Annotated in this window: 55 protein-coding genes (2 of these 55 running past the window's edge); 35 read left to right on the top strand and 20 right to left on the bottom strand. The window is 71.2% G+C overall.

The genetic code is table 11. The features are described 5' to 3' along the window. Nucleotides 1–525, bottom strand: partial view of an extracellular solute-binding protein gene (locus KNO15_RS14760; RefSeq protein ID WP_241704528.1) — the 5' end (the start) only. 771 nt of this gene lie to the left of the window's left edge; the window shows 525 of its 1,296 coding nt (coding positions 1–525); its start codon is at nt 523–525; its stop codon lies beyond the left edge, outside the window. A 148-nt stretch (nt 526–673) separates the two neighbouring features. Between KNO15_RS14760 and KNO15_RS14755 the strand changes: the two genes are divergently transcribed. From KNO15_RS14755 to KNO15_RS14745, 3 genes are all read left to right on the top strand, one after another. Beyond that, complete coding sequence (locus tag KNO15_RS14755) at nt 674–1,708, top strand: LacI family DNA-binding transcriptional regulator (RefSeq protein WP_241704527.1); 1,035 nt, start codon at nt 674–676, stop codon at nt 1,706–1,708. Between the two features lie 97 nt (nt 1,709–1,805). Continuing rightward, nucleotides 1,806–2,702: an ABC transporter ATP-binding protein gene (locus KNO15_RS14750; RefSeq protein WP_241704526.1), complete on the top strand. Its 897-nt coding sequence runs from the start codon at nt 1,806–1,808 to the stop codon at nt 2,700–2,702. Then, on the top strand, nt 2,699–3,514 hold the full coding sequence (locus KNO15_RS14745) for an ABC transporter permease (RefSeq protein ID WP_241704525.1): 816 nt from the start codon (nt 2,699–2,701) through the stop codon (nt 3,512–3,514). Before KNO15_RS14750 ends, KNO15_RS14745 begins: the two co-directional genes overlap by 4 nt. Before the next feature lie 55 nt (nt 3,515–3,569). Here KNO15_RS14745 and KNO15_RS14740 read toward each other — a convergent pair whose 3' ends face one another. Next, entirely contained in the window at nt 3,570–4,616 is a 1,047-nt protein-coding gene (locus KNO15_RS14740) for an NAD-dependent epimerase/dehydratase family protein (RefSeq protein ID WP_241704524.1), read from the bottom strand. 134 nt (nt 4,617–4,750) lie between these two features. Here KNO15_RS14740 and KNO15_RS14735 point away from each other — a divergent pair, with 134 nt between their 5' ends. The 9 genes from KNO15_RS14735 to KNO15_RS14695 all read left to right on the top strand — a co-directional run bounded on the left by KNO15_RS14735 (nt 4,751) and on the right by KNO15_RS14695 (nt 15,268). Then, nucleotides 4,751–5,641: a helix-turn-helix domain-containing protein gene (locus KNO15_RS14735; protein ID WP_241704523.1), complete on the top strand. Its 891-nt coding sequence runs from the start codon at nt 4,751–4,753 to the stop codon at nt 5,639–5,641. A gap of 125 nt (nt 5,642–5,766) precedes the next feature. Further along, entirely contained in the window at nt 5,767–6,606 is an 840-nt protein-coding gene (locus KNO15_RS14730; RefSeq protein ID WP_241704522.1) for an NmrA/HSCARG family protein, read from the top strand. Between the two features lie 136 nt (nt 6,607–6,742). After that, on the top strand, nt 6,743–7,735 hold the full coding sequence (gene iolC / locus KNO15_RS14725; protein ID WP_241704521.1) for a 5-dehydro-2-deoxygluconokinase: 993 nt from the start codon (nt 6,743–6,745) through the stop codon (nt 7,733–7,735). Continuing rightward, nucleotides 7,722–8,642: a class I fructose-bisphosphate aldolase gene (locus tag KNO15_RS14720; protein ID WP_241704520.1), complete on the top strand. Its 921-nt coding sequence runs from the start codon at nt 7,722–7,724 to the stop codon at nt 8,640–8,642. The genes iolC and KNO15_RS14720 overlap by 14 nt, the downstream gene beginning before the upstream one ends. Nucleotides 8,643–8,671: 29 nt before the next feature. After that, nucleotides 8,672–10,222: a CoA-acylating methylmalonate-semialdehyde dehydrogenase gene (locus KNO15_RS14715; RefSeq protein ID WP_241704519.1), complete on the top strand. Its 1,551-nt coding sequence runs from the start codon at nt 8,672–8,674 to the stop codon at nt 10,220–10,222. An 11-nt stretch (nt 10,223–10,233) separates the two neighbouring features. Beyond that, complete coding sequence (gene iolB, locus KNO15_RS14710; RefSeq protein ID WP_241704518.1) at nt 10,234–11,136, top strand: 5-deoxy-glucuronate isomerase; 903 nt, start codon at nt 10,234–10,236, stop codon at nt 11,134–11,136. Next, entirely contained in the window at nt 11,133–13,067 is a 1,935-nt protein-coding gene (iolD, locus tag KNO15_RS14705) for a 3D-(3,5/4)-trihydroxycyclohexane-1,2-dione acylhydrolase (decyclizing) (protein ID WP_241704517.1), read from the top strand. Before iolB ends, iolD begins: the two co-directional genes overlap by 4 nt. A 48-nt stretch (nt 13,068–13,115) precedes the next feature. After that, nucleotides 13,116–14,117, top strand: a complete 1,002-nt coding sequence (locus KNO15_RS14700; protein ID WP_241704516.1) for a sugar phosphate isomerase/epimerase family protein — start codon at nt 13,116–13,118, stop codon at nt 14,115–14,117. Nucleotides 14,118–14,218: 101 nt separating this feature from the next. Continuing rightward, a complete protein-coding gene (locus tag KNO15_RS14695) occupies nt 14,219–15,268 on the top strand; it encodes a Gfo/Idh/MocA family protein (RefSeq protein WP_241704515.1) in 1,050 nt (349 codons plus the stop codon). A 61-nt stretch (nt 15,269–15,329) separates the two neighbouring features. Here the strand turns inward: KNO15_RS14695 and KNO15_RS14690 are convergent, their stop codons facing one another. After that, nucleotides 15,330–16,088, bottom strand: coding sequence for a GntR family transcriptional regulator (locus tag KNO15_RS14690; RefSeq protein ID WP_241704514.1), 759 nt, complete (start codon nt 16,086–16,088; stop codon nt 15,330–15,332). A 102-nt stretch (nt 16,089–16,190) separates the two neighbouring features. Then, nucleotides 16,191–16,820: a LysE family translocator gene (locus tag KNO15_RS14685; protein WP_241704513.1), complete on the bottom strand. Its 630-nt coding sequence runs from the start codon at nt 16,818–16,820 to the stop codon at nt 16,191–16,193. Nucleotides 16,821–16,851: 31 nt separating this feature from the next. On the opposite strand from KNO15_RS14685, the gene KNO15_RS14680 reads away from it, so the two are divergent. Continuing rightward, nucleotides 16,852–17,511, top strand: a complete 660-nt coding sequence (locus tag KNO15_RS14680; protein WP_278046540.1) for a class I SAM-dependent methyltransferase — start codon at nt 16,852–16,854, stop codon at nt 17,509–17,511. A 187-nt stretch (nt 17,512–17,698) separates the two neighbouring features. Here the strand turns inward: KNO15_RS14680 and KNO15_RS14675 are convergent, their stop codons facing one another. Beyond that, nucleotides 17,699–18,379, bottom strand: coding sequence for a TetR/AcrR family transcriptional regulator (locus tag KNO15_RS14675; RefSeq protein ID WP_241704512.1), 681 nt, complete (start codon nt 18,377–18,379; stop codon nt 17,699–17,701). Nucleotides 18,380–18,515: 136 nt separating this feature from the next. On the opposite strand from KNO15_RS14675, the gene KNO15_RS14670 reads away from it, so the two are divergent. Together KNO15_RS14670 and KNO15_RS14665 are read left to right on the top strand one after the other, a co-directional pair. Then, nucleotides 18,516–20,198, top strand: coding sequence for an MDR family MFS transporter (locus KNO15_RS14670; protein WP_241704689.1), 1,683 nt, complete (start codon nt 18,516–18,518; stop codon nt 20,196–20,198). A gap of 23 nt (nt 20,199–20,221) precedes the next feature. After that, nucleotides 20,222–20,689, top strand: a complete 468-nt coding sequence (locus KNO15_RS14665) for a MarR family winged helix-turn-helix transcriptional regulator (protein WP_241704511.1) — start codon at nt 20,222–20,224, stop codon at nt 20,687–20,689. A gap of 82 nt (nt 20,690–20,771) precedes the next feature. Here the strand turns inward: KNO15_RS14665 and KNO15_RS14660 are convergent, their stop codons facing one another. The 3 genes from KNO15_RS14660 to KNO15_RS14650 are packed head-to-tail and all read right to left on the bottom strand — an operon-like array spanning nt 20,772 to nt 23,208. Continuing rightward, entirely contained in the window at nt 20,772–21,758 is a 987-nt protein-coding gene (locus KNO15_RS14660) for a sensor histidine kinase (protein WP_241704510.1), read from the bottom strand. A gap of 30 nt (nt 21,759–21,788) precedes the next feature. After that, nucleotides 21,789–22,454 (bottom strand): response regulator transcription factor, encoded by a 666-nt coding sequence (locus KNO15_RS14655; protein ID WP_241704509.1) that lies wholly within the window; start codon nt 22,452–22,454, stop codon nt 21,789–21,791. A 10-nt stretch (nt 22,455–22,464) separates the two neighbouring features. Next, entirely contained in the window at nt 22,465–23,208 is a 744-nt protein-coding gene (locus KNO15_RS14650) for a phosphatase PAP2 family protein (RefSeq protein ID WP_241704508.1), read from the bottom strand. 144 nt (nt 23,209–23,352) lie between these two features. On the opposite strand from KNO15_RS14650, the gene KNO15_RS14645 reads away from it, so the two are divergent. Beyond that, nucleotides 23,353–24,129 (top strand): COG4705 family protein, encoded by a 777-nt coding sequence (locus KNO15_RS14645; RefSeq protein ID WP_241704507.1) that lies wholly within the window; start codon nt 23,353–23,355, stop codon nt 24,127–24,129. A gap of 68 nt (nt 24,130–24,197) precedes the next feature. Continuing rightward, nucleotides 24,198–24,926 (top strand): hypothetical protein, encoded by a 729-nt coding sequence (locus tag KNO15_RS14640; RefSeq protein ID WP_241704506.1) that lies wholly within the window; start codon nt 24,198–24,200, stop codon nt 24,924–24,926. Between the two features lie 36 nt (nt 24,927–24,962). Here the strand turns inward: KNO15_RS14640 and KNO15_RS14635 are convergent, their stop codons facing one another. Further along, nucleotides 24,963–26,366 carry an APC family permease gene (locus KNO15_RS14635; protein ID WP_241704505.1) on the bottom strand — a complete coding sequence of 468 codons (1,404 nt, stop codon included), beginning with the start codon at nt 26,364–26,366 and terminating at the stop codon, nt 24,963–24,965. A 159-nt stretch (nt 26,367–26,525) separates the two neighbouring features. Beyond that, nucleotides 26,526–27,536, bottom strand: a complete 1,011-nt coding sequence (locus KNO15_RS14630; protein WP_241704504.1) for a PHP domain-containing protein — start codon at nt 27,534–27,536, stop codon at nt 26,526–26,528. Nucleotides 27,537–27,695: 159 nt separating this feature from the next. Between KNO15_RS14630 and acs the strand changes: the two genes are divergently transcribed. Continuing rightward, nucleotides 27,696–29,678 (top strand): acetate--CoA ligase, encoded by a 1,983-nt coding sequence (gene acs / locus KNO15_RS14625; protein WP_241704503.1) that lies wholly within the window; start codon nt 27,696–27,698, stop codon nt 29,676–29,678. A 79-nt stretch (nt 29,679–29,757) separates the two neighbouring features. On the opposite strand, the gene KNO15_RS14620 is transcribed toward acs, so the two are convergent. After that, entirely contained in the window at nt 29,758–30,516 is a 759-nt protein-coding gene (locus tag KNO15_RS14620) for a FadR/GntR family transcriptional regulator (RefSeq protein ID WP_241704502.1), read from the bottom strand. Between the two features lie 108 nt (nt 30,517–30,624). Here KNO15_RS14620 and KNO15_RS14615 point away from each other — a divergent pair, with 108 nt between their 5' ends. From KNO15_RS14615 to KNO15_RS14605, 3 genes are read left to right on the top strand one after another with little or no spacing between them, the layout of a single operon-like run. Then, complete coding sequence (locus KNO15_RS14615) at nt 30,625–31,566, top strand: carbon-nitrogen hydrolase family protein (RefSeq protein WP_241704501.1); 942 nt, start codon at nt 30,625–30,627, stop codon at nt 31,564–31,566. 11 nt (nt 31,567–31,577) lie between these two features. Next, nucleotides 31,578–33,047 (top strand): APC family permease, encoded by a 1,470-nt coding sequence (locus KNO15_RS14610; RefSeq protein WP_241704500.1) that lies wholly within the window; start codon nt 31,578–31,580, stop codon nt 33,045–33,047. Nucleotides 33,048–33,049: 2 nt separating this feature from the next. Continuing rightward, the gene (locus KNO15_RS14605) at nt 33,050–33,835 is read left to right on the top strand and encodes a carbon-nitrogen hydrolase family protein (protein WP_241704499.1); all 786 of its coding nucleotides are present in this window, start codon (nt 33,050–33,052) and stop codon (nt 33,833–33,835) included. Between the two features lie 11 nt (nt 33,836–33,846). Here the strand turns inward: KNO15_RS14605 and KNO15_RS14600 are convergent, their stop codons facing one another. After that, complete coding sequence (locus KNO15_RS14600) at nt 33,847–34,710, bottom strand: serine/threonine-protein kinase (protein WP_374113174.1); 864 nt, start codon at nt 34,708–34,710, stop codon at nt 33,847–33,849. Continuing rightward, nucleotides 34,707–36,749: a glycogen debranching protein GlgX gene (glgX, locus tag KNO15_RS14595; RefSeq protein ID WP_374113173.1), complete on the bottom strand. Its 2,043-nt coding sequence runs from the start codon at nt 36,747–36,749 to the stop codon at nt 34,707–34,709. Before glgX ends, KNO15_RS14600 begins: the two co-directional genes overlap by 4 nt. Nucleotides 36,750–36,958: 209 nt before the next feature. Between glgX and KNO15_RS14590 the strand changes: the two genes are divergently transcribed. Then, a complete protein-coding gene (locus KNO15_RS14590) occupies nt 36,959–38,059 on the top strand; it encodes a YdcF family protein (protein ID WP_241704498.1) in 1,101 nt (366 codons plus the stop codon). Between the two features lie 9 nt (nt 38,060–38,068). Here KNO15_RS14590 and treZ read toward each other — a convergent pair whose 3' ends face one another. After that, complete coding sequence (treZ, locus tag KNO15_RS14585; protein WP_241704497.1) at nt 38,069–39,934, bottom strand: malto-oligosyltrehalose trehalohydrolase; 1,866 nt, start codon at nt 39,932–39,934, stop codon at nt 38,069–38,071. Continuing rightward, nucleotides 39,931–42,276, bottom strand: coding sequence for a malto-oligosyltrehalose synthase (gene treY / locus KNO15_RS14580; RefSeq protein ID WP_241704496.1), 2,346 nt, complete (start codon nt 42,274–42,276; stop codon nt 39,931–39,933). Before treY ends, treZ begins: the two co-directional genes overlap by 4 nt. 171 nt (nt 42,277–42,447) lie before the next feature. Here treY and KNO15_RS14575 point away from each other — a divergent pair, with 171 nt between their 5' ends. Next, the gene (locus tag KNO15_RS14575; RefSeq protein WP_241704495.1) at nt 42,448–42,621 is read left to right on the top strand and encodes a CsbD family protein; all 174 of its coding nucleotides are present in this window, start codon (nt 42,448–42,450) and stop codon (nt 42,619–42,621) included. 91 nt (nt 42,622–42,712) lie between these two features. Here the strand turns inward: KNO15_RS14575 and KNO15_RS14570 are convergent, their stop codons facing one another. Next, nucleotides 42,713–43,111 carry a RidA family protein gene (locus KNO15_RS14570; protein WP_241704494.1) on the bottom strand — a complete coding sequence of 133 codons (399 nt, stop codon included), beginning with the start codon at nt 43,109–43,111 and terminating at the stop codon, nt 42,713–42,715. A gap of 112 nt (nt 43,112–43,223) precedes the next feature. Beyond that, nucleotides 43,224–43,796, bottom strand: a complete 573-nt coding sequence (locus tag KNO15_RS14565; protein ID WP_241704493.1) for an RNA polymerase sigma factor — start codon at nt 43,794–43,796, stop codon at nt 43,224–43,226. A 247-nt stretch (nt 43,797–44,043) separates the two neighbouring features. On the opposite strand from KNO15_RS14565, the gene KNO15_RS23370 reads away from it, so the two are divergent. The 4 genes from KNO15_RS23370 (at nt 44,044) to KNO15_RS14545 (ending at nt 47,326) form a co-directional block, all read left to right on the top strand. Beyond that, nucleotides 44,044–46,335, top strand: coding sequence for an ATP-binding protein (locus KNO15_RS23370; protein ID WP_241704492.1), 2,292 nt, complete (start codon nt 44,044–44,046; stop codon nt 46,333–46,335). 175 nt (nt 46,336–46,510) lie between these two features. Beyond that, entirely contained in the window at nt 46,511–46,669 is a 159-nt protein-coding gene (locus KNO15_RS14555; protein WP_241704491.1) for a hypothetical protein, read from the top strand. A gap of 48 nt (nt 46,670–46,717) precedes the next feature. Continuing rightward, the gene (locus KNO15_RS14550; protein ID WP_241704490.1) at nt 46,718–46,897 is read left to right on the top strand and encodes a hypothetical protein; all 180 of its coding nucleotides are present in this window, start codon (nt 46,718–46,720) and stop codon (nt 46,895–46,897) included. Between the two features lie 120 nt (nt 46,898–47,017). Beyond that, on the top strand, nt 47,018–47,326 hold the full coding sequence (locus KNO15_RS14545; protein ID WP_241704489.1) for a hypothetical protein: 309 nt from the start codon (nt 47,018–47,020) through the stop codon (nt 47,324–47,326). Between the two features lie 24 nt (nt 47,327–47,350). On the opposite strand, the gene KNO15_RS14540 is transcribed toward KNO15_RS14545, so the two are convergent. Next, nucleotides 47,351–48,295: an NADP-dependent oxidoreductase gene (locus KNO15_RS14540; RefSeq protein WP_241704488.1), complete on the bottom strand. Its 945-nt coding sequence runs from the start codon at nt 48,293–48,295 to the stop codon at nt 47,351–47,353. Between the two features lie 103 nt (nt 48,296–48,398). Next, complete coding sequence (locus KNO15_RS14535) at nt 48,399–49,349, bottom strand: helix-turn-helix domain-containing protein (protein WP_241704487.1); 951 nt, start codon at nt 49,347–49,349, stop codon at nt 48,399–48,401. A gap of 86 nt (nt 49,350–49,435) precedes the next feature. Between KNO15_RS14535 and KNO15_RS14530 the strand changes: the two genes are divergently transcribed. The 8 genes from KNO15_RS14530 to KNO15_RS14495 all read left to right on the top strand — a co-directional run bounded on the left by KNO15_RS14530 (nt 49,436) and on the right by KNO15_RS14495 (nt 55,420). Next, on the top strand, nt 49,436–49,657 hold the full coding sequence (locus KNO15_RS14530) for a hypothetical protein (protein WP_241704486.1): 222 nt from the start codon (nt 49,436–49,438) through the stop codon (nt 49,655–49,657). Nucleotides 49,658–49,687: 30 nt separating this feature from the next. After that, entirely contained in the window at nt 49,688–50,332 is a 645-nt protein-coding gene (locus KNO15_RS14525) for an HAD-IA family hydrolase (RefSeq protein WP_241704485.1), read from the top strand. Between the two features lie 101 nt (nt 50,333–50,433). Continuing rightward, a complete protein-coding gene (locus KNO15_RS14520; RefSeq protein WP_241704484.1) occupies nt 50,434–50,784 on the top strand; it encodes an ArsR/SmtB family transcription factor in 351 nt (116 codons plus the stop codon). Beyond that, the gene (locus KNO15_RS14515) at nt 50,781–51,257 is read left to right on the top strand and encodes an SRPBCC family protein (RefSeq protein ID WP_241704483.1); all 477 of its coding nucleotides are present in this window, start codon (nt 50,781–50,783) and stop codon (nt 51,255–51,257) included. Before KNO15_RS14520 ends, KNO15_RS14515 begins: the two co-directional genes overlap by 4 nt. A gap of 5 nt (nt 51,258–51,262) precedes the next feature. Next, a complete protein-coding gene (locus KNO15_RS14510; RefSeq protein WP_241704482.1) occupies nt 51,263–51,877 on the top strand; it encodes a dihydrofolate reductase family protein in 615 nt (204 codons plus the stop codon). Between the two features lie 89 nt (nt 51,878–51,966). Then, entirely contained in the window at nt 51,967–53,577 is a 1,611-nt protein-coding gene (locus tag KNO15_RS14505; protein ID WP_241704481.1) for an MFS transporter, read from the top strand. Nucleotides 53,578–53,579: 2 nt separating this feature from the next. Further along, nucleotides 53,580–54,797: a sensor histidine kinase gene (locus KNO15_RS23365; protein WP_241704480.1), complete on the top strand. Its 1,218-nt coding sequence runs from the start codon at nt 53,580–53,582 to the stop codon at nt 54,795–54,797. Then, nucleotides 54,794–55,420 carry a response regulator transcription factor gene (locus KNO15_RS14495; protein ID WP_241704479.1) on the top strand — a complete coding sequence of 209 codons (627 nt, stop codon included), beginning with the start codon at nt 54,794–54,796 and terminating at the stop codon, nt 55,418–55,420. The genes KNO15_RS23365 and KNO15_RS14495 overlap by 4 nt, the downstream gene beginning before the upstream one ends. A gap of 269 nt (nt 55,421–55,689) precedes the next feature. Here KNO15_RS14495 and KNO15_RS14490 read toward each other — a convergent pair whose 3' ends face one another. Then, nucleotides 55,690–55,912 carry the 3' portion of an alcohol dehydrogenase catalytic domain-containing protein gene (locus KNO15_RS14490; protein ID WP_241704478.1) on the bottom strand. It continues 722 nt past the right edge of the window, so only the last 223 of its 945 coding nucleotides appear in the window; its start codon lies beyond the right edge, outside the window; it ends in the stop codon at nt 55,690–55,692.

Here is a 55,912-nt window from a genome sequence, read left to right as displayed (position 1 = left end):
CTCGGCGTCGGCCTTGTACTCCGCCCAGGTGGTCGGCGCGCTCAGCCCGAGCGAGTCGAACAGCTGCTTGTTGTAGAACAGCCCCATGGGGCCGGTGTCGACGGGTGCTCCGTAGACGGCGTCGCCGATGGTGACCGATTTCCAGGCGGCGGGCTGGAAGTCCTTCTCGTCGGCCTTCGCGGTGGACGCGACGTCTTCGAGTGCTCCCTGGGCGGCGAAGCTCGGGAGGGTCTCGTAGCCGACCTGCGCGAGGCACGGCGCGTTGCCGGCGGTGACCGCGTTGAGCATCTTCTGGTAGCCGCCCTTGGAGCCCGGCTGCACTTCCTGGTAGGTGACCTTCACGTCCTTGTGCGAGGTGTTGAACGCCTTCACCGCGTCGGCGTATCCGGGGGCCCAGCCCCAGAACGTCACGGCGGCGGGCTCGGACGAGGTGCCGGACCCTCCGGAACAGCCGGTCAAGCCCATGATGCCGAGGGCGACCGCCCCCGCCGCGCCCGCCAGGCGGATTGCTGCTGACTTCTTCACTGCCTCTCCTTTGATCGCAGACACCCTCATTGGGTTCAGGAGGAGAGTCTCGCACAGAATGATACCGATAACAATTGCGATTCTCGTTCGAGAGAGCGAACACCGCGAATCCGCGTGTGTTCGGCGATGCGCGCGCTAGCATGGCTTCATGTCGAGCACCCAGGAACGAGACGCGTCGGCGAAGCCGCCCGGCATGGCCGACGTCGCACGGGTCGCCGGCGTCTCAGCGCAGACGGTCTCCCGTGCGCTCAGCGGCCATCCCAATGTGCAGGAGAAGACGCGCGCGAAGGTGCTCGCCGCCGTCGAGCAGCTCGGCTATCGCATGAACAACGCCGCACGGATGCTGTCGTCCGGTCACAGCAGGACGATCGGCATCGTGCTGCTGCAGACCGGCTTCTATTCGCGCACGGCCGTGACCCTCGGGGTCGAGGAGGCCGCCCGCGACGCCGGCTACGCGGTGAGCTCCGCCACCAGTCCGTCGCTGGAGCCCGCCGCGGTGGAGGAGGCGATGTCGCGGCTGGCCGACCAGGGCGTCGACGGCATCGTGCTCGCGCTGCCGCTCATCCAGGTGACCAAGCGCATCGAAGAGCTGACCACGGCGATCCCGACGATCACCATCGACGGCTCTCGCACCTCGACGACCGAGATCGTCGCCGTCGACCAGTCCCAGGCCGCGCGCCTGGCCACCCAGCACCTGCTCGACCTCGGCCACGAGACCGTGTGGCACGTCTCCGGACCGGCCGAGTGGCTGGATGCCGTGAGCCGCAGCGAGGGCTGGCGCAGCACTCTCGAGGCGGCGGGGGTCACTCCTCCTCCGGAGCTGAAGGGCGACTGGTCGCCGGCCTCGGGCTATCACAACGGGCTGATCCTGGCGCGCATCCCCGAGGTCACCGCGGTCTTCGTCTCGAGCGACGAGATGGCGTTCGGCGTCATCCGCGCGTTCCACGAGCTCGGGAGGCGCGTGCCGGAGGACATCTCGGTGGTCGGCGTCGACGACATCACCCTCGCGGAGTACTGCTCGCCGTCGCTGACGACCGTCGCGCAGCCCTTCGGCGACATGGGCCGCCTCGCCGTGGAGCACCTGCTGCGCTACATCGCCGACCCGCAGACGACGCTGGCGCCGGCCTCCGTCGAGCCGGTGCTCGTCGTGCGCGCGTCCACCGGGCCCGCGCCGGTGCGCTGACGGATGTTATCGATGACATGGCGGAACGCTCCCCGACGGTCCCGCCTCGCGCCCGGCGCTGCTGCGGCCGAGCGGCGACGCGCGGGATGATGAGCGCATGAGTGTTCGCCCTCCCGCTGTGGTTGTCCGCGGGCTCCGCAAGTCGTACGGCTCGTTCGAAGCCGTGCGCGGCGTCGATTTCGAGATCGCCGATGGCGAGACGTTCGCGCTGCTCGGGCCGAACGGCGCAGGCAAGAGCACGACGATCGAGATCCTCGAGGGGTACCGCGACCGCGACGGCGGCGACGTGAGCGTGCTCGGTGAAGATCCCGGCAAGGCCGGCACCGCGTGGAAGGCGCGGCTCGGCATCGTGCTCCAGTCCGGTTCGGAGGCCGCGAACGTGACGGTGCGCGAACAGCTCACCCAGTTCGCCCGCTACTACCCGAACAGCCGGGACGTCGAGGAGGTCATCGTCTCCGTCGGGCTGGAGGAGAAGGCGAAGACGCGCATCCGCAACCTCTCCGGCGGCCAGCGCCGCAGGCTGGACGTCGCGCTCGGCGTGATCGGCCGGCCGGAGCTGCTCTTCCTCGACGAGCCGACCACCGGCTTCGACCCGGAGGCGCGGCGCCAGTTCTGGGAGCTGGTGCGCTCCCTGAAGCGGGAGGGGACGACCATCCTCCTCACCACCCACTATCTCGACGAGGCGGCCCAGCTGAGCGACCGGGCGGCGGTCATCGCCCACGGCTCGCTGCTCGACATCGGCGCCGTCGACGAGATCGGCGGGTCGGCGGCGCGCGTCCCGATCGTCCGCTGGCGCGACGCGACCGGTGCGCCGCACGACGAGCGCACCGAGGCGCCGGGTGCGCTGGTCGCCCGGCTGACGGCCGAGCTCGGCGGCGAGCCACGTGACCTGGAGGTCATCCGGCCGAGCCTCGAGGACATCTATCTCGCGCTGGTCCGGGAGGCCGACGAACGGGCGGGCACCGGTGCCGGTGCAGAGGAGGTCGCGGCATGACCTCCGTCGCCCTGGGCTGGTCGCGCATCCGCTACGAGGTGCTCGTGTACTTCCGGCAGTCGGACACGATCTTCTTCACGTTCCTGTTCCCCGTCGTCATGCTCGGGATCTTCTCCGTCGCCTTCCAGGGGCTCGGCAAGGTCGGCGCCGCACCCGACGGCAGCGGAGGGATCTCCCAGGCCGCGTACTACCTGCCCGGGATGATCGCCGCGGGCATCCTGCTCAGCGGTGTGCAGAACCTCGCCGTCGACATCGCCGTGGAGAAGAGCGACGGGACGCTCAAGCGGCTGGGCGGGACGCCACTGCCGGTCGTGTCGTACTTCCTCGGCAAGATGGGGCAGGTCATCGCCACGAGCATCCTCCAGATCGGCCTGCTCCTGCTGATGGCCCGCGTGGCCTTCGGCGTCGCGCTGCCGACCGACCCGGCGCTCTGGCTGCGATTCGCCTGGATCTACGCGCTCGGGATCGTGACCTCCGCCGTGCTCGGCATCGCGCTGTCGGCGGTGCCGCGAACGGGCAAGAGCGCCACGGCGGTGATCATCCCGATCGTGCTGGTGCTGCAGTTCATCTCGGGCGTGTACCTGGCGTTCAACCTGCTGCCGACCTGGCTGCAGAACATCGCGAGCCTATTCCCGCTCAAGTGGATCGCGCAGGGCATGCGCAGCGTGTTCCTGCCTGCGGGCTTCGAGTCGGCGGAGCCGAGCGGCAGCTGGCAGCTCGGCTGGATCGCGGTGGTGCTGCTGATCTGGCTGGTGGCCGGTCTGATCGCCTGCCGCCTCACCTTCCGCTGGATCCGCAAAGACGGCCGCTGAGCGCTGACCTCCGGCGAGTGCGGCCGTGGCGGGGTAGGCGGAAAGCGCGGGTGGGCTACGCGCCCGCGGCGAGCATGCTCTCGGCGGCAGCGGTGACCGCCTCCTGCCACGGTCGCGGGGAGAAGCCGAGCAGTCGGCGCGCCTTCTCTGTCGAGACCTTCTTGCGGTAGCCGAGCTCGGCCGCCATCGGCCGCATGCCCGGGTCGGCCTCCGCCGCCGCGCGCACGGCGGCGTCCGGAAGCAGCGCGGTGGGCGGCGGAACCCGGTCGGCACGGTCGCCGAGCCTCTCGCGCAGCGCCGCGCCCACCTCGGCGAGCGGGACGGCGTCCTCCTGGGCGGAGAGCAGGAACCGCTCGCCGCCCGCACGGTCCGCGGTCAGCGCCGCGATGTGCGCGGCGGCGACATCGCGCACGTCGACGAACGGCACGGCGAAGTCGGGATAGGCCGGCAGCCCGCCGGTGAGGACGCGCCGCACGAGGTGGTTGGCCCCGGAGATCCCGCCTCCGATCAGCGGGCCGACGACCGCGACAGGCAGCATGGCGACGAGCTCGGTGCGGCCCTGCCCGGCCACGGCCTCCCAGGCCGCGCGCTCGGCCAGAACCTTGCTCCGGCCGTATGCGTCCATGCCAGGGCCGTCGAGCGGTGACCAGTCGTCCTCGGTGAACGCGCGGTCGAGGGGCGGATGCCCGAAGCCGACCGCGTGGAACGCCGACGTCAGCACCACCCGCGGAACACCGGCCTCGCGTGCCGCCCGCACCACCCGTACCGTGCCCTTCCGCGCCGGGACGATCACGTCGTCCTCGTCGTCGACCGCACCCGGTCGCACGGGGGAGGCGACGTGCAGCACGCCCTCCACTCCGCTGACGGCCTCCGTCCAGCCGGCGTCGCCCAGGAGGTCGGCGGCCACGAACGAGAGCGACTCCTCGTGGGTCATGCCGGCCGCTCGCAGACGCGAACGGGTGGCCTCCTCCCGATCGAGGGACCGGAGCGTGGCGCGCACCTCGTGCCCGCTGTCGAGGAGCTGCCGGATGATGTGCCCGGCGATGAAGCCGGAGCCGCCGGTGACGAGGACGATTCGACGGGAGCTGGGCTGACGGGGCATGGTCCGTCCTTTCGGGATGTGTCGGATGCCGTCCTTCGATCGTTACTCCACAGGCGCGCCTCAGCCAGCCCCTGTCCACACTGGTAGTGGGAGGGACAGCCAGGGCGGTCGCGCTCATGGGTACCGTTGGCGTCATGACCGACGATCAGAACCTGCTGGGGGAGTTCCTGCGCGCCCGGCGCGAGCTGGTCGCGCCGGAGACCCTCGGCATCCCGGTGCTCGGCACCCGGCGCGTCGCGGGGCTGCGGCGCGAGGAGGTCGCGATGCTGTCGGGCATCAGCGCCGAGTACTACCTGCGTCTGGAGCAGGGCCGCGACCGCAACCCGTCCGGCCAGGTGCTCCGGTCGATCGCGCGAGTGCTGCAGCTCGACGAGGAGGCGACGGACCACCTGCTCGGACTCGTGACAGCCGAGCGGTCGCCGCGGCGTCCGAGGCGCGCGCGAACGGAGACGGTGCCCGCGAGCATGGCGGCGCTGCTGCCGCAGCTGCCCTTCCCGGCGTTCGTCGAAGGTCGCTCGCTCGACGTGCTGGCGGCGAACACGCTCGCCACCGCCCTGTCGCCCCGGCTGGTGGCCGGTCGCAACCGCCTGCGCGACGTCTTCCTCGACGCGGAGGAGCAGGCGCTCTTCCCCGACTGGGAGGCCGCATCCGCGGTGCTGATCGCCGGTTTCCGCCGCTCCGTCGGCGCGGACGCCGACGATCCCCGGGTGGTCGAGCTGGTCGGCGAACTGTCGATCGCCAGCCCCCTCTTCCGCCGGCTGTGGAGCCGCCACGACGTGCGCGAGCGGCAGGGGGCCACTCTCACGTTCCAACATCCGCAGGTCGGCGCGCTGACCGTTCACCGCGAGAAGCTCCAGATCACCGGCACCGACGCCATCGTGCTGGTGCTCTACCACGCGGCGACGGCGGAGGATGCGGAGCGGATCGGGCTGCTGGCGACGCTGTCGGCCACCGAACCGGCCGGGTGGGCGGCGACCGGCACGACGCCGGAGACCGGCCTGCCGCACAGCGCGAGCGCTCGCTGACCGCTGCGCCTCGCGTGCCGCGCCGCATCGGCCGTCAGACACGGCGTCGGCGTATGCTGAGGGAGTCCGAGGGGGACTCGCCTATCGGGGCGACCTGTCTGGTTCGATTTCCAGAGTCCTCCACGATGTCAGACCTGATCGCCGTGGTCGGCGCGACCGGCAAGCAGGGCGGCGCTGTCGTCGACGCGCTGCTCGAGCGGGGTGCGGCCGTGCGGGCGCTCACCCGCGATGCCGGCTCCGACCGGGCGAGGGCGCTCGCCGCGCGGGGCGTGGAGGTCGTGGTCGCCGACGCGGAGGACCCCGTGGCCACGCGTGCCGCCCTCGAGGGGATCTCCGCGCTGTCGCTGATGACCACGTTCTCGGGGGAGGACGGCCCTCGCGGCGAGACGCGCCGCGGGCTCGTCCTCGTCGAGGCGGCCCGTGACGCCGACGTGCCGTTCGTCGTGCACTCCTCGGTCGGCGGGGCGGAGCGCGACACCGGCATCCCGCACTTCGAGAGCAAGCGCCGGGTCGAGGAGGCGCTGGAGGCGACAAGGCTGCCGCACGCGTTCGTACGGCCGGTGTTCTTCATGGAGAACCTCGCATACCAGCTCCCTCCGGAGGGCGCCGAGGAGGCGGTCGTGCGCATGCCGATGCCGGGGACCGTGCCTCTGCAGCTCATCGCCGTCGTCGATGTCGGTCGCGTCGTCGCCGCGCTCGCGACCGACCCCGCCGGCTCCGCGGGTACGGCCGTCGAGATCGCGGGCGACGAGCTCACGCTCGAGCAGATCGTCGCGCAGATCAGCGCGGCGACCGGAGTGCCGACGCGTTTCGAGCAACTGCCCGTGGATGCGCTCGACGACGACCGCGGGTCGATGTTCCGCTGGTTCTCCACGCTGCCGGCGTACCAGGCCGACTTCGCGGCGACCGCGGCGCTCGACCCGCAGGTGCTCACCTTCGCCGAGTGGCTGGTCGCCCGGCGCTGACTCCGACGGGGTGAAGGTGCGCCGCCATGCCACCACCTCCCCGTGCTGACGCTTGCCGATGATGTCAGTTTGATAGAACATAAGGTGTAGAGTTGACCAGCGAGCCAGAACGGCCGCGACGAAGGAGTTCCACGAGATGACGAACGACAGTCCGGGCCTGCCTTTCGAGCAGGGGGCGCCGTTCGACCTGATCACCATCGGGCGGATCGGCGTCGACCTCTACCCCCTGCAAGACGGGGTGGGCCTCGAAGACGTCGAGACCTTCGGCAAGTATCTCGGCGGCAGCGCGACCAACGTGTCGATCGCGGCAGCCCGGCACGGCCTCCGATCGGCCGTGATCACGGCCACCGGTGATGATCCCTTCGGCCGGTACGCCCACCGCGAGCTGCGTCGCCTCGGCGTCGACGACCGCTTCGTCGGCACTGTCGAGACGCTCAAGACCCCGGTGACGTTCTGCGAGATCTTCCCTCCCGACGACTTTCCGCTGTACTTCTACCGCGACCCGATCGCGCCCGACCTCGCGATCACGCCCGGCGATCTCGACCTCGACGCGATCAGTCGCGCGCGAATCTACTGGTCGACGGTCACCGGGCTCTCACGCGACCCCAGCCGCACTGCGCACCACGTGGCGTGGGAGGCCAGGGGCCGGCAGCAGCTGACCATCCTCGACCTCGATTACCGGCCGATGTTCTGGCCGAGCGGCGCCGCGGCGACGGCCGAGGTCGAGAAGGCGCTCGATCGGGTCACCGTGGCCGTCGGAAACCGTGAGGAGTGCGAGATCGCCGTGGGCGAGACCGAGCCGGTGCGCGCCGCCGACGCCCTGCTCGAGCGCGGCGTCGAGCTCGCGATCGTCAAGCAGGGTCCGCGCGGTGTCCTCGCGAAGACGAGGGACGAGACGGTGGAGGTGCCGCCCTACTTCGTGGAGGTCGTCAACGGCCTCGGCGCCGGCGACGGTTTCGGCGGCGCGCTCTGCTATGGCCTGCTGCAGGACTGGTCGCTCGAGCGGGTCATCCGTTTCGCCAACATCGCGGGAGCGATCGTCGCGACGCGCCGCGAGTGCTCCACCGCCATGCCGACGACCGCCGAGGTCGAATCCGTGCTGAAGGAGCTCCAGAATGTCCGCAGCTGACCTCATCGCCGGCTCCGCACCGCTCATCGACGCCGACGCCTTCGCCCGGCTCCGCGCCCGGCGGCACTCCAGCCCGGGCGACGTTCAGGCGGCGCTCGCCGCACGTGTCCGCCGCCCGCTCGTGCGGGGCGACGGCCGGCTGTTCATCGTGGCCGCCGACCACCCGGCGCGCGGTGCGCTGGGCGTCGGAAGCGACCCGATGGCGATGGCCGACCGCTACGACCTCCTGCAGCGACTCGCCCTCGCGCTCTCGCGCCCCGGCGTCGACGGCGTGCTGGGCACGCCCGACATCATCGACGACCTGGCCCTGCTGGGCGTGCTCGACGACAAGATCGCGGTCGGCTCGATGAATCGCGGCGGCCTCCGCGGCGCGGTCTTCGAGATGGACGACCGCTACACCGGCTACGACGTCGACGCCATGGTGCGCGACGGCGTCGACGCCGCCAAGCTGCTCCTGCGCGTTAACCTCGACGACGTCGGGACCGCCCGCACGCTGGAGGCGACCGCCTCCGCCGTCACCGCCGCTGCGCGGGAACGCCTCCCGATCCTTCTCGAGCCGTTCCTGAGCCGCTGGAACGACGGCACGATCGTCAACGACCTGACGCCAGACGCCGTCATCCAGTCGGTCGCGATCGCGTCGGGTCTCGGCGCGTCGTCGGCCTACACCTGGCTCAAGCTGCCGGTCGTCCCCGAGATGGAGCGCGTCATGGCGGCGACCACGCTGCCGACGCTGCTGCTCGGGGGAGACTCCGAAGCGGCGCCCGAGGAGACGTTCGCGTCGTGGGAGTCCGCGCTCGCGCTGCCCGGCGTCCACGGCCTCGTCGTCGGGCGTACGCTCCTCTATCCGAAAGACGGGGACGTCGGCCAGGCCGTCGACATCGCCGCCTCGCTCGTCCACGGCCGCTGACCCGGCCCGCCGCACCGCTAAGGAACCTCATGACCAGCACCGAGACCATCCGCTCCGCCGAGGCCGCGCACGACCTCCCGACCATCCCGCACTGGATCGACGGTGCCGAACACCCGTCGCGCAGCGGCCGCACCGCGCCGGTCTTCAACCCGGCGCTCGGCGTCGCGACGGCGAACGTGGCCCTGGCCGACCAGGCTGAGATCGACGCGGCCATCGCATCGGCGCAGCGCGGGTTCGAGGTGTGGGGCCAGTACTCGATCGCCAAGCGCCAGTCGGTGCTGTTCGCGTTCCGCGAGCTGCTGAACGCCCGCAAGGGTGAGCTCGCGGCGATCATCACGGCCGAGCACGGCAAGGTGCTCTCCGACGCGATGGGCGAGATCCTGCGCGGGCAGGAGGTCGTGGAGCTGGCGACCGGTTTCCCGCACCTGATCAAGGGCGCCTACTCCGAGAACGCGTCGACCGGCATCGACGTCTACTCGCTGAAGCAGCCGCTCGGCGTGGTGGGCATCATCTCCCCGTTCAACTTCCCGGCGATGGTGCCCATGTGGTTCTTCCCGATCGCGATCGCCGCCGGCAACGCGGTGGTGCTGAAGCCGTCGGAGAAGGACCCGTCGGCCGCGCTGTGGCTCGCCCGGCTGTGGAAGGAGGCCGGCCTCCCCGACGGCGTCTTCACCGTGCTGCAGGGCGACAAGCTCGCCGTCGACGGCCTGCTGAACAGCCCCGTCGTCCAGTCGATCTCGTTCGTCGGCTCGACGCCGATCGCCCAGTACATCTACGAGACCGCCTCGAAGAACGGCAAGCGCGTCCAGGCCCTCGGCGGCGCCAAGAACCACATGCTGGTGCTGCCCGACGCCGACCTCGACCTGGTCGCCGACCAGGCGGTCAACGCGGGCTACGGTGCGGCGGGTGAGCGCTGTATGGCCGTCTCGGTGGTGCTCGCGGTCGAGCCAGTGGCCGACGACCTGATCGCGAAGATCACCGAGCGCATCGGCAGGCTCCGGATCGGCAACGGCGCCGGCGACGCGCAGGGCGAGCCCGACATGGGCCCCCTGATCACCGCGGTGCATCGCGACAAGGTGTCCGGCTACGTCGACATCGCCGAGCGGGACGGCGCGGACATCGTGGTCGACGGGCGCGGCTTCACCGTCGACGGGCACGAGGACGGCTTCTTCTTCGGCCCGACGCTGATCGACAACATCCCGACCACGTCCGCCGCCTACCGCGAGGAGATCTTCGGGCCGGTGCTCTCGGTGGTGCGCGTGCAGACGTTCCAGGAGGGGCTCGACCTGATCAACTCCGGTCAGTTCGGCAACGGCACGGCGATCTTCACCAACGACGGCGGCGCCGCCCGCCGGTTCCAGAGCGAGGTGCAGGTCGGGATGATCGGCATCAACGTGCCGATCCCCGTCCCGGTCGCCTACCACTCGTTCGGCGGCTGGAAGGCCTCCCTGTTCGGCGACGCCAAGGCGTACGGAGTGCACGGCTTCGACTTCTTCACGCGCGAGAAGGCGATCACCAGCCGTTGGCTCGACCCGGCGACGCACGGCGGCATCAACCTCGGCTTCCCGCAGAACACCTGAGGACCACCACGATGGCCGAGCACAACGAATGGTTCTTCCCGCGCGGCGCGCTCAGCGACCGCTGGTGGGAGTCCGTCGTCGACGACCGCATCGACGGCTGGCAGCACACCGGACTGCGCGTCGCCGAGCTCGCCGGCAACGCTGTCGAGCTGCCGGCGGGCGACGTCGAGCGGATCGTCGTACCGCTCGCCGGCGCTTTCGCGGTCGAGCACGAAGGCGCCACGACCCACCTGGCCGGCCGGTCGAGCGTGTTCGACGGGCCGACCGACGTCGTCTACGTCGGCGCGGGCAACGCGCTGACGATCACGGGCTTCGGTCGCATCGCCGTGACCGAGGCCCCCACGCGGGTGCACAAGCCATCGGTGTACCTGCCGGCAGAGCGGGTACCTGTAGAACTGCGCGGCGCGGGTCGCGACAGCCGTCAGGTGCACAACTTCGGCACTCCCGGTTCCCTCGATGCGGCCTCCCTCATCGTCTGCGAGGTCATCACGCCGGGCGGCAACTGGTCGTCGCATCCCGCCCACAAGCACGACGAAGACGTGCCGGGCCACGAATCGCAGCTCGAGGAGATCTACTACTTCGAATCGGCTCCCGTGCGCGGCGCGAACGCTCCGCCGTCGGCGGACGCCTTCGGCAGCTTCGCCACCTACCGCTCGGCCGCCGGCGACATCGAGACCAATGCGCTGGTGCGCACCGGCGACATCGCGCTGGTCCCGTTCGGCTACCACGGGCCGGCGGTCGCCGCGCCCGAATACGACCTCTACTACCTCAACGTCATGGCCGGCCCAGGCCAGGAGCGGGCGTGGCTGATCAGCGACGACCCGCACCAGGCGTGGCTGCGCGACACCTGGACCTCCCAGGAGGCCGACCCTCGCCTTCCCTACGTTCCGACCACCAGAGGAGCAGCTCGATGACGACCCGCAGGATGACCGTTGCCCAGGCGCTCGTCGAGTTCCTCGCCAACCAGTGGACCGTCGACGGGGAGGTGCGCGAACGCACGATCCCGGGGATGTTCGGCATCTTCGGCCACGGCAACGTCGCAGGCCTCGGCCAGGCGCTGAAGCAGGCCAACGTGCAGGACCCTGCGCTGATGCCGTATCACCAGGCCCGCAACGAGCAGGCGATGGTGCACCAGGCCGTCGGATTCGCACGCATCCACCGCCGCCGGGCCACGTTCGCGTCCACCGCCTCCGTCGGCCCCGGAGCCGCCAATCTGATCACGGGCGCCGCGCTGGCGACGGCGAACCGCCTCCCTGCCCTGCTGCTGCCGGCGGACACCTTCGCGACGCGCGTCGCCGACCCGGTGCTGCAGCAGCTGGAGCACCCGCACGACCTCGGCATCCAGGTCACCGACGCCTTCCGGCCGGTCTCACGGTTCTTCGACCGGGTGCAGCGCCCCGAGCAGCTGTTCTCGATCGCTCTGGCCGCGATGCGCGTCCTGACCGACCCTGCGGAGACCGGCGCCGTCACGATGGCACTCCCGGAAGACGTGCAGGCCGAGGCGCTCGACGTGCCGGAGGAGTTCCTCGCACCGCGCGAGTGGCACCTGCGCCGGCCCTCTCCGGAGGGCTGGGCGCTCGCCGCGGCGGTCGACGCTGTCCGTGCCGCGCGGCGCCCGGTGATCGTGGCAGGCGGGGGCGTGATCTACTCGGGCGCGGAGGACGCTCTCCGTGCATTCGTGGAGGCCACCGGCATCCCGGTCGGCACCACGCAGGCCGGCGGCGGCTCCCTCGACTGGGACCACCCGCAGTACCTCGGCGGTGTCGGGGCCACCGGGACCACCGCGGCCAACCGGGTCACCGGGGAGGCCGACCTCGTCATCGGCGTGGGCACCCGCTACAGCGACTTCACGACCGCCAGCCGGACGGTGTTCCAGAACCCCGGCGTCCGGTTCCTGAACGTCAATGTCGCATCGTTCGACGCCTACAAGCACGGCTCGCAGCTCCCCGTGATCGCCGACGCCCGCGAGACGCTCACCGCGCTGACGCACGCGCTGGCCGGGCATCGGGTGGAGGCCGGCTACGCGGCGCGCATCGCCGACGAGAAGGCGGCGTGGGACGCTGTAGCAGAGGCGGCGCTGGCCCCGACCGAGCCCGAGCGCGAGCCGTCGGGCCGGCCGGTCCTCATCGGCCAGCCGGAACTGATCGGAGCCGTTCAGCGTGCGTCCGATCCGCGCGACGTCGTCGTGCAGGCGGCAGGGTCGCTCCCGGGCGACCTCCACAAGCTGTGGCGCGTGCGCGACCCGCTGGGCTATCACGTCGAATATGCCTTCTCGTGCATGGGCTACGAGATCGCCGGCGGCATGGGCGTCAAGCGCGGGCTGGAAGCGCTGGACGACGACCGCGACGTCATCGTCCTGGTCGGCGACGGCTCGTATCTGATGCTGCACACCGAGCTCGCCACCGCGGTCGCCGAAGGCATCAAGATCATCGTCGTGCTCATCCAGAACCACGGTTACGCCTCCATCGGCCACCTGTCCGAGACGGTCGGCTCGCAGCGCTACGGCACGCGCTTCCGCTTCCGCGACGACGCCGAGCTCAACTTCGAGCATGGCGACTTCCTGCCCGTCGACCTGGCAGCGAACGCGCGCAGCTTCGGCATCGACGTGATCGAGCTGGCGCCGGGGCCGGACGCCGCGGTGCGTCTCGAGGAGGCCGTGAAGACGGCCAAGGCGAGCAGCGCCTCCACCCTCATCCACATCGACTCCGATCCGTTCGTCTACGCGCCGGACGGCGGGGGCTGGTGGGATGTGCCGGTGGCGGAGGTCTCCGAGCTGGAGAGCACCCGGGCCGCCCGCACCGAGTACGTCGAGCAGCGGCAGCGGCAGCGCCCCCTGCTCGGCTGAGCCACCCGGCGAACCATCACGACGGCCGAACCACGACGAAGGACGACGATGACCGACACCGCACCCTCCACCGACCGCGCGACGGGCGCCGACCGCGCGACCGGCGCCGACCACGCGACCGGCGCCGACCACGCGACCGGCGCGCACGCCGCTGGCCTCCGCATCGGCACGGCACCCGACTCGTGGGGCGTCTGGTTCGCCGACGATCCGCGGCAGACGCCGTGGGACCGCTTCCTCGACGAGGTCCAGGCCGCCGGATACCACTGGATCGAACTCGGGCCGTACGGCTACCTTCCCACCGACCCTGCGCAGCTGCGCGACGAGCTGGCGAAGCGCGACCTCGAGATCAGCGGCGGCACCGTCTTCACCGGCTTCCACAAGGGCGCCGACCAGTGGGACCGCGCGGTCGAGCAGGTCGAGAAGGTCGCGGCCCTGACCCGTGCGGTGGGCGGCGAGCACATCGTCGTCATCCCCGACCTGTGGCGATCGGACGTGACCGGCGAGACCCTCGAGCCGCGCACACTGACCGACGGGCAATGGGCGTCGCTCGCCGAGGGACACGATCGTCTCGGTCGTATGCTGATCGAGGAATACGGTCTCCGCCAGCAGTTCCATTCGCACGCCGACTCGCACATCGGCACCCATCGCGAGGTGGAGCGCCTGCTGGCCGAGACCGATCCGCGTTACGTGAACCTCTGCCTCGACACCGGTCACTTCGCCTACTACGGGGGAGACAGCGTCGCGCTCATCCACGACCACCCGGAGCGCATCGGCTACCTGCACCTCAAGCAGATCGACCCGGAGCTGCGCTTCGAGATCCTCAAGAACGACCTGGCGTTCGCCGATGCGGCGATCGACGTGATGGTCGAGCCGCCGGCCGGTGTCCCCGACTTCGCCCCGATCATCGAGGCGGTCGCGGCCATCGACCCCGAGATCTTCGCGATCGTCGAGCAGGACATGCCCGGCATCGACATCGATGTGCCGCTCGGCATCGCCGCCCGCACCCGGCAGCACATCCTCGGCTGCAGCCCGCTGACCCGGACCCGCTGAGCCCGAGCAGCTGAGCCGGAGCACACAGGCCCCGAACCGCCCACGCCCCTGACCGGACGCCCGGCCGACCTCCCTTCACGTACAGAAACGAGCCACACCGCATGAGCAGCACGCAGCACCCGATGAGAAGCGCCCCCGCCCAGGACCTCCGGGTCGGCGTCGTCGGCGCCGGCCAGATGGGTGCCGACCACATCCAGCGCATCACGCGCGCGATCAGCGGGGCGACCGTCTCCGCCATCGTGGAGCCCGATGCCGGGCGCGCCGAGGCGGCAGCAGCGGCCGCTCCCGGCGCCCGGCCGTTCGCGAGCCTCGACGACGCCCTTGCCGCCGACGCCCTCGACGCCGTGATCATCGCCACTCCCGGGCAGTTCCACGAGCCGGTGCTGGTGCCTGCCCTGGAGGCCGGTCTGCCGACCCTGTGCGAGAAGCCGCTGACGCCCGACAGTGCGTCGTCGCTGCGCATCCTGGAGCTCGAGCAGAAGCTCAGTCGCCCGCACATCCAGCTCGGGTTCATGCGTCGCTTCGACGACGAGTACCGCACCCTCCGCGAGCTGATCGCGGGCGGCGAGGCGGGCGAGCTGCTCATGCTGCACGGCGTGCACCGCAACCCGTCCGTCCCCGACAGCTACACCCAGTCCATGCTCATCACCGATTCGGTGGTGCACGAGTTCGACGTCATGCCGTGGCTCGCCGGCTCGCCGGTCCGCAGCGTCGAGGTGAAGTACCCCCGTCGCAACGCGCTGGCCCCCGAGCGCCTTCGTGAGCCCATCCTCGTGCTGATCGAGCTCGAGAACGGGGTGCTGGTCGACGTCGAGATGAACGTCAGCGTGCGGTTCGGCTACCAGGTCGGCACGGAGGCGGTGTTCCAGTCCGGCGTCGCGCGCATCGGTGAGCCGTCCGGTCTGCAGCGCTGGTCGGACGCCGCGTTCTCGATCGCCGAGCACACCACGTTCAAGACCCGGTTCGCCCGCGCCTACGACGCCCAGGTGCAGGCGTGGGTCGACGCCGTTCGCGACGGAACCCTCGTCGCGGGGCCGAACGCGTGGGACGGCTACCTCGTCGCCCTCGCCTGCGAGGCCGGCGTGCAGGCCCTGGAAACCAGGGGCCCCGTCCCCGTCGCCCCCGCGACCCGCCCCGCCTTCTACGCCTGAAGGGCACGCAAACGCCCCTAAGACCTCCGGATAGGGGCGTTTGCGTGCCCCTCGACTCGGCTCAGCGGTCGACGAGGGTGAGCTCGAACGAGTAGAGGTCGGGCCGGTACACGTGCTGCCCGTACTCCACGGCCCGACCGGAGTTGTCGAACGCGGTGCGTGACATCGTGAGCAGTGGGGACCCCTTGCGGATCTCGAGGAGCTCGCCCTCCACCGCGCTCGCGGCACGCGCGCCGATCCGCTGGTTGGCGACCCGGATGGAGACGCCGCGCGCTTTCATCAGCTGGTAGAGCCCGCGGGCCTCCAGCTCCTCGCGGGTGATGTCGGTGAAGTCCTCCGGGAGCGTGTTCTCGAGCACCGCGAGCGGGACTCCGTCCGCGCAGCGCAGGCGCGTGAGGTGCAGCACCGGCGCGCCGACCGCGACGCCGAGCTCGGTGGCGGCCGTGTCGTCGGCGGTGCCGAGCTCGTAGGCGATCACCCGGGTCGTCGGCGTCTGGCCGGACTGGCCGAGGTCTTCGTAGAGGCTCGTGAGCTCCACGTTGCGCGTGACCCGGCCGTGCACGACCTGGGTGCCGATGCCGCGGCGGCGAACGAGGAGGCCCTTGTCGACGAGCTCCTGCAGCGCGCGCCGGACGGTCGGCCGGGAGAGCCCCAGCCGGTTGCCGAGCGAGATCTCGTTCTCGAGTCGAGAACCGGGAGGCACGCGCTCGTCGCGGATCGCCTGCTCCAGCGCTGTCGCGAGCTGGTAGTACAGCGGGATCGGGCTCGCCTTGTCCAGGGTGTCGAACAGGTCAACGGGAAGCGGGTACTCGGGTTGCATCCCTGTCCTCCACAACTTGGTGATTATGTCAGTACAACCGTACACCAGGTGGATCATGTCCGGTCGGAGGCGACGGCTCCGATCGACGTCGTTCGAGCGGCGCTACTCGTCGACGCTCAGCACGATGGTGCCGATGCCGAGCGCCGCGAGGATCGCCGCGGACACGCGTTCCAGCGCCTTCGTCACCGCCGGCCTCTTGAGCCAGGCGACCGCGCGCGAGGCCAGAACCGCCACGATGGCGAGGTAGCCGGCGGCCACGACCGCGTCGATCGCGCCCAGGAGGAGGGTGTTGCCGATCGCGTTGCCGTCACGCGGGACGAACTGGGGCGCGATCGCGAGGAAGAACAGCCCGACCTTGGGGTTCATCACGGTGGACAGCATCCCGGCGATGAAACCCGACCGCAGGGAGGTCGTGCGCACCTTCAGGTCGGCGCCGTGCTCAGCCGTCCGGCGGCTCGCGATGAAAGCGGAGACGCCGAGGTAGATGAGGTACAGGCCACCGGCGATCTTCACCACGCGGTAGAGCTCGGCGGACTGCTCCAGCAGTGCCGCGAGGCCGAATGCGACGGCGAGCGCCCACAGGATCGACCCGACGGCGGAGCCGACGGACGCCGTGAGCCCTGCTCCGGGGCGCGCCAGGCTGTAGCGCAGCACGAGGAAGGTGTCGGGCCCGGGCGTCACCGCGAGGAGCACGCACAGTCCCGCGAAGGCGAGCAGGGCGGGGACGGTCATGGAGGGATTCTATTCGGCGTACACTCCCGCCATGACCGACGACCTCCTGTCCGCCGTCCGTGCCCGTTTCGACGGGCGGGCGGGCGAGTACGACGAGAGTGCGATGCACCGCGGCCTCGCCGCGGCGGTCGCGGCGTTCGCGCTCGCCGGCGCGGGCGTGCACGACGTGCTCGACGTCGGAACCGGGACCGGGCTCGTGTTGCGCGCGCTGCACGACGAGCGTCCCGCGCTGCGACTGACCGGCATCGACCTCTCCCACGGCATGCTGGAGGTCGCACGCGGCGCGCTCCCCGGCGCGGTCTTCGTGGAGGCCGACGCCACCGTGCTGCCGTTCGCCGACGCGTCATTCGATCTCGTCACCTGCGCGACCAGCCTCCATCTGTTCCCCGACGCCCGCGCGGCGATGTCGGAGTGGGCGCGCGTGCTGCGCCCCGGCGGCCGCGCGGTCACGGCGACGTTCGGCGACGTCGACCCCTCGCAGCACGGCGGCCCAGGCGCGGCCGTTGCGCCCGGCCACGCCAGCCACGGCGCCGCTGCGGCCGCGTACCCGACCCACCACGAGCTCTTCCGCACGCCCGAACTGCTCGCGGAGGCCGCGGCCCTCGCCGGCCTGGACGTCGCCCGCCACGAGTGGTGGACCCACGGCGACGACCGCATCCTCCTCGCCGAGCTCCGCCCCTCCGCCCGCTGACCCCCCGCCCGCTGACCCTCCGCCCGCTGACTCGCCGCCCGTCGCCAACGGAGGAGCCGAGCCGCGGCACACCCGGTAATGGCGGTCGACGGAGGTGTTTCGGGCCTGCCAGTGCCGGATCTCCTCCGTTCCCTGGGTCTCGACCCTCTGCGCGCACGGATCTCCTTCGTGGCCGACGCCTGCCGCCTCAGCGCACCGCGAGCGGGGCGAGCGCGCGCACGATCGTGACCGAGCGGGCCGACACGTCGTCGGGGCTGCCGACGGCCCCCTCGTCCGCCCACTCGCGGACCGCGATGCGGACCGCGCCGATACAGGCCGTCACGAGCAACTCGGCCTGCGCCTCCAGCGGCACGAGCGCCGTCGACGCGTCCGCGGCGGGCGGCTGTTCCCGCGACGCGAACACGATCAGCTCCGCTACCGCGGCCACCAGCCCCACGCGCAGATCGTCGAGCCGGCGCATGCGGCGGCGGATCAGTCCGGCGTTGCGCGCGGCGATCAGCATCCGCGCCTCCTGCAGGGTCGGATCGGCGGTCTCGGACGGGAGGGCGCGGAAGAGGGTGTCGATGACGGCGGCGACCACACTGCCGTCGTAGACCTCCCGCAGCCGGGCGGTGACGAGTTCGCTGTCGCCCCAGGCGCGGCGGACGCCGAAGAGGGCGTCCTCCTTGCTGTCGAAGTAGTTGAAGAAGGTGCGGTGCGAGACGGGCACGCGGGCGCAGATGTCATCGACGGTGACGTCGTCGAGGTCGCGATCGAGCACGAGTTCCACGGCCGCGCGCTCGAGGTCGGCGCGGGTCTGGGCCTTCTTGCGGGCGCGCAGCCCCGGCTCCGGCGCTGCAGCGGCGGGAATGATCGGAAAATTATGCATAGTCGGAAATTTTGCGTGAATGCAGTTTGTTAGTTGATTTTGGTCACCTAATTATATATGGTTGCTCATTGTCAACCAAGTGCGAAGGAATCACATGTCAACTGTCACCACAGGGGAGGCAGCCCCCGCGTCGGCGATGTCACACCGGCAGGTGCTCGAGTCCCTCTCCGGACTCCTGCTCGGGATGTTCGTCTCGATCCTCGCCGGCACGGTCGTCTCGACCTCCCTGCCGCGCATCATCCACGACCTCGGCGGTGACCAGACGGCGTTCACCTGGGTCGTCACCAGCACGCTGCTCGCGACCACCGTCTCCACCCCGATCTGGGGCAAGCTCGCCGACCTCCTGAACCGCAAGATCCTGATTCAGCTCGCGCTGGTGCTGTTCGTGCTCGGCTCGGCGCTCGCCGGCTTCTCGCAGGACACCTCCATGCTCATCGGGTTCCGTGTCGTGCAGGGCCTCGGCGCCGGCGGTCTGACTGCGCTCAGCCAGATAATCATGGCCGACATCATCAGCCCGCGAGACCGCGGTCGTTACATGGGTCTGTTCGGCGGCATCATGGCCGTCGGAACGGTCGGCGGCCCCCTCATCGGCGGCCTACTCACCGACTCCGTCGGCTGGCGCTGGAACTTCTTCGTGGGCGTCCCCGTCGCCATCCTCGCGATCATCCTGCTGCAGTTCACGCTCAAGCTCCCGAAGCGCCCGGACCGCAAGGTCCGCATCGACTACCTCGGCGCGATCTTCCTCGCCGGCGGCGTCTCGCTGCTGCTCATCTGGGTCTCCCTCGCCGGCAAGAACTTCGACTGGGTGAGCGCCGAGAGCTTCTGGATGGTCGGTGGCGCGGCCGCACTGCTGGTCGCCACGGTCATCACCGAACTGGTGGTGAAGGAGCCGATCATCCCGCTCTCGCTGTTCAAGAACCGCACCTTCACCCTCGCCGTGGTCGCGTCCATCTCGGTCGGCGTCGCGATGTTCGGCACCTCGGTGTTCCTCGGTCAGTACATGCAGCTCGCCCGTGGCGCGACGCCGACCGAATCCGGTCTGCTCACGCTGCCGATGATCCTGGGTCTGCTGCTCTCGTCGATGATCGTCGGAAACCTGATCAGCCGGACGGGCAAGTGGAAGGCCTTCATGGTCACCGGCGCCATCCTCCTGACCGTCGGCCTGTACCTGATGAGCACCATCGAGTACGACACCGATTACGTGCTGGTCTCGGTGTACATGCTGATCCTCGGCGCCGGAGTCGGCATGGTGATGCAGAACCTCGTGCTGATCGTGCAGAACACGGTCCGGCCCGAGCAGCTCGGCGCTGCCAGCTCCAACGTGGCGTTCTTCCGCAGCCTCGGCGGCACCATCGGCGTCTCGGTCATGGGCAGCATCCTCGGCACGAAGGTCACCGACCTGATGGCCGATCGCCAGCACGACCTCCAGGTCGCCATCGCCAAGCTGGGCCAGAAGGGCATGGAGGTCGCGCAGTCGCTGCAGAGCGGCACGCTCCCCGAAGTCGGCAAGCTCCCCGTCGGGATCCGCACCATCATCGAGGCGGTCTACGGCCAGGCGGTCGCCGACATCTTCCTGGTGGCCGTGCCGCTGGCGATCGTGACGATCATCGCCATCCTGTTCCTGCCGAACAAGAAGCTCGGCACCAAGACGGCGATCCAGCAGCTCGAGGAGAGCACGTCGGGCGCAGCAGCGACCGAGACTCCCGCAGAGCGCGCGGAGGAGACGGTCGTGGAGGTCGCGGAGGCGTTGATCGGAGCCCCGACGGGGTCGATCGCGGCGCAACAGGCGCGGCCGTCGGACGCTCAGGAAGGGCGCTGAGGGAGCGCGTTATGATCACGGCCATGGACAACACGGACCGGGCGGACCTCGACCGGACCGACCACGCCATCGCCGCGGTGGAGGAACAGTTCACGATCCTCTTCAACCGGGTGAGTGCCGGGATGCGCGAGCGGTCCGCGCGCGTGCATCCCGACCTCCAGCCGGTCGGCTTCAAGCTGCTCAACACGCTGGTGCGCACCGGTCCGGTGCACGCGGGCGCGCTGGCCGGTGAGCTGGCGACCGACAAGAGCGTCGTCAGCAGGCAGGTGCGCATCCTCGAGGAGCTCGGCTTCGTCGAGCGGAGGACCGACCCCGCCGACCGTCGCGCCAGCTTCCTGGTCGCGACCCCGGCCGCTGTCGAGCGCGTGAACGAGGCCCGCGCCGCCGACCAGGCGCAGCTCTACCGCAGCCTGCGCCAGTGGGGCGCCGACGACGTCGGCCGCCTCGCGTCGCTCCTCGCCCGCCTCAACGAAACCACTCCCGCCCGCTGACCCCCGCTAGCAGCCATCGCTTCCTCACTTTCTCTCGCGACACGCCGAGTGGATGCGGGAGAAAGTGAGGAAGCGATGGCTGCTAGCGGGCGGGGAGGCGCAGCTCGAGGGCGGTGCCGGTGGGGCCGGTGGAGGCGACGCTGACCTCGCCGCCGTGCCGCACGGCGACTTCGCGCACGAGCGCGAGGCCGATTCCGAATCCCGACCGGGAGCGGCCGGCGGCGGCGGGCTCCGCCCGGGCGAACCGATCGAAGATCCGGGCGGGGTCGATGCCCTGGATGCCGGGCCCCTGGTCGGCGACGGTCAGGGAGGCCGTCCGGCCGTCCCGCCGGATCGTCGCGGTCACGACACCGCCGGACGGCGAGTGCGCGACCGCGTTGTCGAGCAGGGCCGTCGCGCAGCGCTGCAGCGTCGTGGCCGGAACGTCGCTCGCGACGTCGTCGCGCTCGACGAGCCGCACCTCCACCCCCGCCTCGTGCGCCAGCACCTGCAGCGACTCGACAGCGCGCCGCACCGGCCCGGAGAATCGGACGGGCCCCTCGGAGGCCGCGGCACGTTCGCGCTCGGGGTCGGCCGCCAGCAGCAGATCGTTCACCACGTCGATGAGCGTGCGGGTGTCGTCCCGGAGCTCGGCGACGGTCGCCGTCGACGGGTCGTCGGGCGGGAGGCCGCGCTGCAGCACCTGCAGCCGCGCGTCCAGAACGGCGAGGGGGGTCCGCAGCTCGTGGCTGGCGTCCGCGACGAAGTCCCGTTGACGGCGCAGCGCCTCGCCGAGCGGCCGCACCGCGCGGCGCGTGACGATCATGGACAGCACCCCTGCGACGATGACGGCCAGCACCCCGACGATGATGAACGCCAGCATCGCATCCACGGTGTCGATGTAGATCTTGTGCTCGCCGGGGCGAGGGGCCTCCTGAAGCTCGGAGGGCTGGAGCTGGTCGAGCACGAAGAAGAAGGCGACGCCGATCGCGGCGACGACGAGCGCGCCGGACGCGATGGTCAGCTGCAGGCCGACCGTGCGGGAGGCGCGGCGCACCTCCCGCGAGTCGACGTCGCGGCTCCTGCTCACGATGACCCGCCGCTCATGACCACTCCCGGGTCACAGCTGCCCCAGCCGGTAGCCCTCGCCCCGCACCGTCGCGATGAGGTCGGGGTCGGTCTTGCGCCGCAGGTAGTGCACGTAGGTGTCGACAGTGCCGGGCTGCTCGTCCGCCTCGAACACGGCCTCCAGGATGTGCGCGCGAGAGAACGTGCGCAACGGGCTCTCCGCCAGCAGCCGCAGCAGGTCCGACTCGCGCGCAGTCAGCTGGATGCGGCCCTCGTACGGCGAGTAGATGCTGCGGCTCTCGGGGTAGAACCGCCACTCGCCGACCGGCAGCTCCCTGCCCTCCCCGCTGAAGGTGCGGGTCAACGCGCGCAACCGCGCCAGCAGCTCGTCGAACTCGAACGGCTTCACCAGATAGTCGTTGGCGCCGGCATCCAGCCCCTCGACCCGGTCGCGCACGGCGCCGAGCGCGGTCAGCATGATGATGGGGGCGACGACGCGGCCGTCGCGCAGCTTGCCGACCAGGGTCGCGCCGTCGATCCCGGGGAGCCGGCGGTCGACGATCAGCGCGTCGAAGCGGCCGTCGAGGCCGTGCAGGAGCCCGCTCTCGCCGTCGGCCACGAGCGTGACGTCGTACGTCTCGGAGAGCACCTGCTCGATGAGCGGGCCGAGGCGCGGATCGTCTTCGACCAGCAGCACGCGCAGTCGGGTGGCCTCCATATCGCTCACCCTAGCTCCCGCCCGTTCGGGACGCCCGCACCGCGACGGCCGACGCGACCGGTGCCGGTGCGAACCGCCGCAGCAGCGCGAGCACGAGGAGGACAGCGGCGGTGGCATAGACCAGCGAGGCGAGCACGTCGCTCGGATTGTGCACGCCCAGGTACACCCGCGAGAACGCCGTCAGCAGGGGCGCGGCGATGGCGAACGCGAGCAGCGGTCGCCGCAGCCGCCCGCGCCCGAACACGATCAGCAGCGCGAGACCGAGCGCGACCGCGAAGCTGGTGTGCCCGCTCGGGAAGCTGAAGCCGGTGTCGGTGAGCACGTGATGCGGGAGGTCGGCCGACAGCGGGCGCGGACGACGCACGACGTCCTTGACGACCGTGCTGCCGAGCCACGGGATCAGCGCGAGGGCCGCGAACGCGACGGCGGCGCCCGGCCTCCGCTGCCCGAACCAGGCGAACGCCGAGACGGCCGCCACGATGATGAGCGCGCCGGCCGGGGAGAAGACGACGGAGTCGGCGAGCGCGACTGCGTCGAGGAACGGGATGCGTGCGGCCTCGATCGCCCGGATGACGGCGAGGTCGCCTGCGGTGACGGCCGGAGACGACGCGATCGCGAGGCCGCCCAGCACGAGCAGGAGGATGACGCACAGCGGAAGGACGATCGCACGCGCGGTCGCGTTGGCCGCGCTCGGCGTGCGATTCGGGGCGGGCGTTCCGGGCGTTCCGGGCCGGCGGTTCAGGGTGGCGGTCAAAGGCTGTCCTCTCCTCGACCTCCCACAGTGCGCCGCGGCTCCCCAGATGCCGCTAAGGATGCGCGCGGCGCCCGGCTCTCAGCGCCCACCTCTCAGCGCCCACCTCTCAGAGGATTCTGAGAGGCGCAGCGCGATGCTGGCGGGATGCTCCGCAACAAGGTTCCGGCGGTCACCGCGCTGTTCTGGGTCACGAAACTGCTCACCACGGCGATGGGGGAGACGACCTCCGACTATCTGGTCAAGAACTACGACCCCGTGGTCGCCGTGATCGCGGCCTTCGTCGTCTTCGCCGCCGCCCTCGCCCTGCAATTCGCGGTGCGCAGGTACATCCCGTGGGTGTACTGGCTGACCGTGCTGATGGTCGCCGTCTTCGGCACCATGGTCGCGGACGTCCTCCACATCGTCATCGGCGTTCCGTACTACGTGTCGACCGTGTTCTTCGCGATCGTCCTCGCCGCTGTGTTCCTGGTTTGGTACCGCTCGCAGCGCACACTCTCCGTGCACCACATCGACACGCGGGCGCGGGAGTTCTTCTACTGGTGCGCCGTGCTCGCCACCTTCGCGCTGGGTACCGCCGTCGGTGACCTGACGGCGACGACGTTCGGGCTCGGCTATCTGGCCTCCGGCATCCTGTTCGGAGTGCTGTTCGCCATCCCCGGCGCCGCGTTCCGGTGGTGGGGGATGGGCGCGACCGCCGCCTTCTGGACCTCGTATGTCCTGACCCGCCCGTTCGGGGCGTCGATCTCGGACTGGCTCGCGGTCTCGCACGCGCGCGGCGGTCTGGATCTCGGTCCCGGCCCGGTCAGTCTGGTGCTGTTCGCCGGGATCGTGGTCTGCGTGATCGTGATGACCGCGCGTCGCCCCGCCGACCCGGCCGACCGGTCCCGTGCCTCCGCCCCCGAGGCCTCGCCCGCCGCGTGACGCGCGTGCCCCTCGGACAGAGATCTCCAGCTTCCGCTCGGGCGGAGCGCTGGTACTCTCGGTCGGGTATGCCGCCCGCATCCGTCCCCCCTCGCACACGCGGCCGCCGCTCGGCGGGCCGCCGCGCCGCCGTGCCATCGCGGCCGAAGCCGGTGCTGCGGCTGCCGCTGCATCACCGCCTGGGCGTCTCCCTCGCCGTGATCGCGCTGGTCTGCGGGTTCTCGATCGTTCCGACGGACGCCGCGCTGGCGGCCACGGTCTTCAGCGTTCCGGAGGCCGAGCTGGCGCCGGCGTCGCCGCCGGATCAGCACATCTACGTGGACGCGACGATCGGCGCGCCGGTGGTCGACAGGGACTCGCTCGGCGCGACCGACAGCATCCAGGGCCTCGCCCGCATCGGCACGAACGAGTCGTGGGCCAAGCTGGTGCTCATGTTCGGCGGCTGGCAGGCGACCGACGCCAATGTGACGGTCCTGCTCCGCTGGATGCGGCAGGAGAACGGGCCGCCGGACTGGTGGAATCGTAACAATCCTCTCAACAACGGCTACGGCTCCGGGGGAGGCGCCGGTCTCGGCAGCTACCCGGATCTCGTGACGGCCGCGAAGTACTGCGCAGAGAACCTGCAGCGCGGGTACCCGGGGATCGTCGCCGGCCTCGACGCCGGCACCAGCGCCGACGCGACAGCCTCGGCGATCTGGGCGTCCCCGTGGGCGTCCAGCCACTACGCCAACGGCGCCCACTGGAGCACCGCCCCCGTGCAGATCGTCCAGGCCCCCGCCTCCGCCTGGGGCTACTGAGCGGAGCCGAGGCCAGAACGCCCTCGGCGGAACGGGTCAGCGCGTGGAGTCGATCGGCGCGCCCTCGCGGGTGACGATCGCCGGGTCGCCCTCGCCATCGTCGTCGAGGGCCACGCCGAGACGGCGGCGGAAGGCGCGGGTCAGCACGAGCAGCGTGATGATCCCGATCGTCAGCCAGATGAGGCCGTAGGTCAGCGCGTCGAAGTGGAGGTTGGTCCACAGCACGCCGGTCAGCAGCATCCCGATGGCCGGGAGCACGATGTTGCGCACGACCTGCTTGGCGCCGCGGAACTGCTTGCGCCGGATCGCGAAGTGGATGATGACCGTCGCGTTGACGACGGTGAAGGCGATGAGCGCGCCGAAGTTGATCATCGACGAGACGAACTCCAGCGTGAACGCGGCGGCGAGCAGCGAGACCGCGCCGACGAGCAGCACGGCCGTGGCCGGCGTGCGGAACTTCGGGTGAACATACGAGAGCGAGCGCGAGACGCGTCCGCGGCCGTTGCGGGCCATGACGTAGATCATGCGCGAGACGCTGGCGTGCGAGGCGAGGCTGGAGGCCACCGCCGCGGCGACCGCCGCCGAGATGAACAGGATCTGGAAGAACAGGCCGCCGGTCTTGAGCGCGATCTCGGGCAGGGTGTCGTCGGTGAAGCTGAACCCCGCGAGCGTCGGGAACCGCGACTGCGCGAACCAGGCGGCCACGAAGAAGATCGCGCCGCCGATCATGAGCGCCAGGACGATGGCCTTGGGAACTGTCTTGGTGTCCTTCGCCTCCTCGGTGTACATCGTGATCGCGTCGAACCCGATGAACGAGAAGCAGACGACCGTCGCGCCTCCGATCACCGCGCCCAGGTGCACGCCCGAATGGAACAGCGGGGCCAGGCTGAAGGCGGTCCCGTTGCCCTCGCCGGCGTTCAGGGCCGTCCAGGTCAGTGCGACGAACACGGCGATGAGGACGATCTGGAACGCCACCAGGATGCCGTTGACCCGGGAGGTCGACGACATGCTGAACAGGTTCATCGCCGTGATCGCCGCCACGTAGACGACGACCCAGATCCAGCCGGGCACCTGCGGGAAGAACGACTCGAGGTAGAGGCGCACGATCAGCGCGTTCACCAGCGGCAGCAGCAGGTAGTCGAGCAGCGACGACCAGCCGACCAGGAAGCCGACGTTCGGGTGGATGGTCTCCGACGCGTAGGTGTAGGCCGATCCCGCGGAAGGGAACACGCGCGTCATCCGGCCGTAGCTGATGGCGGTGAACACCATCGCGACGAGCGCGAACAGGTACGCCGACGGCACGACGCCGTTGGTCTCGCCTGTGACGATCCCGAAGGTGTCGAACACTGTCATCGGGGTCATGTAGCCGAGGCCGAGGCCGACGATCGCCCAGAGGCCGAGGGACCGTCGCAGTGCGGTGGGGGCGGGGTTGGAGGACACGCGAGCTCCTTCGCTGCAGTCGGGGACGCCCGCCATAGTAGGCCGACTCTCGACGAAATCCGAATCGAGAACGACTGATCTCATAGCAGAAGTGCGACATTCGCCGCGGAATACGTGCCGTTTCGGCGCTTTCAATGCCGAAATCGATAGTCGGGAGGTTCAGCCCTTCGCGAGCCACTCCCGCAGCTTGGGCAGCGGCCAGGTCGTCACGATCCGCTCGGCGGGCACGCCGTTGGCGGCCGCGCGGGCCGCACCGTAGGCCAGGAAGTCGAGCTGCCCCGGCGCGTGCGCGTCGGTGTCGATCGAGAAGAGGCAACCCGCGTCGAGCGCGCGCTGGATGAGCTCGTCGGGGGGATCCTGCCGCTCCGGCCGGGAGTTGATCTCGACGGCCACACCGTTCTCGGCGCACGCGGCGAACACGGCGTCGGCGTCGAACTCGCTCGGCGGACGGGTGCCGCGCGAGCCCTGGACGAGCCTGCCCGTGACGTGGCCGAGCACGTTCGTGTGCGGAGCGCGGATGCCGCCGAGCATGCGCGCCGTCATCGTGCGGCTGTCGGCGCGCAGTTTGGAGTGCACGCTCGCGACGACGACGTCGAGCCTGCTGAGCAGCTCGGGCGTCTGGTCGAGCGCGCCGTCTTCGAGGATGTCGACCTCGATCCCGGTGAGCAGGGTCACGCTGCCGGTGTCGAGGCCGGCGATGATGTCGAGCTGTTCGGTGAGCCGCTCCGCGCTCAGCCCGCTCGCGACCGTGAGCGTGGGGGAGTGGTCGGTGATCGCCTGATACTCGCGGCCCAGCGTGGCTGCGGCGGCCGCCATCACCTCGATCGGGACGGTGCCGTCCGACCATTCGGTGTGGCTGTGCAGGTCGCCGCGCAGCTGGGAGCGCAGCTCGGCGCCGCCGGCATCCAGCGGCTCGGCGTTGCGCTCGCGCAGGTCGGCGAGGTAGTCGGGGACCTCCCCGTCGACGGACTGCGAGATCACCTGGAAGGTGCGGTCGCCGATCCCCTTGGTGCGCTTGAGCCGCCCGTCGGCGACCCGCGCAGCGACCTCGTCCGCGCCGAGCGGAGCGATGATGGCGGCGGCCCTGCGGAACGCCTGCACCTTGAAGGAGGGCGCGAGCTCGCGCTCGAGCCAGAAAGCGATCTCGTTGAGGGCTGCGACCGGATCCATGCCCCTCATCCTCCCCCCTCCCCGCGCGGGCAGCCATCGCTTCCTCACTTTCTCCCGCTTCGGAGCGGCGCGTCGCGGGAGGAAGTGAGGAAGCGATGGCGTTACGAGGGGTTACGGGAGGGCGCTGGCGCGGGCGGCGGCGCCGGTAGCGTCGTGCAGGTGAGCAGCGCGATCGAGAACCTGGGCCGCGAGACGCGCCTGTACGAGCCGAGCCCGGAGTTCGCCGCGCAGGCGAACGCCGGCCGGGAGGTGTTCGACCAGGCCGCTGATCCCGTCGCCTTCTGGGAGCAGCAGGCGGCCCGCCTCGACTGGGCCGAGCCGTGGCACACCGCGCACACCTGGGCGCCGGCGACGCCCGGGGAGGACGGCGAGCTCAGCATCCCGCGCGCCGAGTGGTTCGCGGGCGGCCGCCTGAACGCCGCGGTCAACTGCGTCGACCGGCACGTCGACGCCGGAGACGGCGACCGCGTCGCCCTGCAGTTCGAGGGCGAGCCGGGCGACAGGGAGACGATCACCTACGCCGACCTGCAGCGCCGCGTGGCCTGTGCGGCCAACGCGCTCACCGCGCTCGGCGTGGGAAAGGGCGACCGCGTCGTCGTGTACCTCCCCGTCATCCCGGAGACCGTCGTCATCACGCTCGCGATCGCGCGCATCGGTGCCATCCACTCGCTCGTCTTCGGCGGGTTCTCGGCGGAGGCGCTGCGCTTCCGGGTGGAGGACACCGGGGCGAAGCTCCTGGTCACCTCCGACGGTCAGTTCCGGCGCGGGGCAGCGGTGCCGGTGAAGGCGCAGGCCGACGCCGCCGTCGCGGGCGACAACGCGATCGAGCACGTGCTCGTGGTGCGCCGCACGGGCGACCTGACGCCCGACATCCCGTGGACTCCGGGCCGCGACGTCTGGTGGCACGACGCCGTCGACACCGCGGCGAGCACCCACGAGCCGGAGTTCTTCGACGCGGAGACCCCGCTCTTCATCATCTACACGTCGGGCACGACCGGCCGGCCGAAGGGCGTCGTGCACACGACGGGCGGCTACCTCACGCAGGCCTCCTGGAGTCACTGGGCACTCTTCGACGCCAAGCCGGACGACGTCTACTGGTGCACCGCCGACCTCGCCTGGGTGACGGCTCACACCTATGTGCTGTACGGCCCGCTCTCCAACGGCGCGACCTCCGTCATCTACGAGGGCACCCCGAACACCCCCACGACCGGCCGGCACTTCGAGATCATCGAGCGCTACGGCGTGACCACCTACTACACGGCCCCGACGCTCATCCGCACCTTCATGAGCTGGTTCCCCGACGGTCTGGCCGCAGCCGGCGACTGGGATCTCTCGAGCATCCGGCTGCTCGGGACGGTGGGGGAGGCCATCAACCCGGAGGTGTGGGTCTGGTTCCGCGACCAGCTCGGCGCCGGCCGCGCCCCGGTGGTCGACACCTGGTGGCAGTCCGAGTCGGGTGCGGCGATCGTCGCGCCGCTGCCGGGCGTGACCGCGTTGAAGCCGGGCTCGGCGACCGTGGCCGTGCCGGGCGTGACCGTGCGCGTCGTCGACGAGCGCGGCGAGGACGTCGCGCGGGGGTCGGGCGGTTCCATCGTCATCGACGGGACCTGGCCGGCGATGTCGCGCACGGTCTGGGGCGATCCGGAGCGCTACCGCGACTCCTACTGGCGGCAGTTCGCCGAACGCGGCTACTTCGTCGCGGGCGATGGCGCCGCGATCGACGACGACGGCTACCTCTGGCTGCTGGGGAGGCTCGACGACGTCATCAACGTGTCGGGTCACCGGCTCTCGACGATCGAGATCGAGTCGGCCCTGGTCGCGCATCCGTCGGTGGCGGAGGCCGCCGTGGTCGGCGTCGGGGATGCGACGACCGGGCAGGCGGTCGCGGCGTTCGTGATCCCGGCCGGCGGTGTCCCGGAGGCCGCCGAGCTGCGCGACCAGGTCGCCAGGGCCATCGGCGCGATCGCGAAACCGCGGCACCTCGTGGTCGTCGACGACCTCCCGAAAACCCGCTCAGGCAAGATCATGCGCCGCCTGCTCGTCGACCTGTTCGAGCGTCGCCCCCTCGGCGACACCACCTCCCTCCAGGACGACACCGTCCCCGCCCGGATCGCCGCCACCCTCGCTGCGGCACCTCGCTGACCTCCACCGAAGGGCACGTTGTTGTCCCTTTCGCGCGCCGAAAGGGACAACAACGTGCCCCTCGGCAGTGGAGGAGGGCTCAGTGCTCGAGGCCGACGAACATGGTGTCGTGGAGGACGGACACGTGGCGCTCGGCGAGGGCGACGGCTGCCACCGGGTCGCGGCGGCGGATGGCCGCCGCGAGCGCCGCGTGCTCGTCGTTGACCTCGTGGAGGTAGGCGATCGGATACGGGATGAAGTACGCGTACAGCCGGCGCAGCGTCGCCTCGTACACCTCCACGAGCGCGGGCCGGCTGGCCGCACGCGCCACCGCCAGGTGGAACCGCTCGTCGGCGGCGTGGTAGTCCGTCCAGTTCTGGGCGGACGCGGCGGCGGCGACAGCGGCATCCAGTTCGGCGAGGTCGTCGTCGGTCGCGGAGACCGCGGCCAGGTGGGTCAGGCTGGTCTCGTCGAGCAGGCGCTGGTCGATGAGCCGGTGGACCTCGCTCGCGTCGGCGCGGTACGCCTGCACGGCTGACCCGGCGCCGGTCCCCGCGGCGGGGGCGCGCTCGGCCACGAACGTTCCGCCCGAGCGGCCGCGCACCCGCCGCAGCAGACCTTCCTCGGCCAGGCTCTTGATCGCCCGCCGCGCGGTGATCTCGCTGACGTCGAGCGCCGCGGCGACGTCGGCGTCGCTCGGGAGCTGCTCCCCGGGCGCGAGCAGCCGCAACTCCACCGCGAGCGCGATGCGCGCGCGCACCGTGTCGACCGCGGAGAGCCGGGTGATCCCGGCCACGGCCGGACCCGTCAGTGCGGGCACGGCCGTGTGCTTGAGCGTGCCGGGGGCGTCGCCGGTCATGGCCTCCAGCATAGGGATGCGAGCCAGGGGTGGACAAATTCGATCATATTGATCTATTTTGTTTCCCAGCACTTCCCCCCACCCGTCCCCGACCAATGGAGGTCCGCCATGCCGGGTCACCTGACCGTCGCCGGCGTCCAGACCGCGCCCCGCACGATCGGCGCCGACCTCGCGCCGTTCGCGGCGGACGTCGCCAGGCACGCCGCCGACGGCGCACAGCTCGTCGTCTACCCCGAGCTCCACCTCTTCGGCGCCGACCAGCTGCCCGAGCACGAGCGCACCCATGCGCTCGAAGCGTCCGCCGTACCGCTCGACGGCGAGCTGGTGCGCCGGCTCGGCACGATCGCCGCCGACGCGGGCGTCTGGCTGGTGCCCGGCAGCATCTGCGAGCGCGGGCCACAGGGCGAGCTCTTCAACACCGCACTGGCGTTCGCTCCGAACGGCGAGCTCGCCGCGAGCTACCGCAAGATCTTCCCGTGGCGCCCCTACGAGCCGTACGTGCCCGGCGACCGGTTCGTGGTCTTCGGCCTCGACGGCAGCATCGTCGGGCTGGACATCTGCTACGACGCCTGGTTCCCGGAGGTCAGCAGGCACCTCGCCTGGCTCGGCGCCGAGGTGATCGTGAACGTCGTGAAGACGACGACGCCCGACCGCGAACAGGAGGTCGTGCTCGCGCGGGCGAACTCGATCACCAACCAGGTCTTCACCGTGAGCGTCAACACGGCCGGCCCCGTCGGCCGTGGCCGCTCCATCGTCGTCGACCCCGAGGGCGCCGTGCTCGCGGAGTCGCACGGGGACGGCGAGACCGTCCTCGCCGTGCCGCTGGATCTCGACCAGGTCACCCGCGTGCGGGAGCACGGCACCGCCGGCGTCAACCGCATGTGGTCGCAGTTCCGTCCGGGCGATGCGGCGATCCCGCTCCCGCTCTACGCCGGCCGGATCGACCCGGCGACCTGGCGGGTGCGGGCCACGCCATCGGCCGCAGCACCGGCCGAGCAATCCCGTCCCACCCCCGCGAGCTCCACCCCCTCCCGTCAGCCTCTCCTGTGAAGGATCCCGGCATGTCCACTGCTCCTGCTCCCGCCTCCGCCCAGCCGTCGCTGGCCCGGACCCTCCGCCTCCCGTCGCTCGTCCTCTTCGGCCTGGCCTACATGACGCCGCTGATCGTCCTCGGGATCTTCGGCGTCGTGGCCGAGACCACCGGGGGCGCGAGCGCCTCCGCCTATCTGGTCGCGCTGGTCGCGATGCTGTTCACCGCCTCCAGCTACGGGAGGATGGCCGCCGCCTACCCGGTGGCGGGCTCGGCCTACACGTACGTGCGCCGCACGATCGACCCGCGCGTCGGGTTCCTCGTGGGCTGGGCGGTGCTGCTCGACTACCTGTTCCTGCCGATGGTGATCTGGCTGATCGGCGCGGCCTACCTGGAGGCGCAGTTCCCTGCCGTGCCGGGATGGGTGTGGATCCTCGGATTCATCATCGTCACCACACTGCTGAACATCCTCGGCATCAAGGTGGCCGACCGCACGAACTACATCCTGATGGCGTTCCAGGTGCTGGTCATCGTGGTGTTCGTCGGCCTGTCGATCGGGTCGGTCGTGGCGAACCAGGGAGCGGCCGGGCTGTTCTCGGCCGGGCCGTTCCTGAACTCGACGGCGACGTTCCAGGGCGTGACCGCGGGCGCGGCGATCGCGGCGTACTCGTTCCTCGGGTTCGACGCGGTGACGACGTTCACCGAGGAGACGATCGAGCCGCGCAAGACGGTCCCGCGGGCCATCCTGCTGATCGCCCTGATCGGCGGGGTCATCTTCATCCTGGTCTCGTACACGACACAGCTCGTGCACCCCGGAGGCCAGTTCCACGACGCGTCCTCGGCCGCGTTCGATATCGCCATCACCATCGGCGGCAACATCTTCGGCTCGATCTTCATCGCGGGTCTCGTCGTCGCGCAGTTCGCCTCCGGGCTCGCTGCGCAGGCCTCCGCCGCGCGGCTGATGTTCGCGATGGGACGTGACGGCGCGCTGCCCCGCAAGGTCTTCGGCGAGCTCAGCCGACGGTTCCGCTCGCCCGTCGTCAACCTGGTGATCATCGGCGTCGTCGGGTTGGTGGCGATGTTCCTCGACGTCGCGACTTCCACGTCGTTCATCAACTTCGGCGCCTTCGTCGCCTTCACGATGGTGAACGTGTCGGTGATCGTGTACTACTTCCGCCAGCGGAGGGCGGGCCACCGCCACAACGTGGTCCTGTACGTGGTGCTCCCGGCGGTCGGGGCGATCGTCACCGGCTACCTGCTGACGCGGCTCGACATCAACGCCATCGTCCTGGGTCTCAGCTGGCTCGTGCTGGGCATCATCGTGCTGGCGATCGTGACGAAGGGCTTCCGTCAGCTGCCGCCCGAGATCGCCTACGACGAGGCCGACGGGGAGGTCGCGGACGCTCCGCCTGCCGACCGGGTGACCGCGCCCGCCGAGCAGGCGGCCGCCTCCGCCCCGGCCTCCGGCTCCACGCCGGCCTCCGCCCGGGCCCCGGAGTAAGGATGCGGCTCGCCCTCGCCCAACTCGCGTCGGACGACGACGTCGCAGGCAACCTCCGGGCTGTCGGCGACGCCGTCGCGCGCGCGGCGGACCGGGGAGCGGAACTGGTGCTGCTGCCGGAGTACGCGATGTACGAGAAGAAGATGGTCGATGCCAGCTTCGCCGGAGTCGCCGAGCCGCTCGACGGCCGCTTCGGCAGCGCGGTCGCCGAGCTGGCGGCCTCCCGCCGTATTACGGTCGTGGCGGGGATGGTCGAGCGCTCGGACGACACGGGCGACCCGCGGCCGTTCAACACGCTCGCGGCCTTCGGGACCGACGGCCGCCTGCTCGCCCGCTATCGCAAGATCCACCTCTTCGACTCGTTCGGATTCCGCGAGTCGGAGTGGATCGCGCCCGCGCCCCAGCCGGTGCCCGTCGTCTTCGAGGCGGCCGGGGTGACCGTCGGCCTGATGACCTGCTACGACCTCCGGTTCCCCGAGCTCGGTCGCGCGCTCGTCGATGCCGGCGCCGACCTGCTCGCGGTCTGCTCGTCGTGGGTGCCCGGCCCGTACAAAGTGGAGCAGTGGCGCACCTTGGCGATGGCGCGGGCGATCGAGAACGGCTGCTTCGCCGCGGCCGTGTCCCACGCGGAGCCGATCTCCGTCGGCCACAGCCTGCTCGCCGACCCGCACGGCGACCTGCGCGTCGAGGCCGAGGGCACTCCCACTGTCCTGGTCGCCGACGTCGACCCCGCCGAGGCCACCGCCGCCCGCGACCGCGACCCCGCCCTCCGCCTCCGGAGGCTGTGAGCCACGTCGCGTCAGGGGGTGGTGGGAGTGGTGGAGGCGGCGGCCATGATCGCCTCGCGGAAGGCCGGGGTGAGCTGGGCCGTGGTCGGCCTGGCGGACGGGTCGCGGGCGGTCATCGCGCGCAGCAGCGTGGTCCACTCGCCGGGGAGGTCGTCCGGAACGGGCGGGTCGACCGTCAGCCGGGCGAGCGCCGCCTCGACGGCTTCGCCCGGGAAGGTGACCTCGTGCGTGAAGCACTCCAGCAGCACCAACCCGAGCGAATAGACATCGCTGGCGGGCGTCGCCGTCCTGAGCGACGCCTGCTCCGGACTCAGGTACGCGGCCGTGCCGGTCGTGGTCTTGCCCTCCGCCTCGGTCTGATCCGAGGCCAGGATGCCGCCGGCGATACCGAAGTCGGTCAGGCGCGCTCTGGCCCGGAACGTGGTGGTGCCGTAGGTGACCAGCATCACATTCGACGGCTTGATGTCGCGGTGCACGACCCCGTTCGCGTGCACGTACTCCAGCGCTTCGGCCAGGTCGTACGCGACCTCCGCGATCTCCTCTGTGGTCAGCGCGCGCTGGCCGAGGGTCGTGGCGAGGTCGCTTCCCGACACCAGCTCCATGACCAGGAACGGTCGCGGGTCGTTCGGCGCCGAGTAGTCGATGCCGGCATCGATCAGCGAGACGATGCCGTGGTGGCTCAGCCGGGCCAGGGCAGTCTGCTCCGTCCGGTACTGCGCCATCTCGTCCTCACCGCCCGAGCGGTAGAGCTTGATCGCGACCTCCCTGTCGAGGATCTCGTCCGTCGCCTTGAAGATGCTCGCCTCCCCGCCGCGACCGATGAGGGTCTGCGGGCGGTAGCGGCCCAGCAGTGCCGGGACGGCGTGCTCGCTCACGAGGCCACCGCCGATCGGAACAGCGCGAAGGCGGTCTCGCCGACGATGACGCTCTCGCCGTCGTTCAGGGCGAGGTCGGGATCGCTGCTCAGTTCGAGCGCCCAGTGGCCTCCGGGCGGGTCGGGGAGGACGAACTCGACGCCGTTCCTTGCCGCGTTCAGCAGCAGGAGGAACGCGTCGGCGCCCTCGTGCATGAGCACGAACGCGATCGAACGCGCCTCGATGTCGGACCAGTCGGCGTCGGCGAACGGCTCACCGTCGGCGCGCACGATCAGCACGGTGTCGGGTCCGCCCACGTCGGGTGCGTGGCGGTACCACTCGGGCCGCAGCGCCGGCTCCGCCCGGCGCAGCCGGATGAGCGCCGACGTGAACTCGTGCAGGTCCCAGTCGGCGTTCTGCCAGTCGTACCAGGAGATCTCGTTGTCCTGGCAGTACGCGTTGTTGTTGCCCTGCTGGGTACGGCCGATCTCGTCGCCGCCGAGGATCATCGGCACGCCGGCCGACAGCAGCACGGTGGCCAGGAGGTTCTTGCGCTGCCGGGTGCGGAAGGCGAGGATCCCCTCGTCGTCGGTCGGCCCCTCCACACCGTAGTTGTCGGAGCGGTTGTCGGATTCGCCGTCGCGGTTGTCTTCGCCGTTCGCCTCGTTGTGCTTCTCGGTGTAGCTGGTGAGGTCGGCGAGCGTGAAGCCGTCGTGTGCGGTGACGAAGTTGACGCTCGAGAGCGGTGCGCGGCGCGAGTCCTCGTAGATGTCCGGGCTTCCGAGGACGCGCTGCGACAGGGTCGCGAGCACGCCGGGCGTGCCTCGCCAGTAGTCGCGCACGTCGTCGCGGAATGTGCCGTTCCACTCCGACCAGTCGGCGGGGAAGCCGCCCAGCTGGTAGCCGGCGACGTCCCAGGGCTCGGCGATCAGCTTGACCTTGGCGAGCGTCGGGTCCTGTTGGATGAGGGTGAGGAAGGCGCTGTGCAGGCTCGCGTCGCCGCCCTGGCGGGTGAGCGTCGTGGCCAGATCGAACCGGAACCCGTCGATGTGGTAGTCCTCAACCCAGTACCGCAGCGAGTCCATGATCAGCTGCAGGGCGGCCGGGTGGCTGACGTTGACGCTGTTGCCGGTTCCGGTCGTGTCGAAGTAGTGGGCGCGGTCGCCCTCGACGAGCCGGTAGTAGGAGGGGTTGTCGATCCCCTTGAGGCTGTACGTCGGACCGAGGTCGTTGCCCTCAGCCGTGTGGTTGTAGACCACATCGAGGATGACCTCGAGGCCGGCGGCGTGCAGCGCCTTCACCATCCCCTTGAACTCGTCGACCTGGTGGCCGGTGTCGCCCGTCGCCGCGTACTCGTTGTGCGGGGCGAAGAACCCGATGGAGTTGTAGCCCCAGTAATTGCGGAGACCCCTCTCGATCAGGTGCGCGTCCTGCACGAACTGGTGGACGGGCAGCAGTTCGACCGCGGTGACGCCGAGGTTCTTGAGGTAGTCGACCGCCGCGGGGTGGGCGAGGCCGGCGTAGGTGCCGCGGAACTCCTCCGGGACCCACTCCATGAGCTTGGTGAAGCCCTTGACGTGCGTCTCGTAGATCACGGTCTCACTGAGCGGGATGCGCGGGCGCGCGTGGTCGCCCCAGTCGAACTCCTGGCGGTCGACGGCGATGCCGAGGGCGACGTGACGTGCTCCGTTGGTGTCGCTGCGTCGCCGCGGGCGACCGAGCTGGTGGCCGAAGACGGCTTGGGTGTTGTCCCACGACCCGGTGACGGCGCGGGTGTGCGGGGGAAGCAGCACCTTGGCGGCGGAGAAGCGGAGGCCCTCGGCCGGATCCCAGGGGCCGGCGACGCGGAGGCCGTACCGGGTGCCGGGCACGAGCCCGGCGACGAAGCCGTGGAAGACGTGCCCGGTCCGCTGGCGCAGTTCGGTGCGCGTCTCACGTCCGCGCGCGTCGAAGAGGGAGACGAAGACGGCGTCGGCGTTCTCGCTGTAGACGGCGACGTTGGCGCCGCCCTCGACGAGGGTGAGGCCGAGCGGATACGGGAGCGATCCGTCGCCGCTCACGGGCGCGTCCGTGGCAGCTGGGGGTCCGGACGTTGCCCGCGGCGCGGGTGGTGAGTGCGGTGGCTGCGCGGCGCGCGGGGCTGGGGGCAGGGCTCGGGCACGGTGCCTCCGATCGATAGATCGACAGGCTACCCGGGACGGCCCGGCCCCGGGAAGCGGTTGACAGACGAGGGGCGGACCGCTATTCGCCGCTGCGTTAGGGTGCACTGATGGCCCTGCTCTTCACCGTGCCTGCGGCCCTCGCCTTCTTCGCGGTCGCCGTGCGCATGTGGCGGGTGGACAACCGGCGCCTCAGCATCGGCGTGGTCGCGGCGTTCGGCGCGTACTTCACGATCGATTCGGTGCTGGCCGTGCTGGCCGTGCTGGCCGGGCTGGACGGGACGCTCCCGACCTTCTTCGTCTTCACGATCCCGCTCGCGCTGTTGCCGCTGGGGATCCTGGTCCTTGCCGGCTACCTGATCGCCAACGGTGTACGGATGCTCCGCTCGGAGCGCCGGAGTCTCGGGAACGGGCTCTCGCTGATCGCGGGGATCGCGCTCCTGGCGGTGCCGGTGGTGGCGTTCCTCGCGCTGTCGGCGTTGTTCTCGACGCACGACGAGGTCGTCCTGCGTGCCGTCCTCATCGCGTCCATCGTGGTCGTCGGGCTCGTTTCGACGTACGTCGCCTCCTTCTTCGTGCTCTTCCTGGTCTACGGGGTGGTCTACCGGCGTGCGCGCGACGGAGACTACGACGCGATCGTCGTGCTCGGCGCGGGTCTCGTCGACGGCCGGGTGCCGCCCCTGCTGGGCTCTCGGCTCGACCGCGCCATCGCGCTGTACTCCTCCCGGAGCTCGACGGGGGATCGGGACTCGACGGCGGATCGAGACTCGATGGGGGAGGACTGCGTGCTGATCCCGACGGGAGGCCGCGGAAGCGATGAACCGCGCTCGGAGGGCGAGGCGATGGCCGAGTACCTCCGGGACGCCGGCGTGCCGGCCGACCGGGTGCTGGCGGAGACGGAGGCGACGAACACCGAGCAGAACCTGCTGTTCTCGCGCGTGATCGCCGAGTCCCGCCTGCCGGGTTCGCGCGTCCTGATCGTGACCAGCGACTACCACGTGCTGCGCTCGGCGATGCTCGCACGCCGCGTCGGACTGGCCGCCGCGGCGACGGGCGCGAAGACCGCACGCTACTTCGTCCCCTCGGCGACACTGCGGGAGTTCGCCGCCGTGGCGGTGATGTTCCGGCGCATCCTGGCCGTGGCGGTGGCGCTCTGCGTGCTGGCGGGGCTCGGCGCCGGCGCAGTGGTGTGGCTGGCCGCCGGGCCGTGAGCCGACCGGTCATCGGCTGACGCGGACGGCGTCCCCGAACGCCGCGATCACGACCGCCGGTCGGCGTGCCCCCGCCCCCGGACCGGACGGCGCCGTCAGCGCGCCTGCCGCCCCCGGACCGCGCGGCGCAGCCGGCTCGCTGCCCGCCCCCGAGCCCGCCCCCGGACCGGCTTCCGCGCGCTCGCTCGCCTGCGTGCCGGATCCGCTCGACCCTTCGGAGGCGAGTCCGGCCCCGCGCAGCGCCGCCTCCACCTTCAGCCCACCCCGCGAGAAGCGGAAGACGCCGTCGACGCAGGACACCGCTGTCGCCCTGGCCTCGGCCGGGATCTCCCTGCGCAGTTCGATCAGGCGGCGGTACCAGGCGAGCAACTGTGCGTGCCCAGCCTCGTCGCGCTCGCCCCACCGTAGCCGCGCGCTCTCGAACGTGGCCGGGTCTTGGGGGTCGGGCACCACGGCCGGGTCCCAGCCCATGCGCGCGAACTCGGCGATCCGGCCGGTGCGCGTCGCCTCCGCGAGCTCCGGCTCCGGGTGCGAGCTGAAGAACGGCCACGGCGTGGTCGCGCCCCACTCCTCGCCCATGAACAGCATCGGCGTGAACGGGCCGAGGAGGACGAGCGCCGCCGCCACCGCGAGCGCGCCGTCGCCGAGCGTCGCCGTCAGACGGTCGCCTCTCGCACGGTTGCCGATCTGGTCGTGGTCCTGGCTGAACGCGACCAGGCGGGTGAACGGGATCTCGGCGTCGAGCGGGCGGCCGTGATGGCGCTCGCGGAAGCTGGAGTAGCCGCCGTCGTGGAAGAAGCCGCGCTCGAAGACCGCGACGAGCGACTCCGGCGCTGCGAAGTCGGCGTAGTAGCCGCTGGTCTCGCCGGTGAGGTTGGCGTGGACGGCGTGGTGCACGTCGTCGTCCCACTGGGCGTCGAGGCCGAAGCCGTGTCTGCGGCGCTCGCGGATCAGCCGGGGGTCGTTGAGGTCGCTCTCGGCGATGAGCGTCGCCGCCCGGCCCGTGCGTTCCCGGATGCCGGCCGCCTGTCGGGCGAGGGCCTCCAGGATGTGCTCGGCGCTGCTGTCGTGCAGCGCGTGGACGGCGTCGAGGCGCAGCCCGTCGACGTGCATGTCGTCCAGCCAGAACGCCGCGTCGTCGAGGATGAGCCGACGCACCTCGTCTGATCGCGGCCCGTCGAGGTTGACGGACGCGCCCCACGTGGTGCGTCCGTCGCTCAGGTAGGGGCCGTACACCGGCAGGTAGTTTCCGCTCGGGCCGAGGTGGTTGTACACGACGTCCTGGATCACGGCGATGCCGTGCGCGTGGCACGCGTCGACGAACCGCTGGTAGGCGTCCGGGCCGCCGTACGGCTCGTGCACGGCGAACCAGAGCACACCGTCGTAGCCCCAGCCGTGCGTCCCGTTGAACGCGTTGACGGGCAGAAGCTCGACGGCCTCGACTCCGAGGTCGACCAGCTGGTCGAGACACGTTGCGGCGGCGTCGAGCGTCCCCTCCGGTGTGAAGGTGCCGATGTGCAGCTCGTAGATCACCCGGCCGACGAGCGAGTCGGAGCGCCAGGATTCGTCACGCCACGCGTGGCCGGCGGGACTCCACTCGCGGCTGAGCGCGTGCACCCCGTCGGGCTGGCGTCGTGAGCGCGGGTCGGGGTACGGACCGGCGCCGTCGATGACGAAACCGTAGTCGAGGGCGTCCGGGCCTGCCTCGAGCGGGGTCGGCAGACGCCACCAGCCGCCGTCGACGCGGTGCAGCGCATGCCGTCCCCGCCCACCGACCTCGACCGACACGGACCCGGCGTCGGGAGCCCAGACCGGGAAGGTGCGCGCCGGGAAGGTGCGCGCCGGAAAGGTGCGCGCCGGAAGAGCCTCCGTCATCGCGTCACCGCCAACAGTGCGACGGGGTAGCGGTCGAAGAGCTGCTCCACCTGAACCCGCCCGCTCACCGTCCGCCCGGTCAGCTCGTCGCGGAGGGCTGACGACCCGACGTCCAGCACGGTGTCGCCCCAGCCTCCCTCGCCCGCCAGCCCGACCGGCAGCCGTGTCGCGAGGGCGAACGCCCCTCCCCGGTCGAACGCGACCAGATGGTCCGAGCGCGGCCCGTCCGCGAGCACCGGTCGGTAGCCGGTGAACAGCTCGGGGCGATCGCGCCGCAGGCGCAGCGCGCGCGAGGTCACCAGCAGCTTCGCGGCGCCGGACGAGTCGATCGCGGGCAGCCGGCCTTCGTCGAGATGTGCGAGCAGGCCGGCGGCCGCGTCGAACTCGACGGGGCGGCGGTTGTCCGGGTCGACGAGCGAACGCTCCCAGCGCTCCGAGCCCTGGTAGACGTCGGGAACTCCCGGTGCCAGCAGCTGGAGCAGCTTGGCTCCGAGCCCGTTGCTCGCCCCCGGGGCCGCCACCACGGCCGCGATCGCCTCTACCTCCGCCGCGACCCGCGCATCGTCGAACGCGGCGTCGACGAGGTCGGCGAGAGCGCCTTCGAAGAGCGGATCGGGATCGCTCCAGCCGGTGCTCGCCCCGGCCTCCCGCGCGGCCTTGAGCGCGTAGGCGTGCAGCCGCTCGCGCGACGCCGGCCAGGCGCCGACGATCGACTGCCACAGCAGGTTCTCGAGCGTGCCGTCGCCCAGGCCGACCCGTGTGCGCACGGCGCCGAGGAACCGTGCCCAGCGCTCGGGGATCTCCGCCAGGACGGCGATCCTCGCCCGGGTGTCCTCGCTGCGTTTGGTGTCGTGGGTGCTCAGCGCGGTGAGCGACCGCGGGAGGCCGGTGAGGCGCTGCTGCTGGAGACGGTGGAAATCGGCCACAGAGAGGGCGAACTCCGACGGGTCTCCGCCGACCTCGGTGAGGGAGGTCAGCCGCGTGTACCGGTAGAAGGCGTTGTCCTCCACGCCCTTGGCCATGACCGCCCCGCTCGTCTGCTGGAAGCGCGCAGACGCTGAGGACAGCCGCCCTTCGCCGTCGGGGACGAACCGGTCGACGACGTGGGCCAGCGTCTCCGCGAGGTCGGGACGGCCCGCTGCCGCGGTCTCGTGCGCCGCCGCGAGGTGGTCTGCGCCGAACGGGAGGTAGCTCCGATACACGGGGAAGGCCGCGGCGAGCTCGGCGACGGCATCGGCGACATCGTCGACGCCGACGTCGTCGACGCCGACCTCGTCGTCGCCGCCCGGAGCACCGGCCCCAACCTCCCGGGCCACACGCAGCACTTCGGAGCGCAGGATGCCGTCGGCGACGGCTCGCTTGCGGCGGTGCACCAGCCCGGCCCAGTCGCGGCTCTCTTCGCGTCCGTCGTGCTCCTCGGCGAGGGCCGTCAGCGGCTCTTCGCCCGCCGGGTCGACGAAGACTCTGTCGACGACGCCGAGAGCGTCGTAGCCGGTGGTGCCGGCGATCGGCCACTCCGGGATCCGCTCGTCGCCTTCGAGGATCTTCTCGACCCAGACCGGGCGCGTGCCCGCGAGGGCGGCGAGCCGCACCAGGTAGTCGCCGGGGTCGCGCAACCCGTCCGGATGGTCGACGCGCAGGCCGTCGACGAGCCCCTCCCGCAGCCAGCGGCCGATCTCGGCGTGGGTCGCGTCGAAGACCTGCGGATCTTCGACGCGCACTCCCGCGAGCGTGTTCACCGCGAAGAACCGCCGATAGTTCAGCTCAGCATCGGCCCGTCGCCACGAGATCAGCTCGTAGTGCTGCCGATCGTGCACCGCCGGAGCCGCGCCGAGCTCTGTGCCGGGCGCGAGCGGGAAGCGGTGCTCGTGGTACCGCAGCTCTGCGCCCTCCACGCGCAAGGCCGACAGCTCGTCCGGACCGTCGCCCAGCACCGGGATGCGCAACCGGCCGCCCCCGAACTCCCAATCGATGTCGAAGAAGCCGGCGTACGCGGAATCGCGCCCGAGCCGCAGCACGTCCCACCACCACGGGTTCTCGTGCGGCACGGCGACGCCCAGGTGGTTGGGCACGATGTCGACGATCACGTCGAGGCCACGCGCGTGAGCGGCGTCCGAGAACTCGCGCAGAGCCTCGGGACCGCCCCGTGACGCATCGACCCTCGTGGGGTCGACCACGTCGTAGCCGTGGGCGGACCCGGAGGCGGCTTGGAGCAGCGGAGAGAGGTAGACGGCGCCGACGCCGAGCCGGTGCAGGTAGTCGAGGGTCTGCGCGGCATCCCGCAGTGTGAAGTCGGGTGTGATCTGGAGGCGGTAGGTGCTTGTCGGTACGTCGTTGCTCACACCGTGGATTCTTTCGCGCGCCGACCGCGTCAGGAAGGGGCTGGACAGATCGGTGGACAACTGGCCGACCGGCTCGGCTGTGGGGGATTGATTTTTCGGGCAGGGCGTGCAGCCTGGACGGCCTCCCCGGACGGTGGGAGCGTCGGGTCACACAGACGAAAGGGGACGACGATGGGACTCGACGACAAGATCGGGAACGCCGCCGAGAGCGCGGGCGGCAAGGCCAAGGAGACGGCGGGCAAGGCGACCGGTGACGAGCGACTCGAAGCCGAGGGCAAGGGCGACCAGGTGAAGGCCGACCTCAAGAACGCCGCAGAGAAGGTGAAGGACGCCTTCAAGCACTGACCCGTTCCGGAAATCGCCCCCGCCTCGTTCCACGTCGGCGGGGGCGTCGTCCGTGCGGCCGGCGCCGCGCCGACGCCGGGCCCCGAGGGGCTCAGGCCGTGAGGGCGGCGATCGCGCTGATCTCGATGAGCGCCCCTCGCACACCGAGGCCGGCGGCGCGTGAAGCCGAGACCAGCGGAGGGGCGCCCTCCCTGGCCAGCCGCGGGGCGATCGCCCCGTAGGCGGCGCCGAGATCGGCCCCGACGTCGAGGGTGACGAACCACTGCACGACGTCGTCGAGCGAGGCGCCGGCCGCGGCCAGTGCGACCTCCGCGTTGTCGAGGGCGCGGGCGGCTTGCGCGCCTGCGTCGGGCGAGACGACGGCACCGGTCTCGTCGACGCCGTTCTGACCGCCGAGGTAGATGGTCGTCGCGCCGGGTGGCACGACGGCGACGTGGCTGAAGGCGGGACTGTGCACGAGTCCGGGTGGTTGCAGGAACGTTACGGCCATGGCGCCATCGTGGCAGGGGTCGCGGGTCGGCCGCCAGGGGCGGCATCCGCCGGTGGGCCGGCATACGCCGACGGCCGGGCGATACCTGCAGCCGGGCACCGATCGCGCAGGCTCAGGCGGCTTCACCCGCATACCAGGCCTTGCGGAGGCCGGCGCGCGCTCGGGAGGCGAGCATCGCGGCTGCGGTGGTCTTGATGTGCAGGAGCTCGCCGATCTCGGCGTTCGACCGGCCTTCCACCTCGGAGTACCAGAGCGCGCGCTGCCACCGCTCGGGGAGGGATTTGAAGGCGGTGACGGCCGCTTCGTGGCGGTCGCTCTCGTCGAGCGCGTCGAAGCGGTCGTCGGTGAAGCCGACCTCGTGGGCCTCGTCGAGGTCGAGGGTCGGACGGAGGTTGCGCCCCCACGATGCCGCCACCGAGCGGATCGTCGTGGCGAGGTAGCTGCGCACGGCCGTCTTCGGGCCTGCGCCGTTGCGCACCGCCTGGAGCATCCGGGCGAAAGCCTCCGACACCAGATCGGCCGAGTCGATGCGGGTCGTGATGCGCCGTGCGATGGCTGCCCCGACGGCCGCGTGCCGTCGCCAGATCTCGCCGAACGCCCGGTCGTCGCCGTCGCGGGTGAGTTGGATCAGCTCCTCGTCCGTGAGTTGACCGAGCCGAGTGGTGCTGGGGATGATGCTGAGCATGATGTTCCTCGGAGGGCGGCGGCCTGGTGTCGGGCCGTACGCACTCGATGTCGGGATGGGGGTCCGAGAAGAGGACCGACGGACACCACCTCTGCTCGCGGGATCAGGCTGGCGAATGCTGGTATTTCGTGGAGGCGTAGGACTACCTGCTCGACTACGTGTTCGGCGAAGACACGTATCACCCGTCGCGTCATCCCTCCCGGTGCCGGTGTTGGCGCGTGGTTATCCCCTCAGCCATGATGTTCACGTGGTGATCGCAGCGGCGGAACGGGTCTCGCGAGTGGCTGCGCTCCCCGCCGAGTACGCCTCGTTCGTCGACCGGCGCGAACAGATGGCACAGGCGCGCGCACAGCTCGGCGAGGGCCGCCTGCTGACGGTCGTGGGCGCCGGCGGCATCGGCAAGACCCGGTTCGCGATCCGCCTGGCCGGTACCATGCGCCGGGAGTTCGGCGATGATGTGTGGTTCGTCGACCTCACGGCGGTGGCGCCCGGTGGTTCCGTGGCCGACCAGGTGGCGACGCAGCTCGGCCTGGAGAGCGTCGGCCGCGATCAGGAGGCGGTGGTCACCCGGTTCTTCGCCGTCCGCGCCGCGCTGCTCGTGATCGACAATTGCGAGCACGTCATCGATGGCGCGGTCTCGCTGATCACCCGGCTCCTCGTCGAGTGCCCCGAGCTGACGGTGATCGCCACGAGCCGGGAGGACCTCCGGATGACCTCCGGCCGGATCTCGCGGCTCGAGCCGCTCTCGACTCCGGGGCCCGGCGAGCCCACGCGGCTGACCGCTGTCGAGCTCTTCCTGGACCGGTGCGCATCGGTGCTGCCGGATCCTTCGGCCGCCGAGCTCGCCGACATCGCGGCGATCTGCCGCAGGCTGGAGGGCGTCCCGTTGGCCATCGAGCTGGCGGCGACCCGGGTGCGGGCGATCGCGCCCCGGCAGATCCTCGAGCGGCTCGACGCCCCGCGGCGGCTGCTGGTCGGCCGGGAACGCGATGCTCCGCCCCGCCAACGCTCGGTCGCCGATGCCATCGCCTGGAGCTACGACCTGTGCACGGATGGCGAACGGGCGCTCTGGCGGCGGATGTCGGTCTTCGCCGGAGGGTGGACTCTCGCTGCGGCCGAACGTCTCGCCTCGGATCTGGCGCTCGCCCTTCCGGTGATCGACGTCGTGGAGTCGTTGCTCGACAAGTCCATCGTCCGCCGCACGGACGGGGCGGAGGGCATCACGTTCTCGATGCTCGACCTCGTGCGGCGATTCGGGCTCGACAGCTCCACTCGCGACGAGGTGGAGGAGGCGCGGCTGGCGCATCGGGCCTGGCACGTCGAGCGGCTGCAGGCGATGGAGGCCGACTGGTACGGCCCGAACCAGGTCGCCTGGCTGGCCTTCGCCCACCAGCAGCTCCCGGACCTCCGCACGGCAGTCGACTTCAGCGTGCAGCGTGGCGACGCGGCGATCGCTGCCGTCCTCCTCGTGACGGCCTGGCGGGTCGTGTGGCAGGCACAGGGTCGGTTCGACGAACTGCGGCGGCGCGGCCTGGAGGTGCTCGCGCTCGGCGAGATCGACACGCCGGAACTCTGCCAGCTCCTCGTGATCGTCGGCGGGATCGAGTGCGCGCAGGGCGATCGCGCTTCCGGTCTCGCGCGGCTGGACGAGGCGGCAGAGATCGCGGAACGCCTCGGCGACGCGTACACGATGTCGGCGATCCCCGGGATGCACGGCTCGGTCGACTCCGATGTCGAGTCGAGCATCGCCGCGTTCGAGCGCTCGCTCGCCCTCCAGGGCGGGCGCAACCTGTTCATCGCCCGCGGAAACGTGGAGGAGCGGCTCGCTCTCGCGTACGACCGCGGGGGAAGGCACCGGCAGTCGGCAGCACTGCGCTCCGCTCTCGTGCGTCGCGCGGTGCGCGCCGGGGACGCCTTCGAGACGTCGTACCTGCTGATGAACGCCGGCCTCAGCGCCCAGGCACGCGGCCGATCGGACGAGGCTGCCGAGTTGCTCCGCCAATCACTGAGCCTGAAGCAGGGGATGAACGATCCCGTCGGGCTGGCCCAGGTGGAGGAGGCCCTCGCGAGCGTGGCCGCGTGGGAGGGCGACGCCACCCGGGCGGCGATCCTCCTCGGTGCCGCGCACACCATCTGGCTGGGGATCGGCGGCACCGTGTCGACCTTCCCGTCGGCTGCGACGGCGCTGCGCCCGCAGACGGTGGAGGCGGCACGCTCCGGGCTCGGCGCGCGCGCCTACGACGCGGCCTTCGAGAGAGGGCGGGGCTTCCTGTTGGCCGACGGAATCGCGTTCGCCCTGGGCGCCGAGCTGCCCGAGAGGCCGGACGGCGGCGCCTCCGCGCAGTCGGTGCTCACCGCCCGCGAGCGGCAGGTCGCCGCGCTCGTCGGCCAGGGACTGACGGATCGCGCGATCGCGGATCGGTTGGTGATCTCGCGACGGACGGCCGAAGGGCACGTGTCCCGAAGCCTGGTCAAACTCGGTTTCACGTCGCGATCCCAGCTCGCCGCCTGGAGCGCGCTCACCAGCGACGCCGACTGAGCCGGCCGCCCTTGGGGCAGGCCCGGACGACAGTCCGGGTGAAATCCATGCATTCTGGCCGACCCGTCTCGTCGCCTCACCCTCGAGGCCCCGGATACTGGCCAGCACCCGGCGCGCGCGTTACGCCTCCGCTCGTGCCGTGTCCCTCAGGAGAGACGGAGAAGGGACGTCGACGATGACGACACTCGAGACACGCGCCTCGATCCAGCGCGGCGTCTGTCCGTGCTGCGGTGCACGTGACGCGCGCCCGGCGATCGTGACGACGCTGGCCGGAGGGCCGGCCTTCGTGCTGGTCTGCGACCGGTGCGGCGGCTGCCGCGGCTACAACGGCTGAACGCGATGCATGACCGACCACCCCTTCGCGACGGAACGAGGAGCAGACATGTCGAAACAGACGCGCCGGGCACGACTCCGCACGGCGACAGCAGAGGCGCACGTGGAGCGCGCCGTCAGCGTGGTGACGGGGCGACCCATCCTCATCCGCTGCGAGTGTCCGCTCGGGCACGATCACACGTACGCCGAATGGCAGGAGCGGTTCGGCAGGGAGGCCGCTGAGGAGTGACGGGTCGCGCGGCGACGGTGTCACGACCGGCGCCGCGCGCTCGCACGAGCGGGTCGTCCATCGGCGCGACACCGCGCGTTCATCTGGTGTTCACCGTGCGCGCGGAGTAGCTTGCGCTTCATGGGTGACCGTGTGGAGCGCGCCCGGGCCTGGCGCGGTGTGAGCATCGGGGTGGTGTGCGCGCTGCTCGCCGTGCTGGCGACCGCGGCGCTGCTCTTCCTCATCCCCACCGAGGGCGAGAATCCGCGGGCCTGGGGGATCATCGTCTGCGGCGTCGTGACCGTCGTCGTCTGCGCTCGGCTCGCGCGGCGCAACTGGCGGCTGCTGAGGCACTACCGCGCCGACGACCTCCCTCCCGCGCACGAACCGCATGCGGAGGTGCGCCACCGTGTGCCGCACCTGACCCACCGGCGGCCGGTGCACCACTAGTACGCGCCGCCCGAGTCTCCCCGCCTACGGCGTGAGCACGACCTTGCCGCCGGGATGCCCTCCCTCGACCAGGCGTGCGGCTTCGGCGGCCTCCACCAGCGGGAAGGTGCGGGCGACGTCGACCTGGAACGCGCCCTCGGCCAGGAGGTCGAGGACGAGCGGGTACGCCTCGGCGCGCAGGCGCAGCTCGTCGGCGGTCAGGGGGACCGGGTTCCCACCTCCCCAGGCGAGGATGCCCAGCTCGGCCGCGCGCGGACCGACGACGATCGTGCCGATGCGCGAACGGTCCTCGACCAGGGCGAACGACGCCTCGAGCGCTTCGTCGGTGCCGATGGCGTCGAGGATGCGGTCGTAGCCCTGCGGCGCAGCGTCGCGCAGGCGCTCCAGCAGACCGGCGCCGTAGGCCACCGGGACCGCCCCGAGTTCGCGCAGCCGGTCGTGGTTGGCGGGCGACGCCGTCGCCACTACGGTCGCACCCATCCGCCGGGCCAGCTGGATCGCGGCGCGGCCGACGCTTCCCGACCCGCCGTGGATGAGGAGCGTGGTGCCTGGTCCGACGCCCAGTGAGACGAGCGCTTGGTGCGCAGTACCGGCAGGGACTCCGATCGCCGCCGCCTCCTCCCAGCTCACCGCCGCAGGCTTGCGCACGAGGTGGGAGGCCGGGGCGACCAGGTGGGTCGTGTATGCGCCGCGCGCCTCCCGCACCACCACTTCGTCGCCCGGGGCCCAGCCGGTCACACCCGAGCCGGCCGAGAGCACGACGCCGGCCGCGTCGCTGCCCGGCACACGCGGCTCGGTGATCGGGGCGCTCGGCCGGGTGCCGCTGCGCAGCTTGCCGTCGATCGGGTTCACGCCGGCCGCGCGCACGGCGACCACCACGCCGTCCTGCGGCGCCGCCGGGTCGGGCGTGGAGGCGACCTCGAGCACCTCCGGGCCTCCGAGGCGGTCGTACTGGATCTGCGTGGCCATAGGTGTCCTTCCGTTCGCGGCGGTGAAGAGGTGGTGACGGGCCGGCGTGGCGTGAGCCGACGTGTGGGGTGCGCCGGCATGTGGAGTGCGCCGGCAGCGGGGCTCAGCGCTGGGCGAAGGCCGCGCGGTAACGCGTGGGCGGCACGCCCACCTCGGCGTCGAAGTGGTGGCGCAGCAGCGTCGCACTGCCGAACCCGCTGCGCCGGGCGACCTCGTCGATCGCCAGGTCGGTCGTCTCGAGCAGCAGGCGTGCGTGCAGCACGCGCTGTGTGGTGAGCCACTGCATCGGAGGCACCCCGGTCTCTGCGACGAACCGGCGCGAGAAGCTCCGGGTCGACATGTGGGCCCGGGCCGCGAGCCCGGAGACCGTGTGGCTCTCGTCGAGCGTGTCGGTCAGGTGTTCGAGCAGTTCGCTGAAGGTGTCGTCCTCGCAGTCGGACACGGGCTTCTCGATGTATTGGCGCTGGCCGCCGTCGCGCTGTGGGGGCACGACCATGTTGCGCGCGATCGTGTTCGCGATCGCGCTGCCGAGTTCGCGGCGTACCAGGTGGAGGCACGCGTCGATGCCCGCCGAGGTGCCGGCGCTGGTGATGATCGTGCCGTCGTCGATGAACAGCACGTCCGGGTTCACGCGCGTCAGCGGGAACCGTCGCTGCAGGGCCTCGGCGTGGCGCCAGTGCGTGGTGCACTCGCGGCCGTCGAGGAGGCCGGCCGCCCCCAGCGCGAACGCTCCCGAGCAGACGCTGAGCAGGATAGCCCCGCGGTCGTGCGCCCGGCGGAGGCCGTCGAGCAGCTCGTCGGGGTAGTGATCGCGGATCGTCGCGGCCGGCACGGCGATGAGGTCGGCGTCCTCCATGGCCTCCAGTCCGTACGGCGCGATCAGGCGCACGCCGGTGTCGTGACTGATCGTCTCGCCGGGCTGCGTCGAGCAGACGCGGAAATCGAACGGCGGGATGCCCGCGTAGCTGCGATCGAGGCCGAACACCTCGCAGATCACGCCGAATTCGAACATCGCGAAATCGTCGATGATCGGCACGGCAACGCTCTTCAACATGCCGCCCAGTGTACTGGCCGAATGTTTGCGAAGATAGACCGGAAGCCATCTCGTGGCCGAATGTTTTCGTTCGTAACGTAGAGGTCATGGCAAACACTACCTGGGCACAAGGGATGGAACACGGCTGGGTGGCCCGCCCGGTCAGGACGAACGGCGGCGAGGTCGTGGCGTCGCGCCGACGCCGCTTCGTGTTGAGCGATTGGCTGCCGGCGGCGATCGCCGCACGCGGCGGTCGCGTCACGCGCGAGACCGATCGCGCCCTCGCCGACCTGCGTGCAGCGCAGGACGCCCGCAGCACCGGTCGCTGAGCGACCGTCCAACCCGCCTAGGCTGGTCGGATGGTCAGCAGCACAGTCGGATACCTCTTCGACATGGACGGCACCCTCGTCGACTCGCACGCGGTGGTCGAGGCGGTGTGGACGGAGTTCTGCGAGCGCCACGGGCTCGACCCGCGGGTCGTCATCTCCTTTGCGCACGGCAGGCAGGCGGGCGACACGGTCGCGCACTTCCTCCCGGCGCTCTCCCGCGAGACCCGGGCCGAGCTCGTCTCCGGGCTCGTGGTCGAGGAGGTCACTCGCACCGACGGCATCGTCGAGGTGCCGGGCGCTCGTCGGCTGCTGGCGGCGCTCGCCGAGCGCGGTGCTCCGGTCGCGATCGTCACCAGCGCGCCCCGCGAGCTGGCCATCGCCCGGCTGAACGCCGCAGGCGTCGGCATCCCCGACGTGCTCGTCGCCGCCGAGGATGTCGAGCGCGGCAAGCCCGACCCGTCCTGCTACCTCCTGGCCGCGCAGCGACTGGGCGTGCCGATCGCCGGCTGCGTCGTGTTCGAGGACGCGGAGGCGGGCCTCGCGGCCGGGGTCGCGTCCGGAGGCCGCACGGTAGTCGTGGGCGGCCACGTGTCGGCCACGACCGACGGCCTGGAGCGGATCCGGGACTACACCGGCGCGGTTCCCGGCGTCGAGCACGCAGCCGTCACCTCCTGATCCGACCGACCGAGCAGACGGATACGCCGGGGGTTGACGCCCGCGCCGCATCGTCCTACCCTTTAATCAATCAACTGATTGATTAAAGAGGTGGTTGACTAATGGAGCAGGACTCGCTCGACAGGGCCTTCGCGGCGCTGTCGGATCCGGTGCGGCGAGCGATCGTCGCTCGGCTCAGCCGCGGCCCCGCGACGGTCAACGAACTGGCCGAGCCGTTCGACATCACGCTCCAGGCGGTGTCCAAGCACATCAGTGTGCTCGAGGGTGCCGGCCTGGTGTGGCGCACGCGCGACGCGCAGCGGCGCCCCGTGCACGTGGACGCCGCGGCATTGCAGCGGCTCACCTCGTGGATCGACCGGTACCGGCTGGAGGCCGAGGCGCGCTACCGGGCGCTCGACGGGCTCCTCGCCGCAGCAGAACCGAGCAGACGGAAGAAGGAGAAGGAATCATGAGCAACCCCGTCGTCATCGATGCCGTACCCGGCACGTCGTACGCCGACATCACCCGCGAGTTCGAGGCCCCGGTCGAGGCCGTCTTCCGAGCCCACGCCGACCCCGAGCTCTACGTGCAGTGGATCGGGCCGCGCGGCCTCGACAACGCGATCACCCACTGGGACTTCCGCACCGGCGGTGGCTACGCCTTCGAGCAGGCCGACCCCGACGGGAACGTCTACGCGTTCCGCGGCGTCATCCACACGATCGTCGAGAACGAGCTCATCATCCAGACGTTCGAGTACCTGGGCGCGCCGAACGAGGTCAGCCTCGACCTGCTGCGGTTCGAGTCGCTCCCGGGAGGGCGCTCCCGGCTGGTCGGTCACTCGGTCTTCCCGTCCAAGGAGGCTCTGGAGGCGATGATCGCCGAGGGCATGGAGTACGGCATGACCGAGGGCTACCAGAAGCTCGACGAGCTGCTGGCGAGGGGGTGAGCCCGATGACGCGCGTCGTCGCCGACATCACCGTCTCCCTCGACGGCTTCGTCACGGGGCCCGACTCCGGGCCCGGCAACGGCCTGGGCACCGGAGGGGAGCCCTTGCACCGGTGGGTGTTCTCCGACGACCCGGACGACCAGCGCATCCTGGAGGCCGCCACCGCGCGCTCGGGCGCCGTCGTCATGGGGCGCAGGCTGTTCGATGTCATCGATGCCCCCGGCGGCTGGAGCGACGAGCTCGGCTACGGCGCGACGGAGGTCGGCAAGCCTCCGTTCTTCGTGGTCACAAGCGCCGCGCCCGAGCACGTTCGGTTGACCGGGCTCGACTGGACGTTCGCGACCACGGGCCTCGCCGACGCGATCGCGCTCGCGCGCCACAGCGCAGAGGCGCAGTCGGCCGCGAAGGGCGCCGACCTCGACGTGGTGGTGATGGGCGGTGGCGCACTGGTCGCCTCGGTGGTCGCCTCCGGCCTCGCGGACACGCTCATCCTCCACCTCTCGCCAATCATCCTCGGTGCGGGCACGCCCCTGTTCGTGAACGCCCCACGGCGCACGCTGACGCAGCGGGAGGTCGTGGTCACGTCCAACGCGACCCACCTCACCTACGACGTCGACTGACGGTGACCACCGGTGTCCACCGATCGGTGGACACCGGTGACCACCGTCAGTCGGTGCCGCCGCGACGCTCGGCCGACGACGCTGGAGACATGACTCCCGCATCCTCGTCGAAGCCGGCGCTCGTCGGCCTCATCCTCGCCGTCTCGATGACGACGATCGACCAGACGATCGTGGCGCTCTCCGCCCCGACCATCCAGCAGAACCTCGGCCTGAGCCACGACGGCATGCAGTGGGCCGTCAACGTCTACCTGCTCACGACCGCCGCGTTCTTCCTGCTCGGCGGCCGTGTCGCCGATGTCGTCGGGCACAAGCGGATGGCCCTCGTCGGCATCGCCGGTTTCGGCGTCACCTCGCTGCTCTGCGGCCTGACTCCGTCCGGCGACCTCGCCGAGGCCTGGCTGGTCGGCGCCCGTGCGCTGCAGGGCGTCAGCGGCGCGATCATGTTCCCCGCGGCGATCGGCATCGTCGTCGAAGGCTTCCCGCGCGAACGGCGCGGCCGGGCGATGGCGATCTTCTTCACCATCACCGGGGCGATGACCGCGGTCGGCCCGATCGCGGGAGGCTACCTCACGCAGTGGACCTGGCGTTCGATCTTCTGGGTCAATGTGCCGATCGCCGTGGTCTCCTTCGTGATCGTCGCGCTCACCGCCCGCCCGTCGACGCGTCGCCGCGAGCGGATCGACTGGCTCGGCGCGTCGGTCGTGGCGGCCGGTATGGCCGCACTCGTCTTCGGTCTCCAGCAGGCCAGCCCGTGGGGGTGGGGCAATGCGGCGGTGCTGGCGAGCATGATCGGCGGCGCCGTGCTGCTCGTGCTGTTCGGCTGGCTGCAGCTTCGCACGGCCCAGCCGCTCGTCCAGGTGCGGGCGTTCCGTGACCGCGGCGTCCTGTTCTCGCGCCTGGCGACGCTGTTCGCCTCCATCGCCTTCATGTCGGCCTTCTTCTTCCTCAGTGTGTGGGGCCAGGTGTCGCTGCAGCTGACGGCGATGGAGACCGGGATCCTGTTCCTCAAGTTCTTCATCGGCTTCGTCATCGGCAGCCGGATCGGCTCCGTGCGGTTCGACCGGCAGGGCGCGAAGGCGATGGTGCTGCTCGGCGGCGTCGTGGGGGCGGCCGGCTTCGTCTGGCTGGCGCTGGGCGCCACCGACCTCGGTGTGGACGGCTCGATCTTCTTCAACGCCCAGACCGCCCCGCTCGTGCTCGCCGGAACCGGCATCGGCCTCATGTTCACTCCGGTGTCGACCGACGCCGTCAACCGCGCGGTCGGCGCCAGCTACGGCGAGGCGTCCGCGCTGACCCAGACGATGAAGAACTTCGGAGGCGCGCTCGGCATCGCGGTCTTCTCGACGATCGTGACCTCCCGGCTGACCGACCTCCTGACCGCCTCGTTCGCGAAGTTCGGCGGCTCGGCGGCGAACGCGCAGGACGCGGTGAACCAGATCAGCGGCGCCTCCGACCGATCGAGCGCGCTGTCGACGCTGCCGCACGCCGTTCAGGAGCAGATCCTGCACGCCGTCCGTTCGGACTACGCGTCGGCCGTGCAGTGGGCGTTCTGGGGCATGGCGGCGGCGATGGCGGTCGTCGCGGTGATCGGGCTGCTCTACCCGGCGGGGCGCACTTCGCTGCCGGAGGGTGGAGAGGCCGACGGCTCGACGGAGACCGCCGAGCCCGCCGCCTCCGGAGCCGAGAACGCTACAGTCTGAACGTGACCCGCCCGTCCGACCTCATCGACGACCGCCCGACCGGCCGGGTCGACGACCGCTGGTTCGGCGACTGGATCGGCTACTCGGCCGCCGCTACCGTCGCCTCCGTCGTGCTGGTCCTGGCGAACCCGTACACCGGGCTCGCCAGGACCCTGACGGCCGCCGGGCTGATCCTCGCGCTCTTTCCCGTCTACTGGTTCGTCGCCCGGCCGAGTCGTGCGGGGGTCCGCTCGAACACCTGGCGTTCGTGGGCGTACGCCGGGCTCGGCACCGCGGTCTACTTCGTGGCCTACGGGCTCAACAACTGGTCCAACGTCGCCCTGTTCGTGCTGTCGCCGCAGTTCTTCCTCATGCTGTCCGCCGTCCCGGCCGCGATCGCGATCGTCGTGCTCAACCTCGGCGGGGTGGGGGTGCGCTGGCTTGTCGGCGACCTCGCCCCCGGCGACGTCGCCTCCACGATCGGCATGACGCTGCTCGTCATCGCCGTGTCGATCTACTTCAGCAATCGCATCACGGCCGTCACCAAGCAGAGCCGGGAGCGCGGCCTCCTCATCGAGCGGCTGCGCGAACAGCAGCGCGAGATCGCCGAGCTGTCCGAGCAGCAGGGCGCAGCGGCCGAGCGCGAGCGCATCGCACGTGAGATGCACGACACCCTCGCGCAGGGGTTCACGAGCATCGTCACGCTGGGCCACGCGGTTCAGGGCGAGCTGGAGGCCGACCCCGCGTCCGCGCGCCGGCACGTGGAGTTGATGACCGAGACTGCGCAGGAGAACCTCCGGGAGTCGAGGCGCATCATCGCGGCCCTCACTCCCGGACGGCTGGCCGACTCCACCCTCGACCAGGCGCTCGCCCGGGTCGCCGCACGCTTCGGCGACGAGACCGGAGTCCCGGTGGAGTTCCGCGTGGACGGCGCGCCGAGACCGGCGGCCCCGGCCGTCGAGGTGGTCGCGCTCCGCGTGTTCCAGGAGGCGCTCGCGAACGTGCGCAAGCACGCGGGCGCCCGCACGGTCGAGGCGTCGCTCGCCTACGAACCGGCGGCGGTACGGCTCAGCGTGCGCGACGACGGTCGGGGCTTCGACCCGGCTGCGCCGCGGGACGGCTTCGGCATCGACGGGATGTCGTCGCGGGTCCGCGAGGCCGGTGGGACGTTCGACCTCGCGAGCGCCGCCGGTCGGGGCACCCGGCTGGTCGTCCTGCTCCCGACGGAGGGCGCGCGATGATCCGCATCCTGCTCGCGGACGACCACCCCGTCGTGCGCGAAGGCATCCGCGGGATGCTGCAGGGCTACGACGACATCGAGGTGGTGGGCCAGGCCGGCAGCGGACCGGAGGCCGTCTCGCTCGTCGCAGAGCTGAACCCGGACCTCGTGCTGATGGACCTGCGGATGCCGGGCGGCGACGGCGTCGCGGCGACGCGCGCGATCGCGGCGGGGCATCCCGCCACGCGCGTCGTCGTGCTGACCACCTACGAGACGGATCAGGACATCCTGCGTGCCATCGAGGCGGGAGCGAGCGGCTACCTCCTCAAGGACATCGCGCCCGCCGAGCTCGCGCGCTCCGTGCGGGCCGCGGCTGCGGGGGAGACCGTGCTGGCGACGTCCGCGGCCTCCGCGCTGCTCGGTCGCCTCCAGGGACGGGGGCAGGCTCCGGCCCTGTCGGCCCAGGAGGTCAAGGTGCTGCGACTCGCGGCGGACGGCCTCACCAACGCGGCGATCGGCTCCGAGCTGTTCATCGGGGAGGCGACGGTGAAGACCTACCTGGCCCGCGCGTACGAGAAGCTCGGCGTGTCCGACCGCACCTCCGCGGTGCGGCGGGCGCTCGAGCTCGGCCTCCTCGACACCTAGCGCGTGGCTCCCGCGCCCGCGCGACCCGTTCCGCCCGACCCGACCGCCCGACACGCCGCCGCGGTGCGCGCCGATGCGGCGGGTCGCGACCATCGTTGACCCAGGAGGTGGGGCGTTACGCTCCGTGCGGCGCGCCGTCTCACCCGGTGGACGGGCCGCGTCTGGCGACAACGGCCGGCGGCTCGTCCTCCACACCGCGGGGGCGTCCGTACCCGCCGGCGTCAGAATCCACCGGCGTCAGAATCCACCGGCGTCGGTACCCACTGGCGTCAGGGCATGGCCAGCACGATCGTTCGGCCGGCCGGGCGCTGATCGGCGAGGCGATGGGCTTCCCACACCGAGTCGAACGGCACCACCTGCGGATCGAACGGGGTCAGCCGGCCGTCGGCGGCGTCGTCCAGGAGCCCGGCGAGCAGACGGCGGTACGCCGGCCGCCTCCTGAGCACCCAGAACGGCACGGCGCAGACCACCTCGCGCGGGTGGCCGAAACGG

The sequence above is a fragment of the Leifsonia shinshuensis genome (assembly GCF_022606355.1).
GTDB lineage: Bacteria > Actinomycetota > Actinomycetes > Actinomycetales > Microbacteriaceae > Leifsonia > Leifsonia shinshuensis_B.
Note: the sequence above shows the minus strand (reverse complement) of the source record. Positions and strands in the feature narration are given on the sequence as shown.

Coding starts and splice junctions, on each gene's coding strand:
- KNO15_RS14720 (WP_241704520.1), top strand. CDS start 7,722: ATGTCCGCAGCTGACCTCATCGCCGGCTCCGCACCGCTCATCGACGCC.
- KNO15_RS14670 (WP_241704689.1), top strand. CDS start 18,516: ATGTCACACCGGCAGGTGCTCGAGTCCCTCTCCGGACTCCTGCTCGGG.
- KNO15_RS14685 (WP_241704513.1), bottom strand. CDS start 16,820: ATGACCGTCCCCGCCCTGCTCGCCTTCGCGGGACTGTGCGTGCTCCTC.
- KNO15_RS14495 (WP_241704479.1), top strand. CDS start 54,794: ATGATCCGCATCCTGCTCGCGGACGACCACCCCGTCGTGCGCGAAGGC.
- KNO15_RS14545 (WP_241704489.1), top strand. CDS start 47,018: ATGGGTGACCGTGTGGAGCGCGCCCGGGCCTGGCGCGGTGTGAGCATC.
- iolC (WP_241704521.1), top strand. CDS start 6,743: ATGACGAACGACAGTCCGGGCCTGCCTTTCGAGCAGGGGGCGCCGTTC.
- KNO15_RS14665 (WP_241704511.1), top strand. CDS start 20,222: ATGGACAACACGGACCGGGCGGACCTCGACCGGACCGACCACGCCATC.
- KNO15_RS14750 (WP_241704526.1), top strand. CDS start 1,806: ATGAGTGTTCGCCCTCCCGCTGTGGTTGTCCGCGGGCTCCGCAAGTCG.
- KNO15_RS14675 (WP_241704512.1), bottom strand. CDS start 18,379: ATGCATAATTTTCCGATCATTCCCGCCGCTGCAGCGCCGGAGCCGGGG.
- KNO15_RS14540 (WP_241704488.1), bottom strand. CDS start 48,295: ATGGCCACGCAGATCCAGTACGACCGCCTCGGAGGCCCGGAGGTGCTC.
- KNO15_RS14570 (WP_241704494.1), bottom strand. CDS start 43,111: ATGGCCGTAACGTTCCTGCAACCACCCGGACTCGTGCACAGTCCCGCC.
- KNO15_RS14715 (WP_241704519.1), top strand. CDS start 8,672: ATGACCAGCACCGAGACCATCCGCTCCGCCGAGGCCGCGCACGACCTC.
- KNO15_RS14740 (WP_241704524.1), bottom strand. CDS start 4,616: ATGCCCCGTCAGCCCAGCTCCCGTCGAATCGTCCTCGTCACCGGCGGC.
- KNO15_RS14730 (WP_241704522.1), top strand. CDS start 5,767: ATGTCAGACCTGATCGCCGTGGTCGGCGCGACCGGCAAGCAGGGCGGC.
- KNO15_RS14610 (WP_241704500.1), top strand. CDS start 31,578: ATGTCCACTGCTCCTGCTCCCGCCTCCGCCCAGCCGTCGCTGGCCCGG.
- KNO15_RS14645 (WP_241704507.1), top strand. CDS start 23,353: ATGCTCCGCAACAAGGTTCCGGCGGTCACCGCGCTGTTCTGGGTCACG.
- KNO15_RS14605 (WP_241704499.1), top strand. CDS start 33,050: ATGCGGCTCGCCCTCGCCCAACTCGCGTCGGACGACGACGTCGCAGGC.
- KNO15_RS14535 (WP_241704487.1), bottom strand. CDS start 49,349: ATGTTGAAGAGCGTTGCCGTGCCGATCATCGACGATTTCGCGATGTTC.
- KNO15_RS14520 (WP_241704484.1), top strand. CDS start 50,434: ATGGAGCAGGACTCGCTCGACAGGGCCTTCGCGGCGCTGTCGGATCCG.
- KNO15_RS14695 (WP_241704515.1), top strand. CDS start 14,219: ATGAGCAGCACGCAGCACCCGATGAGAAGCGCCCCCGCCCAGGACCTC.
- KNO15_RS14655 (WP_241704509.1), bottom strand. CDS start 22,454: ATGGAGGCCACCCGACTGCGCGTGCTGCTGGTCGAAGACGATCCGCGC.
- KNO15_RS14525 (WP_241704485.1), top strand. CDS start 49,688: ATGGTCAGCAGCACAGTCGGATACCTCTTCGACATGGACGGCACCCTC.
- treZ (WP_241704497.1), bottom strand. CDS start 39,934: ATGACGGAGGCTCTTCCGGCGCGCACCTTTCCGGCGCGCACCTTCCCG.
- KNO15_RS14700 (WP_241704516.1), top strand. CDS start 13,116: ATGACCGACACCGCACCCTCCACCGACCGCGCGACGGGCGCCGACCGC.
- KNO15_RS14690 (WP_241704514.1), bottom strand. CDS start 16,088: ATGCAACCCGAGTACCCGCTTCCCGTTGACCTGTTCGACACCCTGGAC.
- KNO15_RS14530 (WP_241704486.1), top strand. CDS start 49,436: ATGGCAAACACTACCTGGGCACAAGGGATGGAACACGGCTGGGTGGCC.
- KNO15_RS14515 (WP_241704483.1), top strand. CDS start 50,781: ATGAGCAACCCCGTCGTCATCGATGCCGTACCCGGCACGTCGTACGCC.
- KNO15_RS14620 (WP_241704502.1), bottom strand. CDS start 30,516: ATGACCGGCGACGCCCCCGGCACGCTCAAGCACACGGCCGTGCCCGCA.
- KNO15_RS14550 (WP_241704490.1), top strand. CDS start 46,718: ATGTCGAAACAGACGCGCCGGGCACGACTCCGCACGGCGACAGCAGAG.
- KNO15_RS14755 (WP_241704527.1), top strand. CDS start 674: ATGTCGAGCACCCAGGAACGAGACGCGTCGGCGAAGCCGCCCGGCATG.
- KNO15_RS14575 (WP_241704495.1), top strand. CDS start 42,448: ATGGGACTCGACGACAAGATCGGGAACGCCGCCGAGAGCGCGGGCGGC.
- KNO15_RS14735 (WP_241704523.1), top strand. CDS start 4,751: ATGACCGACGATCAGAACCTGCTGGGGGAGTTCCTGCGCGCCCGGCGC.
- iolD (WP_241704517.1), top strand. CDS start 11,133: ATGACGACCCGCAGGATGACCGTTGCCCAGGCGCTCGTCGAGTTCCTC.
- KNO15_RS14630 (WP_241704504.1), bottom strand. CDS start 27,536: ATGGATCCGGTCGCAGCCCTCAACGAGATCGCTTTCTGGCTCGAGCGC.
- KNO15_RS14565 (WP_241704493.1), bottom strand. CDS start 43,796: ATGCTCAGCATCATCCCCAGCACCACTCGGCTCGGTCAACTCACGGAC.
- KNO15_RS14505 (WP_241704481.1), top strand. CDS start 51,967: ATGACTCCCGCATCCTCGTCGAAGCCGGCGCTCGTCGGCCTCATCCTC.
- KNO15_RS14680 (WP_278046540.1), top strand. CDS start 16,852: ATGACCGACGACCTCCTGTCCGCCGTCCGTGCCCGTTTCGACGGGCGG.
- KNO15_RS14510 (WP_241704482.1), top strand. CDS start 51,263: ATGACGCGCGTCGTCGCCGACATCACCGTCTCCCTCGACGGCTTCGTC.
- iolB (WP_241704518.1), top strand. CDS start 10,234: ATGGCCGAGCACAACGAATGGTTCTTCCCGCGCGGCGCGCTCAGCGAC.
- KNO15_RS14615 (WP_241704501.1), top strand. CDS start 30,625: ATGCCGGGTCACCTGACCGTCGCCGGCGTCCAGACCGCGCCCCGCACG.
- KNO15_RS14590 (WP_241704498.1), top strand. CDS start 36,959: ATGGCCCTGCTCTTCACCGTGCCTGCGGCCCTCGCCTTCTTCGCGGTC.
- KNO15_RS14555 (WP_241704491.1), top strand. CDS start 46,511: ATGACGACACTCGAGACACGCGCCTCGATCCAGCGCGGCGTCTGTCCG.
- KNO15_RS14640 (WP_241704506.1), top strand. CDS start 24,198: ATGCCGCCCGCATCCGTCCCCCCTCGCACACGCGGCCGCCGCTCGGCG.
- KNO15_RS14745 (WP_241704525.1), top strand. CDS start 2,699: ATGACCTCCGTCGCCCTGGGCTGGTCGCGCATCCGCTACGAGGTGCTC.